Raw genomic sequence first — 57,334 nt, forward strand, 5'->3', positions numbered from 1 at the left:
CCTACTAAAACGTGGTCAGGACGTATCCACCATTGACGAACACTTCATGGAAAACCATCCGGATGCGATTTATACACTCGACATTTTAGGACGTGTCACGCGTCTAAACGATAAAACATCCCTATTACTGGGCTATACGAGAGACGCTTTAATGAACCACTTCAAACATTTTGTTCATCCAGACGATCAAGACAGCACAGTGTTCCATTTTCAACAGGTCATGCAGGGACAAAGCGAAACGTATACGGCACACATCCGGCATTCGAAAGGTCATTATCTCGAAATGATGATCGTCAATATTCCGATCTTCTCCAATGGTCTGATTGTCGGGGCTTATGGAATTGCTCGCGATTTAACGACAAACCGACTGATGAAACAACAGATGGACTCGATTCAGTTTGATCAGCAATTGGTCGAAACACTTCCGGGAATCGCACTGGCCGCATTCAATGAGCACGGTAACTTGTTGCGCTCCTCCGACTCGTTCGCGGAATTATTCGGAGTCCGGCCCGAACAGCTCAAACATTTGTCTAAACAAGAGTTTTTCCAACGGATTCATCCTGCTGACCAACAGGAGTTTCGTGAATATCTCGATCTGTTGAAAACAAACCGCTGTTTGCCTTCACTCGACATCGAAACACGTGTCCTTCATCCACAGCATGGTTATCAGGATATCTTCTGCCGATGTGCGTTCCGGCAAGATGACCGGCAACAACAGGCAGAGCTCACTTGTGTTCTCTATAATCTTTCGGAACACAAATCATTGGATAAACAACTTCATGATGAAAAAGAAAAGTTTTTAACGTTCCAACAAGTGTCGACGAGTGCGATTTACCGGTACGATATTGATCAAAAAAAGATTGATTTTCACACACGGGGATTTGAAAATATCTTTGAAGGATTGCTGCACCGGCACCAACAGGTCGACGGGCTTTGGATCGAGGATTTGATTCTTCCTGAAGATCGATCAAAAGTCGAAGCGAGTTATCACCGGATTCTTGCCAATCATGAGTCCGAAGTCTCCTATCGTATCCGTCACGACGATAGGATTCATTGGATTTTAGAAAACCGGACACCGATCCGTAGCGCAGACGGTGTCGTCTCCGCTTTCCAAAGTGTCATTCAGGACATCACACAGTTAAAACAACAGGAAGAGAAAATTTTTCAACTGGCGATGCATGACCGGGTGACGGGACTGCCGAACCGGACACTCGTTCTTGAACAAATGAACCAATGGATTGCTACTTATCCCACGTTCAGCGTCTTGACCGTCAGCTACAATGCCTTACAGGACATCAATCATGATTTCGGTTATCCGATTGGTGATAAGTGGTTGTCAAAAACAGCAACACAATTGTTACACCACCTGCCGACTGCTTCTTACTTTGGTCACCTCTACGGAGATGAATACATCGTCCTGTTCCCGAACGTCGTCGAAGAATGTTCAATCAACAAGATCTGTGAACAATTGATTGAACTGTCCAAACAAAAAATCGTCGTCGATTCCTACGAATGGTACCCGTCAATCGGTATCGGCGTGAGCCGTTTTCCGGAAGATGCGGATTCGGCGGAAGACCTTGTCAAAACAGCGAGCATCGCCCTCGGTCGGGCCCGTGTGAATGAATACAGTGTCTATTCCTCGACGTTCAATATCGAGACTTACCGGCGCCATCAACTTCAAAAAAGTATCCGAACGGCTATCCGCCGGAACGAACTGTTCCTTGAGTATCAGCCAAAAGTTAACGCGTGGTCCGGAACGATTGTCGGAGCTGAAGCGTTAATCCGCTGGCAACATCCGGACTGGGGCCGGATTCCGCCAAACGATTTCATTCCGTTATCCGAGGAAAGCGAGATGCATATCCTGATTGCCGACTGGGTGCTCGAAGAAACATGCCGGAATATCAATCAATGGATTCTTGCCGATTTACCGATCGTTCCGATTTCAATCAACGTTTCTCCAAAACGCTTGATCCACGGGAACTTTGCCGAGACCTGCCAGGAAACACTCCAGCGCTTCGGTGTTTCCCCAAGCATGCTTGAAATCGAAATTCTCGAGACCGATGTCTTGTTTGATAACAGTAAAATTCAGCAGTCACTTCAGATGCTCAGTCAAATGGGCATCAAGATTGCCTTGGATGATTTCGGAAAAGGCTATTCATCAATCTCTTATCTGCAACAGTATCCGATTGATACGATTAAGATTGACCGGCAGTTCGCGACGACGATGGTCCAGGACAAAAAAACACAATCCGTTGTCCGGAGCGTCCTCTTCATGGCAAAGGAATTCGGCATGGATGTCGTCGCAGAAGGTGTCGAGACGATGGGACAACTCCACTTCTTACGAGGACTCGAATGTACGACCATCCAAGGATACTTGTTCAGTAAACCGTTACCTAAAGTCCATTTCGAACGCGCCATGCGCGAACGGCAGATTGCAGCGACGGAAGCGATGACTGCCCCAATCAGCACCCGGACGGTCGATGCTTCCATTACGATTCAACGGCTGAACGGACAGGATATCCACGTCGGTCGAACAAATATCGTGGTCTCCAAAGGGACCATGCATAGTGTCTCCTTCTATTCCCCGCTACATCTGCCTGTTCATGAAGGGATTGAACTCGTTTTGATTTTGAAACAACAGCCGATTCCGGTCCGACCGCTTCAGGCGATCGAACTGGATAACGGTCAGATCGAATATGAATGCCAGTACTTGGATGTGAAGCAGTCCCATCTCGTCTTCGAAGCGCTGCAATCTTCCTGAAAAACAAGACTGATTCAAAAAGGAATCTCTCGTCTTTTCACGCTCTTTCCTGTAGGAGTTGCGTGAAACAGTGATTCCTGTTTAAACGAGAAAAGGGCGGCAGAATTAGAATCTGCCATCCTTTTCTTTGTAGGGACTGACTTTTGAGTCAGCCCCTTTTTTATTGATCAAAGCGGTTTCAAACTTATCTATATAAGTTGTTGACTTAACTTATATAGATAAGTTAAGATGAGTGTGCGCATATAAGAAAACGTTTTCATTTCAAAATGAGTCTTCAGTTCAATCCCAAAGGAGAATGTGAGATGAAACCCAACTATCGGCAAATTGCAGAACAAATCATCGAACGAATCGGTGGCAAAGATAACGTCGAGCAGGCAGCCCACTGTGTCACCCGCCTCCGCTTGACATTAAAAGATCAAAGTTTGGTCGAACAAGAAGTGTTACTTGAAGTCCCGCTCGTCAAAGGAGCTTTCCTGAATGCGGGTGTCTATCAGATCGTCATCGGTGCCGGCGACGTTGACCGTGTCTACGCCGAGTTCATTCAATTAACTGGTTTACAGGCGACGACAATCGCTGACGTCAAATCGTCCGGTGCCTCGAAAATGAATCCGTTCCAAAAACTGATCAAAGTTTTTTCCGATGTCTTCATGCCGATCATCCCGGCCATCATCGTCGCCGGACTGTTAATGGGAATTAACAATCTGTTCGGCATTGAGTTTGGCGGCAAGACGATGATCGAACGGTATCCGAACCTGCAGGGTTTATGGGATTTAATCAACATGATGGCGAACACGGCGTTCGTCTTCCTGCCGGCACTGGTCGGCTGGTCCGCCACGAAACGCTTTGGCGGCAGTGAAATCCTCGGGATTGTCATGGGACTGATGCTCGTGCACCCGGATCTCCTGAACGCTTGGAATTACGGTCAAAGTGCACTAAAAGGGGATATTCCGACATTCAATATCCTCGGCTTATTTGAAATCGAAAAAGTCGGTTATCAAGGACAGATTTTACCGGTCCTCGCTGCCGCTTACGTCTTAAGTACAATCGAACGTTGGCTCAAAAACCGTGTTCCGAATGCGATTCAGCTGCTCGTCGTCCCGATCACGACCATCACATTAACCGGCTTCCTGGCCCTTGCCGTCATCGGACCGGTTACACGTCAAATCGGAGACTGGATTACAATCGGCGTCGTCAATACGTTTGAAGCCGTTCCACTTCTTGGTGCGTTGCTGTTTGGTGCCCTTTATGCCCCGCTCGTCATCACGGGAATGCACCACATGTTCATCGCCGTCGATCTGCAACTGATCGGTCAAAGCGGGACGACGTTCATCTGGCCGATGATTGCCATCTCGAACATCGCTCAAGGATCGGCGACACTTGCGATGCTGTTCCTCGCGAAAAACGTCAATGATAAAAACATGGCATCGACTTCCGCCATCTCGGCTTACTTCGGAATCACCGAACCCGCCATGTTCGGGGTCAATCTCCGGTTCAAGTATCCGTTTTATGCGGCACTGGTCGGATCCGCGATTGCATCTTCCTTCATCGCTGTCAGCGGAGTACTCGCACCGGCAATCGGTGTCGGCGGTCTTCCGGCCTTCATCTCGATCGTTCCCGGATCGATTCTGTCCTTCATCATCGGGATGGTCATCGCGATCATCGTTCCGATCGTCTGTACGTTCCTGTTCCATTACGTCTCGACGAAACGTGCCCGCAAAGCGGCACTTAAAGAGGCAGCATAAGTTTTAGAAAGGTGTGACCTGATATGACTCTTACGACAACCGACTGGCGTAAATCCGCCGTCTACCAAATCTATCCGAAAAGTTTTTACAGCCCGGAAGGCAAAGCGACCGGTACGCTGCGTGGTGTGACAGCGAAACTCGATTATCTGACGGAGCTCGGCGTCGATTACCTGTGGCTGACGCCGGTCTATGCGTCCCCGCAACGCGACAACGGCTATGATGTCAGTGACTATTACGCGATTGACCCGTCTTACGGTACGATGGCAGACTTCGATCAATTGATTGCGGAAGCAAACAAACGCCAGTTATCCGTCATGATGGATATCGTCGTCAATCATTGTTCGACCGATCATATGTGGTTCCAGCAAGGACGAAATCCCGACAGCCCCTACCACGATTACTTCATCTGGCGGGACGAACCAACGGATTGGGTGTCAAAATTCGGTGGTTCGGCCTGGTCGTTCGACGACGTCGCCGGTAAGTATTACCTGCATCTGTTCGACGAGACGCAAGCCGATCTCAACTGGGAAAACCCGGCGCTCCGGGAAGCCGTCTATCAGATGATGGGCTTTTGGCGCGATAAAGGCGTCCGCGGCTTCCGGCTCGACGTCATCAATCTGATTTCAAAAGATGACAGTTTTGCAGATGACCCGACCGGTGACGGCCGGAAATACTATACGGACGGTCCGCGCGTGCATGACTACCTGCAGGAGATGAACCAGCGTGTCTTTGCCGGTCATGACTTGATGACCGTCGGTGAGATGTCGTCAACGACACTCGATCATTGCCTTCGTTACTCGAATACAAATGAGCAGGAGCTGAAGATGACCTTCAACTTCCACCACTTAAAAGTTGATTACCCGAACGGAGAGAAATGGACGGCAGCCCCGTTTGATTTCCTCGAGCTGAAACGGATTCTCTCCGACTGGCAGGTCGGGATGCAGGGAAATGCCTGGAATGCGATTTTCTGGTGTAACCATGATCAGCCCCGCGTCGTCAGCCGGTTTGGTGACGACACGGTTTACCGGATCGAAAGTGCGAAGATGCTTGCAACGACGTTACACGGCTTACAAGGAACACCGTACATCTATCAGGGCGAAGAAATTGGCACACCAAACCCGGACTTTACCGACTTGGCGGATTACCGGGATGTCGAGACGCTGAACGCCTATACTGAAAAAACAACGCTCGGTGAAACGGAAGCTGATATTTTGGCCGCAATCCGTCAAAAATCCCGGGACAATGCCCGGACACCGATGCAATGGGATGCGTCACCGCACGCCGGTTTCTCAACCGCGACACCATGGATTCCGGTTCCTGAAAATCATACTTCGATCAATGTTGAAGCTGCTCTCGCCGATCCGGACTCGGTCTTCTATCATTACAAGAAGCTGATTCACCTGCGCAAACAGTATGATGTTTTGACGAACGGCATTTACCGGCTTCTGACACCTGATGATCTTGCGCTCTGGGCGTACGAACGAATCACTGATGAGGAACGGCTGCTCGTCTTGTCAAACTTTTACGGTACGACAACTTCGTTCACGTTACCGGACGAGTGGCTTGATCATCAGATCCTGATTCAGAACTATCCGGATGTGTTAGAGACGTCAGGGCAAGTCACATTACGCCCGTACGAATCCCTCATGCTCTATCAAACGGCTTAATCAAACAAATCCCGCACTCTCCATATGAGAATGCGGGATTTGTGCAATGTCAGAGATTCTATGAAATTCGTCGTTCGGCCTCCTCCCGTTTCAACTGTTCCCGGAACAGTCGTGTTTCCGCAATGACGACACCGGACAAACCAATCAAACCAATCAAGTTCGGAATGGCCATCAGTCCGTTGAAGACGTCGGAAATCGCCCAGACCATGTTCAAGTTCGTCGTCATCGCACCAAGTCCCGCGACGAGTACAAACAGAATCCGGTAAGGTAAAATCGATTTTTGACCAAACAGATAATAGATTGATTTTTCCCCGTAATAGGACCATCCGAGGACTGTCGAGAAGGCAAACATGACAAGACCAATCGTCACGATGTACTTCCCGGCCGGTCCAAGGAACACTTCAAAGCTGGCTGTCGTCAATTCGACCCCTTCCAGCTTTTTATCGAGCTGACCACCCATGACGAGTGTCAAGCCGGTTATCGAACAGACGACAAGCGTATCGAGAAAGACCTGCGTCATCGAGACGAGTGCCTGACGCCCCGGGAAATCCGTTTTTGCAGCGGCGGCGGCAATCGGTGCAGAACCGAGACCTGCTTCATTCGAGAAGACCCCGCGGGCGACCCCGTAACGAATCGCGGCACCGATTGCTCCGCCGGTGATGGCTTCGTTCGAGAATGTACTGCTGAAGATGGTCGCGAGCGCACCCGGAATCAAATCAAAGTTCATGACCATGATCAAGAGACCGCTTCCGACATAGAAGAAAATCATGAACGGGACAAAATAACTGACGACTTTCCCAATCGACTTAACTCCACCAATAATGACGACCCCCGTCGCCACCATCAGGACAATCCCCGTTACATACAATGGCACGTCGAACGTCGATTTCATCGCCAGTGCAACAGAGTTCGTCTGAACACCGTTACCGATCCCGAAGGCGGCAAGCGAAGCAAACGCGGCAAATAACACGCCGAGCCATTTCTGTCTTAATCCCCGTTCGAGATAGTACATCGGCCCCCCGGCCATCTGTCCTTTCTCATCGACAACACGGTACTTGACGGCGAGAATCGCCTCGGCATACTTTGTCGCCATCCCGAATAATCCGGATAACCACATCCAGACGATCGCGCCCGGTCCTCCGAGGACGACGGCTGTTGCAACCCCAACGATATTCCCTGTACCGACCGTTGCCGCAAGAGCTGTCATCAATGCCTGAAAATGACTGATATCCCCTTCCGACGTGTCGTCCTGATGTTTCGTGAATGCCAGTTTTAAGGCATACGGAAGCTTGGTAATTTGAATGAATCCAAGTCGTATCGTCAAGTAAATCCCTGTACCGACCAAAAAGATAAGCAACGGCGGTCCCCAGACAAAATCCGATACCGTACCAATCCACTCACTGAACGCTGTCCCCATTCTGTTTCCCCTCCTTCAATTCGATATGTACTTTTCTATCTTTTCAGAATTTACAGATTATTGTCAATGGTTAATTTTCTGTGCAGACGATTGCCTAGCTTATATTGTTGTATTCTTTTTACTGCTCACTAAAAGGGGCTGACTCAAAAAGGAATCTCTCGTCCTTTCACGCCCTTTCCTCAGGCGAGACACAAGCCAGTTTCCCTTCCTGATCCAGGCAGGAAACCGGGTCTTGTTTGTCTCTGCCAGCGTGAAACGAGTGATTCCTCTTTAAACGGGATAAGGGTGGCAGAATTATAATCTGCCACCCTTATCTTTGGAGAGACTGAATTTTGAGTCAGTCCCTTTTCAGGTCAATCAGTTTCTTCTTATTGCTTGCTGCTCGGCAACTCCTGTGCGTCTTTTGCTTCCGCCGGCAACTCAATCGATTTAATCTCATTGAATTTCGAGAATACGGATTCGTTTTTCATCGTAAATTCCGTTCCTTCTTCAATCTCAAACGCCATTTCCATATCAAGCGTCTTTGGATAGTAGGTTTTTGCATCATACGTCATCGAGTACTCCATCTTTTTATAATCCACTTGATCCATGACCTCTTTCATTTGGGCAAGCTGTCCGGATTGTTCAAGAGAATCCTTCATGAAGGCTTTCAGTTGATCGCCTTTCAAATCGACATCGATTTGATAGACATCACCTTCTTTTTTCATCGTCCAATTGTCTTTATATTTTTTGAGTAACTTCAGACTTTGTTCTGTCGATGCCGACGACTCCATGTTTTCTAACATATCCCCTAGTTCCGATGTATCTTGTACCAACCATTGTCCGGATTGCGACATATACATTTTATCATCCACGAGATACAGTTCCGTTTCGACATCGGTCCCGTCTTCTGCATTTTTCATTGTCATCTTTTGATACATCGTCATCGGCTTTTGGATGATGTCTGCCGAAATCTTTTGACTGATCGGCATACCGCCAACTTCCGACATCATGTCACTGTCCATATGAAACGACTTGATGTTTTCTTGTGCGCTTGACGCTTTTTTCAGCAACTCCGTATTCGAAAGCTGTTTGGAACCGTTCTCCCCTTGACCATCTTCTATGGTCTCGTTATTACACCCTGCCAGTCCAATCGTTGCCGTAAGGAGACCGACCGTCATCCACCTTGTCTTCTTCATCGTCATTCCTCCTTGAAATTGATTATCTTTCTTTACGAGCTGTCACTGAAAAATGTTTCAAAACCATTTCTTATCTTATTACCGTTCTGACTGTTTTTTACTCATCGACCTTCCTGTCCGACGTAAAGTTTTCTGTTTGATTCTTAACAAAACTTTACATCCCTCAAATGTTCGTTTTACACTCTACCGCTAAAGTTAGTCCTGTAGATCTGATCCGATACTAAACTATTTATTTATTTTCCTGAAGGAGGAACAATCCATGAAGTTAAAACGAATCATTCCCATTCTTGCCTTGTCGACCCTTTCCTTAAGTACGATGGTCTCGATGAACGACGCTGAGGCTAAGACGAAACATGCAAAATCACCGGAAATCCGGAATGTCATCTTCCTGATCGGGGACGGGATGGGTGTCTCGTATACGTCAGCCCACCGGTACTTAAAAAATGATCCTTCGACGCCGGTCGCGGAAAAAACGGCATTTGATCAATATCTCGTCGGACAACAGATGACCTATCCGGAAGACCCGGAGCAAAACATCACGGATTCCGCATCCGCCGCGACGGCGATGTCGTCCGGTGTCAAAACATATAATGCCGCGATTGCCGTCGACAATGATAAATCAGAGGTCAAGACGGTCCTTGAAGCAGCGAAAGAACGCGGAAAATCGACGGGACTTGTTGCGACATCCGAAATTACACACGCGACACCGGCTTCATTCGGCGCGCACGATGAGAACCGGAAAAACATGAATGCGATTGCGGACGACTACTTCAAGGAGCGGGTCAACGGCAAACATAAGATCGACGTCCTGCTCGGAGGCGGGAAATCAAACTTCGTCCGTCCGGATACCGATTTGACGAAAGCGTTTAAGAAAGACGGTTACAGCTACGTCACGAATCTGGATCAAATGCAGGCGGATAAAAACAAACAGGTCCTCGGTCTGTTTGCGGACGGTGGTCTGCCGAAACGCATCGACCGGGAATCATCCGTTCCGTCACTCGAACAGATGACGAATTCCGCCATCAAACGACTTGATTCAAACAAAAAAGGCTTCTTCCTGATGGTTGAAGGAAGTCAAATCGACTGGGCCGGTCATGACAATGACATCGTCGGTGCCATGAGCGAGATGGAAGACTTCGAACGTGCCTTCAAAGCGGCAATCGCCTTTGCCAAAAAAGACAAGCACACGCTTGTCGTGGCGACAGCCGACCATTCGACCGGCGGTTACTCGATTGGAGCGGATGGTATCTATAACTGGTTCGCCGAGCCGATCAAGGCGGCGAAAAAGACACCAGACTTCATGGCAGCAAAAATCATCGAAGGTGCCGATGTCAAAAAAACGTTGACGACATATATCGACCAGAAGAAACTCACCCTGACGGAAGATGAAATCGAGTCCGTTACACGTGCTGCGGAATCGAAGAAACTGCTTGATGTCGACAATGCGATCGAAGCCATCTTCAATGAACGGTCGCACACCGGCTGGACGACAGGCGGACATACGGGTGAAGACGTTCCCGTCTATGCGTTTGGTCCAGCGAAGGAACGGTTTGCCGGACAAGTCGATAATACGGATCATGCCAAAATCATCTTCGATTTACTGAAGTCGAAGAAATAAGGAGACTTTCCATGAAACAGATACTTGCTGCCTTGATGCTCGGGACGATTCTTTCGGGTTGCGGCACTACGCCAGACACCGTCCAAGAGAAGTCATCAGAAAAGTCGGCCCCGAAACAGGAGACACCGGTATCGATCGAAAAGTCTGCCGCATATGTCCCGAACCCGCAATTACCAGATGACCGGAAACTGACAAAAGTCGACGCATCGGTTACCGACGACAAAGGCGAATTGACGTTAAAACAGTTTGTCCGTCCCGACGTGACACGAACGATCGGACCGATCACGATGAAAGTCGAAGAAGTGAAAGTGTTCCATGCCCGGCCGAGTTACGGGATGATTGATTTCTTCCACGGGTTTACGCATGAGGAATCGTTTGACCTCGTCAAGACACGTGTGACGATCACGAACAGAGGCGATGAGCCGGTCACGTTTAACCCCGTCGCTCACTTCAGGCTCGATGCAAAAACCGAGAAGACACTGCAAGACGATGTCTACCTCGAGTCGCTCGCTGCGACATATGCCCCCGGCGAGACACGAAGCGGAAACTTCGGTTTCATTATCGAACAACCGCTCACATCAGTCGAGTTGTTGACGAGTGATGTCCTCAGTGCGAAACGTGATGTGCTTGGAAAAGGTTCGTCCCTTTCTTTGCGCTTATAATGCTAAAAGACCAAAAGACGATCCCTTCCTGTTTTGCTGGAAAGGATCGTCTTCTTTTTTAGTAAAGAGCCGGAATTTGTTCTGCGGGCATCGGGCGACCAAAGTAATAACCTTGCATCCGCGAGCATTCCAACCAATTTAGAACGTTGACCTGCTCGAGCGTCTCGACACCTTCCGCGATGACCTCAAGATCGAGTGACTTCGCTAAATGGATGATGGATGAAATCATCGAGTAGCCGGTCGTCGTCGGTTGGATTTTTTCGACGAACTCGCGGGGAATCTTCAATGTATCAATCGGGAAGTCCGCTAAACGGGATAAGGAAGAGTAGCCGGTTCCGAAGTCATCAATCGAAATCGTAAAGCCGAGTTCTTTTAAGCGATTCATCGTCACGACGGTTTCTTCGATATCTTCGACAGCTGAGACTTCCGTGATTTCAAGATCGATACGCGTCGGATCAACACTTGTTTCCTCTACTAAACGAATCAAAGTCAGGACGAACGTCGGATGATGAAACTGTTGCATCGAGACATTCAGTCCAACCTTCAATGTGACTCCTTCATCTTCCCACCGTTTTGCCTGTAAAAACCCTTCGCGTAACACCCATTCACCAAGCCGGATAATCATGCCGACTTCTTCCACCATCGGAATGAAATCGTTTGGTGCAATCATTCCGAGTTCCGGATGATTCCAACGGATCAGTCCTTCGACACCGACCATCTTATACGTGACCGTATCGACTTGCGGCTGATAATGTAAAATCAATTGATTGGTTTCGATGGCAATCGGCAGCTCCGATTCGAGTCGCAAGCGGTAGGACGCTTTTTCGGCAATATCTTCAAAGAAGATGATGGATTTACCGCCACCCGATTTCGCCTGATACATCGCAAGATCGGCCTGCTTCAGCAACGTCACGACGTGTTTTCCCGCTGTACGCTGACATATGACGGCTCCGATACTTGGATTGGAAATCAATTCGATTCCTTCAATCGCATACGTTCGTTTTAAGTCATCGAGCAGACGGGCCGTTCGGCTTCTGCCCTGCTCATCCGACGTAACATCCCGCAAGATGACGGTAAACTCATCTCCGCCTTGACGGGCGACGATATCGTCCGGATTGACGGCTTCTTGCAGGCGCTCTGCCACTTGAATCAACAACTGATCGCCGACATGGTGACCGAACGAATCATTGACGAGTTTAAAGTCGTCGAGATCAATAAAACAGAGAATGATGGTTTCTTCCTTCCGCTCTTCTTCGACTAAATGGTGCAACACTTCTTCAAAGTAGGTCCGATTGATGACCCCGGTCAAATGATCGTAATAAGCAAGCCGGCGGATTTTTAATTCATTTTCCCGGATGGTCGTGATATCCTGCCCAATCCCGTACATCCCGACGAATCGATCCCGGACGCGAATCGGAATGTTGGTTACATTCAGCAAAACATCTGGACCGCCAGATTTTTGGAAAACAGTTTCAAATTGCTGTGCTGTCGCCTTGTCTGTCGATGTCTGTTGCCATGTCGTGAACTGCCGATACGTTTTGCCAATCAATTCCTCCGCATCCTGCTCCGTCAATTTTTCGAACGAAGGATTCGCGCTTTCAATACGTCCCTTCAAGTCAAGTGAATAGATGGCATCCGGATGGTAAGTAAACAAAGACTTATACCGTTCCTCACTCACTTCTAACTCGTCCGCTTTATGATGAATTTCTTCAATTAATTCTTGGTGACTCAAAATCATTAGAATCTGGCGGACTAAAATCAGGAGAATCGTGATAGCGCAACCTATCATTAAGCCATTCATTGCTTCATTTTGGCGTGCATAAAAGGTCATCGTTGAAAATAAAAATATGACTAACAGATATGGTAAAAACATTTTCCCGATCGGTGCACGTCTTCGTCGCGTTGTTTCTTTCTGTTGCCTTTTTTGTACGGGATTATCCAAATGACCAGATATACTAATCGTCAGTAAACCAATGACAAACAATGGATCAATCAACCGGATGACATCCTCACCGCTGACGGTCGTCACATAGACAAACGATGTATCTGCGCCGACCTGTAACAACAATCCGATGAACAAACACTGAAACATACGTCGTCGTTTTTGCCACTCGTGTTTCTCAAATAAATAATAGATACTGATCATACAAAATAACAGAACGATATCGCACATCGGGTAAGCAAAGGCCAGGACGAATTCCGCTTTCGAGGTGAACGGTTCGTCAAACAGCGGACGGATTAAGAAAAACCAACTGTAGGTAACAGCGACCGTCATAACGATGGCGATATCAAATATAAAGCTGACTAAACGAGCTTTTGTGACATGGCGTTGGATTGCGTGTAGAAAGGCCACTAAAAAGAAGACAGATTGCAACACGTAAAAAAGATCCGAGATACCGGGAAAGGGAACTTCGACTTGAAGAATATTCTCATACGTCCCCCACATCAATTCGGCAATCAGATAACTTCCTGTTCCGTATGCAAGGTAGAGAAAAAAATGTCCTTCTTGTTGGTCCGGTTCTCGTTGCGCCTGAACCAACAAACATGTCGCAAACGCGCAACCGAGTATGGAAAACAAGTTACTGCCCCAAGCTGACAACTCTGGCTGGTTTGCAAAAATAATCAGCCAAAGATAGTAAATTGTAATAAAGCAGACGATAACAGGCAGATAATAAGCTTTTTTTGAACGCACCATCTTCCTTTCCACCCTTCTGTAAAGAGTCTTTCCCTTATCATTAGGGATGGAGTTCGTAAAGTCCTGCCAGAATAAAAAAAGAGACCTGTTCCATTCGGAAACAGGTCTCAAGACTCAGTTATTTCATTAAATAGTCCGTAACAGGTTCGCCATCTCGATTGCTGAGACCGCTGCTTCGTATCCTTTGTTCCCCGCTTTCGTTCCCGCCCGTTCGACGGCCTGTTCAATTGAGTCAGTCGTCAGGACACCGAAGATAATCGGCACCCCTGTTTCACGTGACGCGCCGGCGACACCTTTCGCGACTTCGTTGCAGACATAATCGTAGTGTGATGTCGCACCGCGAATGACGGCACCGAGTGTGATGACAGCGTCATACTTTCCGCTTTTCGCAAGCTTTTCCGCGACGAGCGGAATCTCGAACGCTCCCGGAACCCATGCTGTATCGACAGCATCCGCAGCGACTCCGTGACGACGGAATGCATCGTTTGCTCCACCGACCAGTTTCGATGTGATCAATTCATTGAATCGTGCTGCGACGATTGCGACGCGTAGTCCTTCACCTGTTAAAAATCCTTCGAATACCATGTTATTGTCCTCCTTGGATATCGAGCAGATGCCCGAGTTTCGTTTGTTTGGTTTGCAGATACTGCTTGTTTTCCGGAACCGGTGCAATCTCAAGCGGAATCCGCTCGAGCACCGTAATACCGTTTTGTTCGAGTGCCTGTTGTTTTTCCGGATTATTCGTCATCAGCCGAATTTTCGTGACACCTAAATCGTGTAACATCGCGGCTGCGACTTTGTAATCCCGTAAATCAGTCGCATACCCGAGCGCGTGATTCGCTTCGACCGTATCGAGTCCCTGCTCCTGCAACTCATAGGCTTTCAGTTTCGCCATCAAGCCGATACCGCGCCCTTCCTGGCGCAGGTAGAGTACCGCTCCGCCTTCATGTCCGATGCGTGCCAGTGCTGCGTCAAGTTGCGGACCGCAATCACAGCGTTTTGATCCGAAGACGTCTCCCGTCAGACATTCCGAATGCAGCCGGACGAGCATTCCGTCTTCCGGCTCTCCCGACAGGACGGTCACGTGTTCTTTTTGATCAGGCGTCGTATAGCCGAGTATCCGAAACGCGCCGTGCGCGGCCGGAAGCAGGACGTCCGCTTCGCGCCGGACGGGGCGTTCGAGATACGTGACGAGGGCATCGATTGTAATCATCTTCAGCCCGTGGACTTCTTTATAGGTCAGCAAATCATCCACGCGCGCCATCGTCCCGTCCTCTAAGATGATTTCACAAATGACAGCTGCTTCAGCACTTCCGGCAAGCCGTGCCAAATCCACACCGGCCTCCGTATGTCCACGCCGTTCCCGGACACCGCCCTCTTTCGCAATCAAGGGGAAAATATGACCGGGACGCTTAAATTGTTTCGCCTCATCCGTCAGCATCCGTTGAATCGTCAATGCACGTTCCGCGGCACTGATGCCGGTCTTCGCTTCTTCATGATCGATGCTGATCGTAAACGCCGTCCCGTGCGGATCGGTATTGTGATCTGTCATCGGATTCAGCTCAAGGCGTTCTGCAAGTTGCGGGCTGACCGGAACACAGACGAGTCCTTTCCCGTACGTGATCATGAAGTTGATTTGTTCGGGTGTCGCATGTTCCGCGAGGAGAATCAGGTCCCCCTCATTTTCCCGGTTTTCATCATCACAGACGATGATCGGACGTCCGTGTTTTAATTCTTCAATCGCTTCTTCTACGAGATCAAATCCGTTCATCCTGCTCCGCCTCCTAAAAATGCCGACCAATCCGTTTTTTGTTCCTGCTGTGTAAAGTGATACAAATGTTTTGCCATCAAATCACACTCGATATTGACGAGTGCCCCGCTTTGCAACCGGTCGAACGTCGTCAACTGTCGGGAGTGCGGAATCAATGAGATGATTAAACTGTTCGGTTCCACGTGTTGGACCGTCAAGCTCGTTCCGTTGATCGCAATCGAGCCTTTCGGAATACAGTATTTACTCCACTCCCCGGTCTCGAACCGGTATTCCATCGCTTCACCGTCCGGTCGACGGCTTAAGAACCGGGCTGTTCCGTCAATGTGTCCGCTGACGAAATGACCGCCAAACCGTCCGTTCGCCGGCATCGCCCGTTCGAGCTGAACCGGTGTGCCGACCCGCAACGTCTGAAGGGACGTTGCCCGAATCGTTTCGTGAACGGCGTCCGCCGTGAACCCGGTCGCCGTCATCGCCGTGACCGTTAAACAAATCCCGTCGACGGCGATGCTGTCGCCGATCTTCGTTTCTTCAAGAACATGCCGCGCCTCGATTTCGAGCGCTAAACCGTTCGGGCGCGGAACTTTTCGTTTAATCGTCCCGACTTCTTCAATCAATCCCGTGAACATAAGCCGTCTCCTTTCCGCGTATAACGCAGATGGACATCCTGTCCGATTTGCGCGACGTCGGTTAAATCGAACCGGTCTTCAATCTCGATTGTGCTTGTCAATCCGGTCGTCCCTTGTAAGACGGACGGGGCTTGATAGATTTCAAGACGATCGACAAGGTCTGCTTCTAAAAATGACGACTGAATCGTTGGTCCGCCTTCAATCAACAAACTGCGGATCCCCTGGTCGTACAATATGTCTAAAATCTGATTCGGTGTCGTATACGTGCCGACGAGAACCGTGACGTTCGATTGAATTGAGACACGCGGTTGTTCCGTCAGCCAGTATGTCGGATTCAAACCGTCCCGAAAGACTTGGGCGCTTTCCGTCAAACGTCCACGACGGTCGACGACGACCCGAATCGGTTCAGGTCCGGCTTCCGTGCGTAACGTCAATGCGGGATCATCGATTAAAATCGTCTCACTCCCGACTAAGATGGCGTCATGTGTTGCCCGCAGCTCACGTCCTGCCGCCCGGGCTGCATCTGATGTAATCAGGCGTTGCTCACCTGTCGTGACGACACCGTTTAAACTTTGGGCGACTTTGACGGTGACGACCGGTCGTTTCCGCTCGAGACTTTGCCAAAACGGTGTATAAAATCGAACCGCTTCGTCTTCGAGTAATCCGGTTTCGACCGTCAGTCCGGCTTCACGCAGACGCGTAATACCTTGTCCGGCGACGATTGCATGCCGATCTTCCGTTGCGACGAACACCCGCTTGATGCCGGCGGCTAAAATCGCCTCCGTACAGGGCGGTGTCTTTCCATGATGGTTACACGGTTCGAGTGTGACATAGAGATCGGCACCACGCGCCGCTTCTCCTGCCATGTTTAATGCTTCGACTTCCGCGTGCGGACCACCCGCAAACCGATGGGCACCGAAGCCGATCACTTTTCCATGTTTCGTAATGACACAACCGACACTCGGATTCGGACTGGTTTGTCCGTCCAGCATCCGTGCCAACTGCATCGCCTGGTGCATTCGATTATTCATATTTCCGCTCCTTTCAAAAGAAAAGACGCCGCTGCATTTGCAGGGCGTCATGATTGAAGGATCACGAAAGAAACGTCTTGTTTTCTGTTCAAAAGCATACAGAAATAGACCTTTTTCCGAACATATTTTTTCAGAAAATGGTTTCAAGCACATTTTTTCGTTCTTCTCCCATCCGGACTTTACCGTCGGCCCTGGAATCACACCAAGTCAGCCACAATGCGTACATTGTGGGTCGCGGGCTCGTCGATTCGAAAATCGCATCACCGCCGGTTGGGATTTTCACCCTACCCCGAAGAACTGGTTATTCACTTGTACAGGTCAAGACTAGCACAGGTTATTTTAAAATACAAAAGAGAATTTGTTTTCTTTTTCTCGATTCATGAAAAAAAGTATGGTTTGGCCCAGCCGGTTGTCTTGATGACATCCGGTCGGACCAACACATACTTCTGTCTTTCGCTGTTACGTCAAGTAACCGTTTTTCCGGTCGTGGAACTCCTGCTTGACCGTCCCGAGTAACGAACCATCCGTCAGGAGGCGTAACGCCGTCCGGGCCAGGATTTTCGCTCCCGCGATCAAGGCTTCGTCGCCTTGTTCCGATTTCGACGCCTCCCGGAAACTTTCCGTATGGGCAACTAAGTCGTCTGCTCCAATCTTGATGTACGGATGGATCGTCGGCAGGACCTGGCTGATGTTGCCGGCGTCGGTCGAACCGAGACCCGGCCGTTCATCGGTCTTGACGTCTTCCCCAAGCGCCGTCGCTTCTTCCCGGAAAATCTCGTCAAACGTCCGGTTGAACAACAGGTTATCGACTTCGTTTTGGAAAGCGATGATCTCAAGCGTCGCTCCGGTCGCAAGGGCTGCCCCTTCGGCAACGGCTTTGACCTTTGCCGTCACCGCATTCAGCCGTTCGCGTGTCGTCGCCCGGATGAAGAAGCGGGCTTTGGCATACTCCGGAATGATGTTCGGCGCATCTCCACCATCGGTAATGATTCCGTGAATCCGGATGTCACTCGGCAACTGTTGCCGTAACGCATTGATTCCGTTAAACAACTGAATGACGGCATCCAGGGCATTGATCCCTTCTTCCGGCGAAGCTGCCGCATGGGCCGGTTTACCGGTAAAGGCAAAATCGAGCGGATCGACGGCGAGCGAAGAACCGGTGATCCGGGTCTGTCCGGACGGATGAACCATCAAGGCCGCATCGATGCCGGTCAGCAGATTGTGTTTGACGAAACTCCCTTTCGCACTGCCGTTTGGTCCGCCTTCTTCCGCCGGTGTCCCGAGGACGACGACACTGCCGCCGACTTCATCCAGAACTTGACTGACGGCAATCGCTGCTGCGACACTTGTCGTGCCGATGATGTTGTGTCCGCATGCGTGACCGATTCCCGGCAAGGCATCATATTCAGCTAGAAAAGCGATCGTTGCTCCCGGTTTATCCGAGACCTTCCGGGCGAGAAACGCTGTCTCGTGTCCGGCCACACCAAGTTCGACTGTAAACCCTTCGGCTGTCAGGCGTTCCGCATGATGACGCGACGCAAAATATTCTTCATTGCCGATTTCCGGTGTCGCATGAATCCGATGGCTCGTCTCAAGATACGACTCCCGTTTTTGCTCAATATCCTGTTCAATCGTTTGTGTCAGGTTTTGCCGTCTCGTCTGAATTGTCATTTGGGTCACGCTCCTTTTGGTTTTTGTTATTCGCCAATCTCGCTAAGTGGGACGAACGTCGGAATCGTGCTTCCTTTGTACTCTTTTTTGATGAAGGCAGCGACATCGTCCTGCTGGTAAAGGGAAGCGATTTTTTTCAACGTCTTTTTGTCTTTGTCTTCTGTCCGGGTCGCGATGATGTTGATGTACGGTTTCGCCGTCTCGTTTTCATGGAGAATCGAATCTTTGATCGGATTAAAGCCGGCATCGACAGCGATTCCGTTATTGATGATCGAGGCGGAGACATCCGGTAGGACGCGTGGTGTCTGTCCGGCGACGACCGGGACAATCTTCAGTTTTTTCGGATTCTCGACGATCTTATCGACGGATCCGTTGCCGTCAAAGTCGTCCGGCAGCTTGATCAGGCCTGCTTCCTGCAACAGGAGCAATGCCCGCCCCATGTTCGTCGCTTCATTCGGGACGGCAATCTTTCCACCGACCGGAATGTCTTTGACGTCCTTGATCTTATCCGAATAAATTCCCATCGGCGCGATGACCGTAGTCGCAATCGGCGACAGTTTTAACTTATGTTCTTTTTTGAAGGCGTTAAAGTAAGAGACGGTCTGGAAGGAGTTCGCATCAATCTCTCCTTCCGCAAGTGCGAGATTCGGTTGAACATAGTCGGAGAACTTAACGAGCTCAATCGTGATGCCTTCTTTCTTCGCTTTTTTCGCGACGTATTCCCAAACTTGGGTGTCGGAACCGCTGACGCCAAGTTTCACCGTCTTTTGATCTTCTTCTCCGGAAGCGGCACATCCCGCAAACAATACCGTCGTCAATGCTGCACCAATCGCTAATCCTTTTTTCATCATCCATCTCTCCCTTATCTGTTCTATGTTTTTTTAGTGTCTCCGAATTTTTCGTGCCAACAGGTTGCCTGTTGTCTGTAACCCTTGAACCAAAATGACGAGAATCCCGACCGTGATGATCATGACGGTCGTATCAAACCGTTGGTAGCCGTACGTGATCGCCAAGTCACCCAGTCCCCCGCCGCCGATTGCCCCGGCCATTGCCGATGCCCCGATCAAGCCGATTGTCGCAATCGTCAGGTTCAGGACAAGCGAGCTGAGGGCTTCCGGCAAGAGGAAACGGAAAATCGTCTGCAGCGGTGTCGCCCCCATCGCTTCTGCCGCCTCCAAGACACCGGTGTCGACTTCGAGCAATGAACTTTCAATCAGGCGGGCGATGTACGGTGCCGCATAAAAGACGAGCGGAACAATCGCTGCCTGCGTCCCGATCGACGATCCGACAATCAAGCGGGTCAGCGGAATGATCGCGACGAGCAAAATAATGAACGGAACGGACCGGAAGATGTTGACGATACTGCTTAAGAGATTGAAGAAGGGGATTTGTTCGAGCAATGCTCCTTTTCGTGTCACGACAAGCAGGATGCCGAGCGGTAAACCAATCAATGTCGAAAAGAGTAACGACAGTCCGACCATCGTCATCGTTTGCAAAAAAGCGGTCCAAATATCCGTATAGTTAACCAGCATCTGCGAGCACCTCCTCGACGACGACATCCGATTGATCGATGTAATGCAGTACCCGTTTGATTTCCGCCGCATCACCGATCAGTTCAACAAGCAGACTGCCAAACGGAATGTTTTGCAGTTCCGTGATGCTGCCGTGCAGGATGTTGAGGTCGACATCAAACCGTTTCGCGACTTGCGATAAAAGCGGTTGTCCGGTCCCTGCCCCGAGGAAGTTGATTTTGTAGATATGGTGCCCGGTATCCCGTTGATCGATGACTTTTTGAACCGACGCCGGAATCTCATCCTGCATGACGGAACGGACGAAGTTTTTTGCCGTCGCCGTTTGCGGATTCGAGAAGACGTCGAACACGGTACCCGATTCAATCAGCTTGCCGGCTTCGATGACGGCGACCCGGTCACAAATCTCACGGATGACACCCATCTCATGGGTAATCAGTAAGATCGTGATGCCGTATTCCTGATTGATTTGTTTCAGCAGGCGTAATATGTGTTGTGTCGTCTGCGGATCAAGCGCCGAGGTCGCTTCGTCACACAACAGGACGGACGGCTGGGTGGCAAGTGCCCGGGCAATCCCGACCCGTTGTTTCTGTCCGCCCGATAACTGATCCGGGTAATGATCGGCCTTATCCGCCAAGTCGACGAAATCCAGCAGTTCATTGACCCGCCGATGGACCTCGTCTTTTTTGACGCCCTTTAAGACAAGGGGTTTTGCGACGTTCGCAAAAACCGTATTCGAATCCAGCAGATTGAAGTGCTGAAAAATCATCCCGATGTGTTGTTTGGCTTCCCGTAACTGTTTCGCCGAGAGCGTCGTCAAATCTTGGCCATCGACCGTCACACTGCCCGATGTCGGCCGTTCAAGCAGGTTGACGCATCGTAATAAGGAACTTTTACCGGCTCCACTGAAACCGATGACACCGAAGATTTCTCCCTTTCGGATTTCGAGATCGACCCCGTTCAGCGCAGCAATCGATTGTTCCTTTGTTTCATAGATTTTTTTTACATTTTTGAATGTAATCACCACTTGTTCCCCCTTTAAAATACAAAAAAGGTCTCTTCTTAAGAAACAAGAAGAGACCTGGATCCGCACAATGGCAGAATCCACTCGACTCATCTCTCAGACAATTGTCTGATGGAATTGGCACAGTGCTCATAATGAGTCTGTTGCCGAGGTTTCGTAGGGCCAGTCCCTCCACCTCTCTGGATAAGTGTTGCGGTATGAAATTCGTATGTGTGTTGTTGCCGGTTGAACTTATGTCGTAAAACTAATTTTTACACTACAGAAAGATCTTTTAAAGGTCAACCATATTTTCAAAAATAAACCATATGACCCATATCGATTGTTGTCCCGGGACAAACTGGATCGTTGTCTGAATTTTGACGCCTGTTCAAGAGAGTTTGACAATTCATTTCCGCCAATGCTATCATCTTCTCAATGATTAATCCGACAATTCCTATACGATATATCAAGAGTGGACGAGAGACCTGGCTCTAGGACTCCACGGCAACCTGCTGTTATGCAAGGTGCTCCGACCAGCAAAGCGGTTGCTTTGGATGATACACACGAGAAACTCGTTTGCGTCCAAAGCCAAACGGGTTTTTATTTTTGAAATGGAGGACGAGATGATGAGTATGGTTTATCCTGTTATACCGGGTGCCGAAGCCTTTTCCTTAGGACGCGGATCCGTCGGCATTTTGCTCTGTCATGGTTTTAACGCAACGCCGCAAAGCGTTCGGGCTGTAGGAGAACAGTTCGCAGAACAAGGTTTCTCCGTCTATGCCCCTCGCCTGCACGGTCATGGGACCGATGTCCTGGAATTCGAAGCGACGACGGCAGATGACTGGAAACAGAGCTTGCGTGACGGCTTCGAACAGTTAGCCGGACGGTGCGAATCGATCTTCATCGTCGGACAATCGATGGGGGCGACACTTGCCCTGTCACTTGCCGCTGAAGGTCTCCCGATTGCAGGAATCATCACGATCAATGCCGCCTTGTCCGTCCCTGCTTACGAAGCCTTATCCTTCACCGATTGTCCGGTCTATCTGCCGGAAAGCACCCCTGATATCAAGCAGACCGCTTTTGAAATCATCTATGATCTTGTCCCCGCAGTTTGTGCTTCAGAACTGTTACGACTCATTGATGACACGCGACTACACTTAGCGACGATTCAAATTCCGACACTTATTTTATATTCTGCTGAGGATCACGTCGTCCCGCCGGCCTGTTCCGATTATTTGTACCGGACGATTGGGGCAACAGATAAACGCAGTTATTGTCTGCTCGACTCGTACCATGTCGCGACGCTTGACCATGATCAAAAGACGATTGTCCGTGAGACCTTACAATTCATCGAACAGTTCAGCCGGTTGACACGAACCGGTTGATAAAAAAAAGCGAACGATTCCCGGCCGTGAGGCCAAAGAATCGTTCGCTTTTTCAAATCGTCTATTCTCAATTTTGCTGTTGTTTTTTCCATTCCTGTAACGGTTGCGGTTTGCCCGGAACTTGATGACAATGACGGCAACGCGGTTCATAGGATTCAGACGCCCCGACGAGAATGATTGGATCATTGTAGTTTGCCGGCTTCCCGTCAATCAATCGTTGTGTCCGTGACGCCGGATCTCCGCATGACAGACAAATCGCCTGTAATTTCGTCACGAATTCCGCACGTGCCAGTAATTCAGGCATCTTGCCGAATGGCTCGGCCCGAAAATCCTGATCGAGTCCCGCACAAATAACGCGTTTGCCATCTTGAGCCAGTGCTTCGATGACTGCGACAATCTCATCGTCAAAAAATTGAACTTCGTCAATCGCGACGATTTGCGTCTCTTCCGCCACTGCTGCATAGACATCACGGCTCGTCGCCATCGGAATCGCAATGACCGAGTTACCGATATGCGACACGACATGCTCTTCATGATACCGGTCATCGATTGCCGGCTTGAACACTTGAACCGGTAACTTTCCATACTGTGCCCGTCTGACACGACGGATCAGTTCTTCTGACTTGCCGGAAAACATACTTCCGCAAATCACTTCAATCCAACCATATTGATTGATCACATGCATCATCGTAAACACCGTCCTCTAAATTAGTCACTTTAACGAGTATAGCCCGAATCTAAATTGAGAAAAAGGATTGACTTCTAAAAATCAAAAACCCTTGCCAAATTCGCCACTTTCTTCATCTTCTCATTTCAACTGGTATGTATTTCCTGTACACTGAAAGAGAAGTTTCTTTGAAGGAAGGTGACTCCGATTCATCACATATTACATGAAGTCCTCCATCAATATGGAGCGTTCGGACTCGCAATTCTTCTAGCCGGTGGAATCGTCGGTCTTCCGGTTCCAGACGAGACGTTACTCGTCATGTCAGGATTCTGGATGCATCATGGTGATTTGCCGCTCGTCGGGACAATTCTTGCTGCCTATGCCGGCAGTTGTATCGGAATGACAATCAGCTATGTGCTCGGTCTGAAACTTGGAATGCCGTTGCTCCATCGAATGGCTCCGAAGTTACGTATTTCTGAAAAACATATTTTCAAAGCAGAAGCCGGATTTTTACGTTACGGAAAAACGGTTTTAATCATCGGTTATTACATACCCGGTCTCCGGCAACTGTCCGCTTTTTTTGCCGGCGTCTCGAAAATGCCGTTCCGGATCTTCGTTACTTATGCCTATACCGGTGCTTTAATTTGGATCAGTGTCTTTTTAGGAGCAGGTTATTTCCTAGGTCGTCATTTTTCCTTCAGTCTTTTACTCGAACATTTTGCGAACAATCCGGATACACTTCCGTATCTGATTGGTGCTGCCGGTGGAATCGGTCTATCCTTCGTTTTAAAAACGTATCTGGCGTACCGTGCCAAGTTCTGTCTATACAAAAACAGCCTGCTCCAGTAATGGAGACAGGCTGTTTTTTAATACTGAAGTCGCAATTACTTGCGGCCGTATTTTTTGTTGAAGCGATCGACACGACCGTCTGCAGCGTTGAACTTTTGACGACCAGTGTAGAATGGGTGCGAGTCCGAAGACACATCCACACGGATGAGTGGGTACTCGTTTCCATCTTCCCAAGTGATTGTCTCGTTCGAAGAACGTGTAGAACCAGTCAAGAATTTGTACTCAGTAGTTGAGTCCATAAATACAACTTTGTTGTAGTTTGGGTGAATTCCTTGTTTCATGGTTGTTTTCTCTCCTTCCGCCCTGGTTCATTTGCTGAGCCAGAGTAAGTTACCTTCCTATACTAAACGATTTTTTCATGTCCCGCAATACCTATTTTCAAGTCGTTGTGTCGGTTTTCGTCACACGTGGTTTAACAGGTGCGCGCCGTACGGGTTTCTTCTTTTCTTTCTCCAGTTCGACAAAAAATTCTTCGTTATTTTTCGTGTCCCGAATCTTGCGTAAGAAGCTGTCGACGAACTCATTGGACTCGTTCATCGTCCGGCGGATCGTCCACAAGGCATCGAGCTGATCTTGCGGTAACAGCAACTCTTCTTTCCGTGTTCCGGATTTCCGGATATCGATGGCCGGGAAGATCCGGCGCTCGGATAATTTCCGGTCCAGATGCAGTTCCATATTGCCGGTTCCTTTAAACTCTTCATAGATGACATCATCCATCCGGGAACCGGTTTCGACGAGTGCCGTCGCAAGAATCGTCAGACTGCCACCGTGTTCGATATTCCGGGCGGCACCGAAAAAGCGTTTCGGTTTGTGGAAGGCTGCCGGGTCAATCCCTCCGGACAATGTCCGACCGCTTTGCGGAACAGTTAAGTTATAAGCCCGCGTCAACCGTGTAATCGAGTCCATTAAAATAACGACATCTTTTTTATGTTCGACGAGACGCATCGCCCGCTCAAGGACAAGTTCCGAAATCCGGACGTGGTTGTCCGGTGTTTCGTCAAACGTTGAACTGACGACATCCGCTCCGGGGACAGAACGTTCGATGTCCGTCACTTCTTCCGGCCGTTCGTCAATCAACAGAATAATCAATTCAACATCCGGATGATTCACCTGGATCGAATTGGCGATTTCTTTTAATAGAGAAGTCTTACCTGCTTTTGGCGGCGCGACAATCAAACCGCGTTGGCCAAATCCAACCGGGGCAATCATATCCATCACCCGGACCGACAAATGACGCGGTTCTGTCTCAAGACGCATCAGACGATCTGGATAGATCGGTGTCAATGCCGGGAAAAACAGACGATTGCGCGCCGTATCCGGTGCTTCTCCATTGACGGCTTCCACACTTAAAAGACCTTGGAACCGTTCATTTTCTTTTGGCGGCCGGACTTTTCCAGTCACGACGTCTCCGTTACGGAGATTAAAGCGGCGGATTTGTGAGGCGGCGATGTAGATATCTTCAGAGGATTGCGAATAGTTGATAGGACGAAGGAAGCCGAAGCCGCCATCATTTTGCATTTGTGGGTTTCCGGGGATAACTTCGAGTACCCCTTCGAGGAAATAAAGACCGGTGGACTCTGCTTGCGCTTTAAGAATCTTGAACATCAATTCACGCTTACGCGCCTCTCGGTACTGTGGTACGTTTTTTGTTTTTGCAATCTCATATAAATCTTTTAATGTCAGGTTGCTGAGTTGAGCGAGTGTATAGGAACGTTCTGGTTTGTCAGTTTTTTCAGTTGGCATATGCATTCACCTATTCTTCGTATAAATTCAGGAGCAAAGGATGTAATCATCATGGTGCGATGATCATGTTGTATATTCTTCGTGAATTAAAGGTATCACATTTCATCCATTTCGTCGTGATTTAAGAAATGGGAATTTCTTCTTTGTAATATTCGAGTATATTATTGCAGTTATGTTACAAAAACGTCATGTTTTGTAGCGGAACTGAAAAAACGTTTTCATGTCTCCGCATGCTAAGATAATCGTGCAGAGAAAAACTTACACAGTTGTAAGGCAAACTGCTTAAACAAACACTTAATGAGATACATCATATAACTCGGTTTTCAAAACTACTTTAAAATGACATGGAGGATTTCACATATGAAACGTTTTCTAGCATCGGTCGCAACGGCAGCATTAGTGGTTTCAGGATTTGCATCAGTGGGAACAGATAAGGTTGAGGCAGCTTCTACAGTAACGAAAGTTAAAATCACAGACAGCGGATTACGTGTTCGGACGGGTCCTTCTACAAAAGCAAGCATCGTTGGTAAAGTAAACGCAGGCCAAACATTTACATACAAAGGTAAATCAGGCAGCTGGACTAAAATTTCATACGGTGGAAAAACACGTTATGTTTCTACACAGTATACGAAAACATACAAGTCTTCTACTTCAACGGCTAAAAAATCAACAACTTCATCTTCAACACGTACACGCCTTCTAAGCGAAGCAGCTAAACATAAAGGAACTCCTTATGTATGGGGCGGAACGACAACTCGTGGATTTGACTGCTCTGGTTTCACAAGCTACGTCTACAAAAAAGCAGCGGGCAAAACATTGCCACGTACGTCTTCTTCACAATATTCTTCTTCTAGAAAAGTAAGTGTCTCAAACGTTCAACCTGGAGATCTTGTTTTCTTCTCACACGGTAGCGGCATTCAACACGTCGGTATGGCAACAAGCAAAACAAGCATGGTGAACTCAGAAACAGGTGGCGTTAAGTACTCAAGCTTCAAATCAGGTTACTGGGGTTCACGCCTTGTCGGCGCGGGTTCATACCTATAATTGAACAAACCAAGCGGTTGAGCATCGGCTCGATCGCTTTTTTTCTACCCTATTACATAAGGAGGACGGATCATTCAGATTGCTTCGACCTCTTCTTTCCACGACGGTCCTTTCATGAGCGTCTACTATGCAACAAAAGCGTACGTCCTCAATTTTTCAGAAGCTTTAGCTGATGAGCTTGCTCCTTACAATATTCAAGTGACAGCTGTTTGTCCGGGCGCCACGTATACAGATTTCGCTAAAACAGCCGATCTTGCGACATCCGGATTGTTTAAACGACCAGGTATCATGGATGCCAATACAGTTGCAAAGCTTTCCTTCACCGGGTACATGAAAGGAAAAACGCTTGTCATCCCCGGTCGCAGTAATGCAGTGTATGTCTTTATGACACGCTTTTTCACACGTCGTAAACTCGTCCAGATGACACACCAATTGCAAGCTCCGACACATAGTCTTTAATACAGTTTTATAATTTCCATGCGATTGGACTTTTATAAATTTGATATCAGAGCCTGACTCATCAGTCACTCCAAAATCAATTCTCATGACGAACGTTTCCTACATCCTCGCTTTCCACGGGCGGGAGACAAGCCGCGGCAGCTCGAATTAATATGCAATCTGCCGGGTCTTCCCTATCCCTGACGGAAGCACTAATCGCGCTTCCTTTTCTCGTAGGAGTCGAGAATGTATGTCTCCGTTCTACAGGAATCAAATAGCCGATGATCCCTTTTCATGGGACCATCGGCTGTTTCTATGCTCATTTACGACAATTTGGTGAGTAATTGAGATACCTCATACAAATGCTCTTATTTCTTGTACAAAAAGAAAAAAGAAGCAGATTTCCGGATTAAATACCGAAAATCTACCTCCCTCCATTCATTTTTTGAATCATGACTCGTATACAGCATCAAACTGCATTCCCTTTTCGAAAAGAATTACGTTCTTCACTCGACTCCTACGGGAAAAAGCGCGGTGTTCCGCGCTGTCAGAGACAAACAAGACCCTACTACTTGTCCATTTGGACAAAGTAGGCGCGGCTTGTGTCTCGCCCGAGGAAAGCGGCTGAAGAAAACGTAGATTCATTTGGATAAGCCTGTCATCCCAATTACTTAATAACGAGCTTCGGTTTTTTCTTGAACGAGTGAATTCCTTCAACGAAACGAACTGTTCCCGACTTCGCACGCATGACGACCGAGTGCGTTTGACCGCCTTGTGCCGTGAACTGAACACCTTTCATCAACTCGCTGTCCGTGACACCGGTTGCTGCGAAGATGCAGTCATCTCCCGTGACAAGGTCATCCATCATGAGGATTTTCGACGGATCTTCAATCCCCATCTTCTTGCATCGTGCGACTTCCGCTTCATCTGCAGGTAAGAGCCGGCCTTGAAGTTCTCCGCCGAGACATTTTAATGCAACGGCTGCCAGAACACCTTCCGGCGCCCCGCCTGAACCGAGCAGAATATCAATCCCTGTGTGCGGGAAAGCCGTATTGATGGCTGCTGCGACATCTCCGTCCCCAATCAGACGAATCCGTGCCCCTGTTGCCCGAATCCGTTGAATGATTTCTTCATGACGTTCCCGGTCAAGAATCGAGACGACGACGTCTTCGATTTCTTTATTTTTTGCTTTTGCGACGGCCGCGATGTTTTCTTCAATCGTCGCATCCAGGCTGACGTGTCCTGCTGCTTCCGGTCCGACAGCAATCTTATCCATGTACATATCCGGTGCATGTAATAAGTCTCCCGCATCGGCGACCGCAAGAACTGCGAGTGCGCCCCATGTTCCTTTAGCGACGATGTTCGTGCCTTCGAGCGGATCGACGGCGACGTCAAGACGTGGTCCGTATCCATTTCCGAGTTTCTCACCGATATAAAGCATCGGTGCCTCATCCATTTCCCCTTCGCCGATGACGACCGTTCCTTTCATCGGGATCGTATCAAATACATCACGCATGGCGCTTGTTGCTGCGTCATCTGCCTCGTTTTTCAAGCCCTTCCCCATCCAGCGTGCCGAAGCCAGTGCTGCTGCCTCCGTTACGCGTACGAGTTCCATTGATAAACTTCTCTCCATGTGTATAATCCCCTCTCCCTAACTGAAAACCTTAAACCGTTTCGCGCCAAACAAGAGCTCCGAGTCCTTTTAACTTCTCGACGAACTGTTCATAGCTTTGATCAAGTACTTCTGCATGGTGTAATGACGTTTCACCGGAAGCAAGCATTCCACTTAACACGAGGGCCGCTGCACCGCGCGGATCATGAGCTTCAATTTCCGTACCACGTAACGCTTCACCACCACGGATGATGATCGAAGCGTCTTCGTGTGTAATTCGTGCATTCAACCGCCGCATCTCCTGGACATGCCGGAAACGTTGAGGATACAGCTTATCGACGACGACACTCGCGCCTTTCGGTTTCAACAGGACAGCCGAGATGATCGGTTGAAGATCGCTCGGAAAGCCGCCGTAGTGAAAAACACGAATATCGATCGGTTTCGCCATATCGATGGATGCTGTGACCGAATCATCCGCCAACTCGATGTTGGCCCCGAACCGTTCCAGCTTTTGAATGATGCTTTCAAGATGTAACGGAATGACATTATCCACCGTCACACGGCCGAGGACTGCTCCCATTGCCAGGAACGTACCTGCTTCCATCCGGTCCGGAATCAAGGTATGGCGGCATCCTTGAAGCGTCTTGACGCCTTTGATTCGAATCTCATCGGTCCCTGCACCTTTGACACTCGCACCCATATTCGTCAACATCGTACTGACGTCGATGACTTCCGGATCACACGCTGCATTTTCAATGACCGTCGTTCCTTCCGCCATGACGGCGACCAGTAAAGCACTGATTGTCGCACCGAATGAAGGAAGGTCCAAATAAATCCGGTTTCCCTTCAACTCTTCGACATGCATGTAGTAAACCCCTTGTTCATTTCGCATCGCGACACCAAGTCGTTCCAGTGCCTTGATGTGTAAATCAATCGGCCGAGGACCGATGGCATAACCACCGGGCAGACCGACGACCCCCTGTTTGAATCGCGCCGCGAGGACACTCATCAGATAAATCGATCCACGTAATTTTCGTGTATCTGTCCCTGTGAGCGGCATCGGTTCGACATGACTCGGGTCAATCGTCACCATATCGCCTTGACGTGTTACGACGGCTCCAAGCATCTCAATGATCTGGATCATCGTCGCAACGTCGCCAATGTCCGGTACCCCCTCAAGAATGACCTGTTGATCGGTCAGTAATGCTGCCGCGAGACACGGAATCGCACTCTGTTTCGATCCACTGATCATGACGGTTCCTTCAAGACGTTGTTGTCCTACGATATGCAAAATGTCCACATTCCATCAACCTTTCTCTACAATCTGTTATTGCTGCGCTTTTTCCCAGTCAGCAAGGAAACGTTCGATTCCCTGTGTCGTTAACGGGTGTTGCGTCAGTGACTCAATGACATTGAGCGGAATCGTCGCGATGTCAGCTCCAGCGAGTGCCGCATTCGTGACGTGCACCGGATTACGGACAGAAGCCGCGATGATTTGTGTCGGAATATCATGAATGACGAAGATATGAGCAATCGTCTCGACCAGTCCCATTCCATCTTGACCGATATCATCCAGACGACCGAGGAACGGTGATACATATGTCGCACCGGCACGTGCCGCGAGCAAGGCCTGGTTCGGGTTGAAGATCAATGTGACGTTCGTCGTGATGTTTTCTTTTGAAAGAGCTGCGACGGCTTCCAGTCCTGCCGGTGTCATCGGAACCTTTACCGTAATGTTCGGTGCAATCTGAGCAAGTTCCTTCCCTTCCCGAATCATTCCTTCTGCATCAAGCGCAATGACTTCGGCACTGACGGAGACGTCTCCGACGATTTCACAAATTTCGCGCAGTCGTGTATGGAAATCGACGCCTTCTTTCGCGACGAGTGACGGGTTTGTGGTGACCCCGTCCAAAATCCCCATTTTATGTGCTTTTTTAATATCCTCTACGTTTGCTGTGTCGATAAAAAATCTCATCTCTCTCTTTCCCCTTTCATTCCTTAAAATATCCCTTGAAATCGCTTACTCTTCTATTATAAATTTTTTCGCCGAGAAGTCCTAACGTTTTCCAAAACAATCTGCTGATTTAGATGAAAAAAAGCACGATAGACGAGTGTCTATCGTGCTTTAGGCATGGAAAATTAAGCTTTGTTGCTTGAACCGAACTCACGCATCTTACCGATGACTGTTTGTTTGATTGCTTCGCGACCTGGTGCGATGAATACGCGTGGGTCATATGCTTCTGGTTTCTCAGCCAAGACTTCACGAACCACTTTCGCGAACGAAATTTGGTTTTCCGTGTTGACGTTGATTTTCGAAGTACCAAGCGAAATTGCTTTTTCGATATCGTGTGTCGGGATTCCTGTTCCACCGTGAAGAACGAGTGGAAGGTCTGTTGCGTTACGGATTTCTTCCATTTCAGTGAAACCAAGGTTTGGTTCACCTTTGTATGGTCCGTGAACAGAACCGAGCGCAGGAGCAAGCGTGTCAATTCCAGTTTCTTTGACGATACGAACGCAGTCGTCAAGTTTCGCGTACATGACATCACCGATGACGTCGTCTTCTTGTCCGCCAACTGTACCAACTTCCGCTTCGACTGAAACACCCTTCGAATGCGCATACTCAACAACAGCTTTTGTTGTTTCGATGTTTGTGTCGATCGGGCTATGTGAATCGTCGATCATTACAGATGTAAATCCAGCGTCGATCGCTTCTTTACATTTTTCAACGCTCGAACCGTGGTCGAGGTGGATTGCAACAGGAACTGTTACTTTCATGTCGTGAACGAGACCTTCTACCATTTTAACAACTGTGTAGAATCCGCCCATGTGACGTGCTGCACCTTCAGATACTCCAAGAATAACCGGCGACTGCTCTTCTTGAGCCGCACCGAGTACTGCTTGAGTCCACTCGAGGTTGTTGATGTTGAATTGACCTACTGCGTACTTACCTTCGAGAGCTTTGTTTAACATGTCTGTCATAGATACTAATGGCATAATGACATCCTCCTCTGTTTTGATCGCTACTTACACGTAAACGTGCATTTTCAGACTGATTATAACACACTGATTCACCGGAACGTACAGCATTTCACTCCGAATTTAGGATTGTGACGACGACGTGAAGGATTAACCGCTTACATCGTTCGAAATTTGCACAGTCACTTCTTTTTTTAATTCAAAGATGTCAAACGGCTTTCCGAAGAAGGCGACGACACCGAGTCGTTTCGCTTCTTCCATCGCTTCTGTTTCGTCCAAAGCAGTCATCAGAATCGTCCGGATCCGTCGTCCGACCTCGTCCTGATGGCGCAATACTTCAAGACCGGTTCGGCCCGGCATATTGACATCCATCAATAATAAGTCGTATTCCGTTTCTTTCAGCCGTTCGATCGTCTCAAGACCATCGACAGCGACATCGGTCGTATATCCTTGCGCCCGAAACAATTGTGCCAGTAAATTCCGAATCCCCGGTTCATCTTCCGCGATGAGTAATCTTCCTTTCATCTCCCACACTCCTCCTCTAGTTATTTCCATTCTACATGAAAGCAAAACTTGCTATATACTGTGTGTGAGAGAAATTTAGAAAGGATGTTAGAAATGCTGAAAATTTTAGCGACACAATTCAACGGGAAACTACAAACGCTTACAAAACAGGAAGACGAATTGTTCGATGTCGTCCGGCTGCTTGCCCAGGCACTCGTCGGTCAAGGAAAAGTCTATCTCGATGCCTACGGCGAGTTTGAAGGACTGTATCCAATGTTGTCCGACGGTCCGGACCAGATGAAACGTGTCTCGAAAATTAAGGATCATAAAACCCTCCATGCGGTCGACCGCGTGTTGATTTTCACACCGGATACGGAACGTTCCGATCTGCTCGCGTCGCTTGCCCGCTATGATGCCTGGCACACGCCGTATTCGATCATCACGCTTGGCGACGTGACCGAAACACTCGAACGTTCGATTGCTCCGCTTGCCTTGAAATTCGATAAAGGGCTGCTTCCGGCTGAGGACGGTTCCCGTCACGGATTGCCGAGTCTCGCGCTTGGTGCCTTCTTGTTAACGCACATTTTGACGCAATTACAGGAGATGACGGAAGAGTGGGAATGACGCTTTTCTTCTATAGTAATAAACTAAACAACCCTGTCTCCAATTTGGAAACAGGGTTGTTTAGCCGTTCGCTAAATTTCTTACTCACCAAGTGATGCTTGGATGAAGTCATGGAATAAGGCTTGCGGACGCTCCGGACGCGAAATCAATTCCGGGTGGAACTGACATGCGACGAACCATTTGTGTTCTGGAATCTCGATGATTTCAACGAGACGGCCATCCGGGCTTGTACCGGAGAAGATCATACCGTTTGCTTCGAACTGTTCACGGAATTCGTTACCGAACTCGTAACGGTGACGGTGACGCTCGTACACGAGTTCGCTTGAATACGCGGCACGTGCTTTTGAACCGTCTTCGAGCTTACATGGATACAGACCAAGACGAAGTGTTCCTCCGAGATCCTCGATGTCTTTTTGCTCCGGAAGCAAGTCGATGATCGGATACGGTGTCGCCGGATCGATTTCTGCCGAGTGGGCACCTTTTAAGTTCAAGACGTTGCGCGCGAACTCAACTGTCGCCAGTTGCATACCGAGACAAATTCCGAAGAACGGTACATTGTTTTCACGGGCAAAACGTGTTGCTTCGATTTTCCCTTCGATTCCACGCTCTCCGAATCCGCCCGGAACAAGGATTCCGTTTGCTGAGCCAAGCAGTTCCTGAACGTTGTCACGTGTGACATCTTCTGCATTGATCCAGTCGATTTCGATGTCGCTGTTAAAAGCAAAACCGGCATGCTTCAAAGCTTCTGCAACCGAAATGTACGCATCACGCAATTCAACGTACTTCCCGACAAGTGCGATTTTCGTTTTCTTCTCGAGGTGTGTCACGGTGTGAACGAGTTGCTTCCATGCTGTCATATCAGCAACCGGTGTATCGAACTTGAAGTAGTCACAGACGAGCTGGTCCATGCCTTGACGTTGTAAGTTAAGCGGTACTTCATACAGTGTCGATGCATCCTTCGCTTCGATGACGGCTTCCGGACGTGTATCACAGAAGAGGGCAATTTTATCTTTCATTTCTTGCGGTACATCATGCTCGGCACGAAGCACGATGATATCCGGCTGAATGCCGTAGCTGCGGAGTTCTTTGACACTGTGTTGTGTCGGTTTTGTCTTCAGCTCGCCAGCAGCTGCAAGATACGGAACGAGCGTACAGTGAACGTACATGACGTTCTCTTTTCCGATATCGTTTTTCACCTGACGAATGGCTTCGATGAACGGAAGCGATTCGATATCCCCTACTGTTCCGCCAATCTCTGTGATGACGACATCTGCGCCTGTTTCTTTCCCGGCACGGAAGACACGATCTTTGATTTCATTCGTGATGTGCGGAATGACCTGAACCGTTCCACCGTTGTAATCACCGCGACGTTCTTTTTTAAGAACGGTCGAGTAAATCCGGCCGGATGTCACGTTCGCATTCTGGCTGAGATTGATGTCGATGAACCGTTCGTAGTGACCAAGGTCAAGATCGGTTTCAGCGCCATCATCCGTGACGAATACTTCCCCGTGCTGGTACGGGCTCATCGTCCCCGGGTCGATGTTGATGTACGGGTCGAATTTTTGGATCGTGACGTTGAGGCCACGGTTTTTCAAGAGACGGGCGAGTGATGCTGCCGTGATCCCTTTACCGAGTGAAGATACTACCCCACCGGTTACGAAAATATACTTTGTCATGATTAAATTGCTCCCTTCTCGAGTCCAGAAATCTGTCAGAGGTCGTTAAAAAATAAAAAAGCAAAAGTGCCCCCATTCACAGGAGACACTTTTGCTGAAATTAAGCACGTTGCTTAAAGAAGCCCATGACTAACTTACGTCATTCCGAAAACTTCGTCAAGCAGATTTTTTAAAGAAAAAAATCACACACACTTGTGTCAGCCGTCAACGAAAAAACTACCATTTTCATGTTCAAAAATGGCAGGTTGCGGTTGTTAAACTTCTTCGTCATCTTCCTCGAAATCTTCGAGGTCTTCTTCATCCAAATCGTCTTCAAGGTCATCAATGACCGCAACTTTTTTGAATGTGTCTTCTTCGCTGTCGTCTGCTGCATCGTAATCAGCAGTTTTCGCGAATGTATCGAGATCATCTTCAATCGTCTCGAACTCATCTTCTTCCGCATCATAGTTGAACTCTTCTTCGAACTCATCGAGTTCACCACGTTGACGGGCTTCGATAACCAAATCCTCATCCGATTTATCGAACGGGTACCATGCACGAAGCGACCAACGGTTAGCTCCGACGTTAACGAAGTTCCCATCGATGTTCATGTCCGTATAGAGTTGGGCAAGTTTCTCGAACTTATCCTCTTCATTTTTAAACGTATGGAATTTTTCGATTTCTTTAATGATGTCATCGAAAGTAATAGGCTGTTCGCCCGCTTCTTGCAGCATTTCATTGACGAAGTTAATCAGTGAAAGATCAGTAATTTCTTCTTTACTTAAACGGCTGAGGCTCATTGTGACGGCCACTTCCTTTCATTTGCGTTCAATCCATTACTTCTCATTATACGCAAAAGGGCTTTTAAAAATCCAGTCCCTCGCAAAAAAAGATTCATCAAAAAAGAAAATCGGGTTTTTGACAGCGTCGAAAAAGGAATAATCCAAAAGAAAAGAAGGAGGAATCACGGATGGACATGACAATCGAACGGGTTAATGATTTCGATGGATATAACTGGCTTCCGTTGCTCGCTAAAAGTTCCCAGGAAGGATTCCAACTGGTCGAGCGGATGTTACGGAACCGCCGGGAGGAATCGTTTCAAAAAGACGGGGAAGCGATGTTCGTCGTCCTTTCGACGAACAATCAGGTCCTAGCCTGCGGGGGATATATGAAGCAATCCGGTCAATCCGGAACGGGTCGGATCCGCCACGTCTATGTATTGCCGGAAGCCCGGTCGCACGGCATCGGGACTGCCTTACTGGAAAAAATCATGTCTGAAGCATTTTTGACGTATGATCGGTTAGTCCTCTACAGCGAACAGGCCGATCCCTTTTATCAAGGGCTCGGATTTCAACTCGTTTCCGGCGAAAAAATCACGCACACCATTGATAAAACATCCTTCGCCAACTCAAACCGATGAATTGACATATCGAGAAGTATCGATTAGATTGATGGCATGACACAACAAGTAGATCTTTTTAAAGCGTTGTCGAACGAAGTCCGTCTCGACATCTTACGCTGGCTCAAGGATCCAGAGACTCATTTCAACAAACCGGCTGCTCACTTGTCAACGAATCTCGCTGAAAAAGGAGGCGTCTGTGTTGGTGATATACAGGAGAAGGCGAACTTGTCCCAATCCACGGTATCCCAGTACTTGGCGATGTTACAAAAAGTCGGATTGCTCGAATCCGAACGGCACGGCAAGTGGACGTATTACCGTCGAAATGAAGAAAAGATCAAAGAGCTGGCAGAGTATCTAAAAGGAGAACTCTAAAGGGTTTTCCTTTGTTCATGTATCGACAATTCTCGATATATAGATTTAAAAAAGAAAGAAGGAACGGATTTTGAAATTCATTTATTACCTGTTGGCTCTCCTCGCCGGAATCGCGCTCAGTATCGAAGGTGCCATCTACGGGGAACTTGGCAACAGCATCGGAAAACTCGAAAGCAGTTTTTATAATTTCTTTGCCGGTACAATCATCATCGGCATCATCACGCTCTTTTTCGGAAAAGGTTCGCTCGGTTATACATTCAAGGCACCCAAATGGACGTTGCTGGGCGGATTACTCGGGAGCATCTATTTAACGATCCTGATCATCAGCATCCCGCTTGTCGGTGTCGGACTCGCCATGATCAGTGTCATCATCGGTCAGATGATTGCCAGCATGGTCATTGAACATAAAGGCTGGCTCGGCAGTCCCCGCGTCGCCATCAACAAAGACAAATTAATCGCATCGGGCCTGATGGTCATTGCGCTATTTTTGATTTTCTAAAGGAGGAAACTTGATGAATATCGCATTACTCGGGATGACACTGCTTGGAGGAATTCTCCTCAGTGCCCAGTCTTCAATCAACGGTGCCTTCGGTCAAAAAGCCGGCGCACTGGAAAGTACATTTTTAACTTTTTTCACAGGGATGCTCCTGCTTGCACTCGCCGTCCTCTTTTTCGGACAAGGAGATGTCCTGTTGATTCTTGACGCCCCCCGCTGGCAGCTCAGTGCCGTCTGGTTTGGTGTCAGCTATCTGTTCCTGACCATTCTCGCTGTTCCGAAAATCGGGGTCACGGCAGCGAGCATCGCAACCGTCATCGGACAGTTATCGGCCGGAATGGTGCTGGATCACTTCGGGACATTCGGTGGCGTCGAAGTGGCGTTTGACCTTAAACGTTTTTCCGGTCTTCTGTTCATGTTGGCCGCCTTGTTCTTTATCTATCGCGGGAACAAGCGACGTGTCGAGGCACCCGCTTCCGACTCGATGGCTTCTTGAGACCATACAAAACCGGGAGTGTCTTCAACTCGAAGGCACTCCCGGTTTTTCGTCTACTTACTTTTTTAAAAAGGCTAATGCATCAACCGCCAGCTGATGGTCGGCTTCCTGTGACAAACCCGATACGGTAATCGTTCCGATGACACCGACTCCTGTGACGCGGATCGGGAATGACCCGCCGGCATCCACATAGTCCGCCGGATCGACGGCATACATCGTATGATACGCACGCTGTTTCGCTTCATTATACAACCGCATGTAGAGTGAGCTGTGTCCGTGCCGGAGGACGACGTTCGATTTTCGCCGGATCCATTCTTCCTGATCGGGTGCCGTCCCGTCCAGTGCTGCATAAAACAACCGTTGTCCGTTCCGTTTCAGCTCGACAGCGACGCTGAGTTGCTCCCGCAAAGCCCGGTCGATGACGTACTGTCCGGCATGCAGTGCATCTTGATTCGTAAACTGACGTAATGTCAGTGTCTCTTCTTGCGCCAACAATTCGGTCAGTTTCATTGATCCCATTCCTTCCGGAAGATTTTGCGTCCCGTCTCACTGCTCAAGCGAACAGCCTCGATGAGTTGCATCGTCTTGAGGGCATCCGTCAAATCAACCGGTACGTCACCCGTCTTCAGCCCTGCAGCAAGCGCTTTGTAAAAACCAAGGTAGTTGCCCGAAAGTGTCGCCAACCGCTCGGCCGGATGATCGGCAATCTTCAGATATCCAAAGTCGGCGGTTTCCTCTTGACCGATTGAGGCATCGACGGCTTGTCCTGACGCAAGGCGCGCTTCCTGCGGATCCATGCCGTATTTAATATAACTTCCGCGTGTGGCGTGCAACTCAAATCGCGGGGGTGATCCTTGGATAAAGGAATTGGACCGCAAGATGACCCGGCGTTTCCCGTAAAATAACGTGATGTGGAATCCGTCATCCGTCTCCGCCCCGTCACGCTGGAATAAGACATCTCCGACCACAGCATCCGGTTCACCGAATAAAGCAAGCGCCTGATCAATCAGGTGGGAACCGAGATCAAACAAAATACCCGAACCCGGTCCCGGCTTTTCACGCCAACGATCCCGGACGACCGGACGATACCGGTCAAACCGTGATTCGAACAATTGCCAATCCCCGATCTCATTCATCTCGATCAATTGTTCCATCGTCAGAAAATCGCCGTCGTACCGCCGGTTTTGATAGACAGCGACACGGACGCCGTGACGCGTCGCGAGACGTTGCAGTTCTATCGCTTCTTCCATCGTCACGACCGCCGGTTTTTCGAGCAGGACATGTTTTTTAGCTTCGATGGCTTGTTTCGCCATCACAAAATGTAAAGCTGTCGGAGTCGTGATGATGACAAGTTCCGTCTGTTCATCTTGTAATGCTTCTTCGAGTGTCCCGATTACCTTTGCTTCCGGGAACACGGTTGCCACTTTATCCTTTTGGCTTGATACGACTTGCCGGACCGTATATTCGGGTAACGATTGAATCAAGGGAGCATGAAACGTTACGGCTGAAAATCCGAATCCGACCAGTGTCGTTTGAATCGTCGTCATGTTTGTTCCTCCTCTGCTATTTCCAGTAAGACAGCGGCTTCGTGCAACCAGGCCTGCCACTGTTCAGGCGGTCGTTCATCCGTAATCAGGACATCGATGTGGTCAAGATCACAGACCTTGTGCAGAAATCGTTTCTCGAACTTCGTATGATCCGCCAGTACAATAATTTCCGCACCACTCCGGATCATCGCCTTTTTCACGATTGCTTCTTCCAGGTTTTCAGCGAATATCCCTTGTTCCGTCAGCCCACATGCACCAAGAAACACACGATCGACCTGATAGTTCAAAATATCATCCGCCGTTTTAATACCGACGAGACTGCGTGCATGCCGGTCCAACTTCCCTCCGGCCACATACAAATCGATTTCCGGACGGGCTTCGAGTTGTTCGACGATTGCCAGTGCATTCGTAATGATTTGGAGTGGTTCTGCCGGCAGATGAACCGTCATCCGGGCAACGGTCGATGCCGCATCAAGAATGATTTTTTGCTGCGGTTGAATATACTGAACAGCACGTTTGGCAATCCGATTTTTTTCCGGCTGTTCGGTCCGCCGGTCGTACTGAACGGTCGTGTTCGTCCCGACACGGATCAAACCGTTTTTGACCCGGATGATTTTTCCTTCCCGCTCCAGTTGAATCAAATCACGCCGGGCCGTATCACGCGAAATGCGGTACGCCTCCATCAACTGATCGAGTGAAATTTCAGGTGCCGTCTTGATCCATTCCCGCATTTGTTGAAGTCGATCCTGTTGCGCCATGTTACCTGTCCTCCCGTTCTTTTTCTTCATTTTAATTTTTTTGATTAAAATATGCAATTTTAACGTAAAATAACTTCAGTGAATTCGGGTAAAGAACGGTATAACCAGGAATTCAAGAGGAGGAATGACACATGCGTACGATTTTCATCACCGGTGCCTCGTCCGGGATTGGTTTCGCGACGGCGACACGTTTTGCTGAAGAAGGATGGACAGTGTATGCCGGTACACGTGAACTGACACCAGCACTGGAACAAGCCGCCTTACCGCATCTGCATTTTCTTGAAGTCGATGTAACTGATCTCGCGAGTCTAAAACAGGCCGTTTCCGTCATCGAACAGGAAGTTGGTCACTTGAATGCTTTATTTTGTAATGCCGGTCAGGGATTGTTACGGGCGCTTGGACAAGCGACGAGTTATGAAATCAATCAATTGTTCGATATCAACGTGTTTGGGGTCATGCGGACGATTGAATGTTGTCTGCCGCTCCTGAAGGCCGCTCCGAACGGCAGTCATCTATTAGCCACCTCGAGCATCAGCGGACTGGTCGGCCAGCCGATGAACGAAATCTATTGTGCCAGCAAGTTTGCACTCGAAGGTTTGTTCGAAAGCCTCGCCACTTACTACAAACCGTTTTTCTCGATCGACGTCACATTAATTGAACCGGCTGCCGTCGAGACGAACTTCACGGCAAACGTCCTCGATCGTTTGGAGCAGACAGGTGGTCTTCATGACGATGATTTCAAACCGATCGTCGAAAGTTATTTACGGACGTACCGCGTCCGACACGCCAAGCGCCAGTCTCCGGAAACGATTGCCGAGTTGATTTTCGAACTCGTCCAAGCCGATGAAAAGCCATTGCGTGTTCGGACGGCACCGGAAGATGAAGCGTTTGTTGCCCATAAAACCGGAAACGATCCGTCCGGTCTTATCGGGACGATCAAAACCCGGCAGCTGACGCTAAATTTAGACTGATTCCCCTTTTCTTCAAAATAAATCAGATTCGTCCTTTTCTTCTTTTTATGAACGGACCGGGCAAGCGATTCTCAAACAAGACAGTATCATGGTCGTCGTCGTTGACCTGGATGGTTTCAAAGGCATCAATGATACGTACGGCCATCAAATCGGCGATGCCTTTTTGATTCACTTAACCCGGTTGCTCGAACAGACCGTTGAACCACTCGGTTTCGCTGCCCGCGTCGGCGGCGATGAATTCTTTTTGCTACTGCAGAATCAAACACCGGACCATGGCATTAGTTTGGATACACTGATTCATCATGCCGATCAGGCCATGTATCATATCAAATACAATGGTAAAAACGGATACCGGATTCATGATACACTCTATTCGGTCCAGCGACCGTCCGAAGGAGGTACACGATGATTTCGATGCTTGCGATTTTTTCACGGTTATTCAAAGGATTACGCCATGCTTTCCAGTTATCATATTTCCGTGGTCTATTGATCCTTTGTCTGTTGACATTGCTGTCCGGAACGATTTTTTACAGCACTCAGGAAAATTTAACCGTCGTCGACGCACTTTATTTTTGTATCACGACGCTTAGTACGGTCGGGCATCCGACGTTTGCTCCTGTCACGACACTCGGGAAAGTCTTTACGATGGCTTATATTACAATCGGATGTGGTTTATTCCTTACGTTGATTGCCACACTCGCCTATGTCTTAATCAAGGAACAGGAAGACTGAAAGGAGATGTCGGGATGCGGCAAGCAGCCATTCAAAATAACTTCGATTGGTGTCGCCTGATTTGTGAACTGAACGGATGTACCGTCACGGAAACACTCGACAGTTGGAAAGCGACAGGTAACGTCCCGCCGCTCTATCCGGAAATGATGGTCCGGGCGCATCAACAGCAGCTCGATCTGACTGGCGTCATGAGTATCAAGGACTGTACCGCCAGCTATGATTTTTCACTTGCGGGACTGACGCATCTGTTCACAGCGGAATGGATCGTCCGTCCGCCGATTCTCGACCGGCGCGCACTGCCGGCAGACTGGACCGTCGTGACGACTTCCGAGGACGCGGCACGTTTCTTCGCCCTCATCGAAACGCATGACTTGCCGGATACGTTATTCGAACGAACAGATGTCCGGCTCTTCTTTTCTGATGCCCAACAGGCCGGTTTCATTGCCTATTCCAACGGTCAAACGACCGGACTGTCGCATCTGACATCCGACTATCTCGATGAACGGTTGTGGGATGACATCATTCGTCTCAGTTCCGCTCACTTTCCGGGACAACACCTCGTCGGCTATGAGTATGGCGACCAATTGATTACGGCACTTGAAGCCGGGTTTGATGATATCGGTCCACTCGCCGTCTGGATGCGTTGAACATGTTCTTTTACTCACGTCCTATTTTTAGGATGTTATGCTATAGGGAAAAGAAAGGAGGTGAAGGCTAACCACATATTCCATATGTCCGTTAGCTGATATACCTATGAAAAGAACTACTTTTTTCACATTGAATACACTGGGAACCAAACGCGGCGGTCTCGTCAAAGCCGTCATCAAGCGGGCGAATACGATTGCGGCTGCCGAACCGGACCGCTCAGTCCACCTCCTGACGCTTGGATTGCAGACACAAATCGACAGCATCCGAGAAGAAATGATACAGCTTGACCTTCTGAATCCGAATGTCCAGGTCACGAACCTGATCCATACATTAGGACAGCAGAAGGCAAACGAAAAGCAGACGAAAACTCGTCTCTTGAAACAACTGAACCGGCAATTCGTCGTCTTTGATGACGCCAGCCGGACAGAAAACGACTCCTATCGTGTTTTCGACAACGGAGTGTACGTTCAGTATCTTCGTTTTGATGCGATGGATCGCCTTCTTTTCATTGATTACTTCTCAGAGACACGTCATCGTCTGAAACGGGAAGAATATTTGGAAAACGGACAACTGTTCCAAATCATTCATTATTCCACGACGACGAACAAACCTGTCTCACGCCAGTTTCTTCACGGTAACGGTACCTGTTATTTAACGCTTTGGCACAAGATGAATTCCGTGGACTGGAGTCATCTGTTCTATTTCGGAAAAAACGAACAGCTCCAATTCAATGACCCTGCTGCTTTTTATACCTTTGCGCTCAATCGTTTGTTGGGGCAATATCCGGCCGTCATGCTGTCGTCCGAATTCCGGGACCGTCTGCCGAACTTACCGAAACAGAATTTAGATGCCGTCGTGCTTAACGTCAATCATCCAAACATCCGAAAAGTTGCGTTTGGACACAGTAACCACTTTGTCTCACCTTTTGATGAAACCGCCACAGTCAGTGGTGTCTGGAATACTTTGTTCAAACGGATTGATGAGTGGAGTGCTGTCATTACAGCGACATCCCGACAGGCCGACCATATGAAACAGCAGTTTGGTCACGCGTCCCTGTTCCATTCCATCCCTCATGCGTTTACGAACACAGCCTCGGGCGAACTTGTTAATCCCGTCAATCCGAATCGGTTTGTCGTCGTATCACGGATTCAAGTCAAAAAAGATGTTGCAGAAAGCGTTCGGGCGATGCGCCGGATCGTCGATCACAATCCAAACGCTTTCCTTGATTTTTATGGGTTTGGTTATAACGACCAACTTGAAAAAGATCTTTTGGCATTGATCAAGGAATTGGCTTTGACCGATCACATCCATTTCAAAGGATTCGTTACTGATATGCGGGAAGCGTATGCCGGTGCCGTCGCCACACTCTTCACTTCACAATCCGAAGGGTTTGGGATGGCGATTCTTGAGAGCATGAGCTATGGTATTCCGGTCATTGCTTACGATATTTGTTACGGTCCGGCGGAAATCATCGAGGACCAGGTGACGGGACGTCTCATTCCTAAACGAGATACGGCTAAGTTCGCCGAAGCCGCAATCGACTTGATGACGCATCCCGATGCCCGACAACTGATGGGATCACGTGCCGCTAAAGCACTTGAACCGTTCTCGGATCAACACTATGAAACGCGTTGGGTGAACTTGTTAGAGACACTTGATGCCCAGACCGACTGATTTCCAGTCGATAAAAAAAGTATCGTTCTGCCGAATCTGTTGAGATCCGGCGAAACGATACTTTTTTTGTGTTACATCAAACGGCTGATAAAGGCTGTCGCAATCCCGAAATAGACGAGCAACGACAGGATATCGTTCAGCGTCGTGATGAGCGGACCGGATGCAATCGCCGGGTCGATGTTCAGACGATGCAAAATCAACGGGATGATCGTTCCCGCAAGCGTTCCGAAAATCAACGTGATAATCAGTGAACTGCCGACGACGAGACCAAGAATCGGATCCCCTTGCCAGACATAGGCGATGATGGCAATCAAGATTCCACATGTCACACCGATGATCAGACCGACACGTAACTCCCGGAGAATCAGCCGGGTGACGACTTTTTTGTCGACCTCACGCGTAATCAAACCACGAACGACGACAGCGAGCGACTGCGTCCCGGTATTTCCGGTCATCCCGGCAATCATCGGCATGAAGAATGCCAACGCGACGACTTTTGACAAGGTTTCCTCAAACTGGCTGATGATTGATCCGGAAACCAGTCCAATGAATAATAACAAAATCAACCACGGCAGACGCCGGGTCGCGGCCACCCAGGGCTTCGTATCAAAATCAATCGATTTACCGGATGCGGATAACTTCTCGATGTCTTCGTTGGCTTCTTCCCGTAAGACGTCGAGGGCATCATCGACCGTAATCAATCCGACGAGGACGTCCCCTTCGACGACCGGCAACGAAACTAAGTCGTAGCGTTCAAACATTTTCGCGACATCTTCCTGATCGGTCTCGGACGAGACGCTGATCACTTTTCGGTCCATGACGTCCGCAATCCGCTCGTCGTTACTCGCGAGAATCAAATCACGGTACGAGATGACGCCGACGAGCTGACTCAGCTGATTGACGACATAGACGTAATTGATTGTCTCCGAGTATTCGATATAGTCCCGCATCTTCTCGATCGTCTCGCCAATCGTCGACTCCTCCGTTACCCAGATGAACCGGTTCGTCATCAGGCGGCCTGCTGTCTCTGCCGGGTACGTCAATAAATTGCGGACGACAAGTGCCTCATCCTGACGCATGCCGGACAACAATCGGTCGACTTCTTCTTTTGGTAATTCTTCCAGTATGTCCGCCAAATCATCATTTTCCATCAAGTCCATCACATGACCGGCATGCTCGACATCAAGGCGTCGTAACACCTCGAGTTGCTGTTCAAGTTCAAGTTCCTCGATGACGTCTGCCAAACGCTCATGATCGAGATAACGGAGGAGCCGTTCTTGCTCCGTCGCACCGAGCTCACCATACCAGTTCGCTAAATCGTATGGATAGACTTCTTCAATCACTTGCTGCGCATCTTCACGCCGCTCTTTTACCAATGCCTCAAGTAACAGCAACTTCCATTGTTGTTCCTCTGACTGACTCATCCTCTCACCCCCGCGTTTTTCTCCTCTTCCATCTTAGCACGATGTTTTCAAAAGCACTTCTACGAAAGCAGTTGACATTTATTTCGTCTCACCTTAAAATTTGCCTAAAGGAAACATTATTAGTTCGTAGAACAATATATGCGATAAGGCAATCTCTTTTTTTAGAGTTTTTCTTTCCCTAAGGAAACATTTGTTTTCACACTAAAATTCAAGCAGTTGAAAGGAGTGTCTTCACATGTACGCAATAGAAGTAGAACAATTAAACGTTTCGTATTTCGAAAACATCGCCTTAGAAAAAGTGTCGGTTCGCTTCACGCCGGGTCAACTCATTGGAATCATCGGTCCGAACGGTGCCGGGAAATCAACCTTCATCAAAGCAATCATGGGCTTGATTCCGGCAGAAGCAACTACGATCCGTTTGCTTGGTCAATCGATGAAAGAGGCTCGGACGCAGGTCGCTTATGTCCCGCAACGCAGTGCGATCGATTGGGATTTTCCGATCCGCGTCATCGATGCCGTTCTGATCGGCTGTTTTCCACAACTTGGTCTATTCAAGCGTCCGACGAAGCACCATCGGATGCATGCCCGCTCCTGCCTCGAACGGGTCAGGATGCTCGATTACGCTGACCGTCAAATCGGGGAACTGTCCGGCGGTCAACAACAACGTGTCTTTTTGGCCCGTGCCTTAGCGCAGGAAGCCCACCTGTTATTGCTCGACGAACCGTTCGTCGGCGTTGATGCCGGCAGTGAAGGAGTCATCATCGACTTGTTACGCACGTTGCGTGAGGAAGGAAAGACAATCATCGTCGTCCACCACGACTTAAGTAAGGCGGCCGATTACTTTGATACACTGTTACTCCTCAATCGACGGGTCATTTCAGTAGGTCCGCCAACCGATGTCCTGCAGCCGCATATCATCGAAGGCGCATACGGCAATCCGCTTGCCTTCCTTCAGAAAGTGGAGGTTTCGTCATGAATGTCCTTGATTTCATTCAAGCTTTGACCGAATATGATTTTCTCCAGAAAGCACTTGTGACGTCCGTTATGGTCGGCATCATCTGTGGTGTCATCGGCTGCTTCATCATTTTACGCGGGATGTCGCTGATGGGGGACGCGATCTCCCATGCTGTCCTGCCGGGTGTCGCCATCTCGTACCTGCTTGGGATTAACTTCTTCATCGGCGCCGTCGCGACCGGTCTTCTGACCGCACTCGGGATCGGTTTCGTCAGTCAAAACAGCCGGATTAAAAATGACACGGCCATCGGCATTTTATTTACGTCAGCCTTTGCGCTCGGGATCATCCTGATTTCTTTTTTACGCAGCAGCAGCGACCTGTACCATATTCTGTTCGGAAACGTCCTTGCCGTCCGTCCAAGCGATATGTGGATGACGCTCGCCATCGGTCTGATTGTCCTTGGGGCAATTTTTCTATTCTACAAAGAATTGCTTGTCACCTCATTTGATCCGACGATGGCAGCAGCATATGGTCTGTCGACCCGATTAATTCATTACCTGCTGATGACGATGTTGACGCTCGTCACGGTCGCATCGCTTCAGACAGTCGGTATCATTCTCGTCGTCGCGATGTTGATTACACCGGCGGCGACCGCCTATCTGTTAACGAACCGGTTGTCGCGGATGATTTTTCTGTCTGCCGGTCTCGGGACGATTTCTTCCGTCGTCGGTCTATACTTCAGCTTCACCTATAACCTGTCGTCCGGAGCCTCGATCGTTTTGGTCGCGACCGCCTTGTTTGCGCTGGTCTTCATCTTCTCACCGCGCCACGGATTGCTCCGGAAATGGAAATTACCGAAAAAGGAGCTCACGCCATGACCTTCAAACGATTCATCCCCTTAGCCGGTCTCGCCGTTTTGCTGGCCGGCTGTTCTACCGATTCTGCCGACGACGGCAAAATACAAGTCGTTACGACCTATTCGATTTTAGAAGACATGACCCGGGTCGTCGGCGGTGAACACGTCGACGTCCACAGCATGGTCAAGATCGGCAAAAATCCGCACGAATACGAGCCGTTGCCAACCGATGTCCGGAAGATGGCGGATGCCGATGTCGTCTTTTACAACGGTCTGAATCTCGAAGCCGGCGGATCCTGGTTCAATAAACTCCGCTCGAGTACGAATAAGGACGAGAAGGATGCTCCGGTCTATGCTTTAAGTAAAGGGGTCGAACCAAAGTATTTGACGGCAGCCGGAAAGGAACAGGAAACCGACCCGCATGCCTGGCTCGATCTCAGCAATGGCATCCAATACGTTGAAAATGTCAAAGACGCATTGATTAAAGAAGACCCGGCGAACAAAGCGGATTATGAGAAAAATGCGTCGGCTTATGTTAAAGAACTGCAAACACTCGACATGAAAGCAAAAGAACGCTTTACTGCGATACCGGATGCCGAACGTCATCTGATTACGAGTGAAGGCGCCTTTAAATATTTCAGCTCTGCCTATGATTTTAAAGCGGATTATATTTGGGAAATCAATTCCGATAACCAAGGGACGCCCGACCAAGTCCGGCGGATTGTTGATTTAATCAAACAACAGGACATTCCGGTGCTGTTCGTCGAAACGAGTGTCGACCGGCGCAGCATGGAGACGGTCTCCCGTGAAACCGGCATTCCGATCGGCGGAACCCTCTACACCGATTCCCTCGGGGCAAAAGGAACAGACGCCTCAACATACTTGACGATGATGGAAACGAACTTCGAGACAATCGAACAACAGTTAACGCGATAAGAACTGTCATCGAATCGCCATTACCTCCTTACCTACCGTTGAACCTTCCACCGTATACTAAGGAAAGAATCAACGAGTGATGGAGGAATGAAGATGCCTGGAAAAACCGGATGGATGATCATGACACTGTCGGCGACGCTTGCCCTCGGTGCGTGCGGACAGACGGAACAAAAGAGTGCGCCGCATACTGACCACGAGGCCCATGCGACGCACACAAGTGCCGATCAGCTGGAACAGACGACGTCGCCGGCGATTGCACCGGCGTTCTTAAAAGAAACGGATTCTTCGATTCAGACGATTTACCTGTCTGTCGCCAAACATCAGGATCTGTTGGAAAAGATGCCGTGTTATTGCGGGTGCGGGGAATCGGCCGGACACACGAGTAACTATGATTGCTTCATCGCTGATCAAACAGCAGATGGAAAAACGACTTGGACGACACACGGCATTACGTGCGGAACGTGTCTCGATATCGCCGCCCAATCAATCGTCGCTTACCAACAAGATACTCCGGTCAAACAAATCCGTGCTGACATTGATGCGGCCTATGCAAAGACGGGTGCCAAGCCGACACCGACAACGGCCCTCTAAATCAAAAAGCTGCTTCGACATCACGTCGAGGCAGCTTTCTTTGGAGTAAAGACTTATCCTTGTCGGCGAGCCGTCGCATGGAGAACAAACGGTTTACCGGACAGCAATTCCTCCAGCTGATAATACGTATGTGCCCGAAGCGGTTGACTTGTCCGCGGAAGATGCCGTAATTCATAAGCGATTTCGAGCAGATAAAATTTGTATGTCTCGGCCTCGTCAAACCCGAAACTATTTTTTCGGGCTTCCATATAACCAATCAAACGCTGTTGTTGCTCAAGCGACAGGCGCTGGACTTGCGGAGCAACCGATTCGCTCGGACGGAGAACCAGTTCCCGTTCTGTTCGGTACAACCGGTTCATGACCCCTCGTTCCCGTCGAAGCGCAATCAATTTCGCCGGTTGATACGAACGGGGATAGGGATGCGCATGGACTAAATACTGTTCAATGATCGATTGTGTCGGGGCAGCCGGAAAAGAAATGACATCATGCATACAATTCGACTCCTTTTAATAAGATCTACACTCTGCATTCTACTACAAATTTCCAATTCAACGCATGGACCTTACAGGAAGGAAACAGGTTTTCTAATTTTGGACGGGTTTCGTTTTTCATGACGCGTGGAAAACTTCAAAAGATACTTATCTCTGAAAGGATGTTTTGTCATGCAACAGATGAAAGCCATTGGATTCCACAAACATTTACCGATTACGGAAGCCGACAGTCTGATTGATCTTGAAATCGAACGTCCCGTCGCAAAAGGACACGATCTGCTAGTCGAAATTAAAGCCGTTTCCGTCAATCCGGTCGATACGAAAGTCCGGGCTAAGGGCGCGGACGAACAGGAACCGAAAATCATCGGCTATGATGCAGCCGGCGTCGTCGTTGAAGTCGGTGATCACGCCTCCCTCTTTTCCGTCGGGGATGAAGTCTACTACGCCGGTGCCATCAATCGTCCCGGTTCCAACAGTGAATTCCAGCTCGTCGACGAACGGATTGTTGCGAAGAAGCCGGAACGTTTGACGTTCAGCGAGGCGGCGGCGCTTCCCCTCACTGCTTTGACGGCTTACGAAGCTTTAACTGACCGGATGCATATCACGTTTGATGCCAAATCAAATCTCGAGAAGACGATTCTAATCATCGGTGCAGCAGGCGGTGTCGGATCGATCGCGACACAACTTGCGAACCATGCCGGCCTGACCGTCATCGGGACCGCTTCCCGTCCGGAAACGATTGACTGGGCGAAAGCACACGGCGCCCATCATACGATTAACCACCACAAAAATTTCCGGGAACAACTCGAACAACTCGGTTATTCGTACGTCGACTACATTTTTTGTCTGAATGCGACCGATCAGCATTTTGATGCGATGGTCGATGTCATCACACCGCAAGGGACCATCTGCAGTATCGTCGAGACGGAGCAGGCACTCAATCTCAGCGCTTTGCAACAAAAGAGTGCCACTTTCGCCTGGGAGTTCATGTTCACCCGCTCCCTGTTCGGGACACCGGACATGATTCGCCAACATGAAATTCTGACCCGCATCGCGACTTGGCTCGAGGAAGAAACACTTGAGACGACTCTCACTCAGACGTTGATCGGACTGAATGCAGAGAATTTAAAAGAAGCCCACCGTCTCGTCGGAAGTGGCAAGACGATTGGTAAGATTGTCGTCGAACAGCATTAATCTAAAAAAACAGGACGTTCTTCTCGAAAAGAGAAAGAACATCCTGTTTTTCGATTATCTGCTTTTTTGACGTTTCATTGAAAAGACGATGGCAGCAAGCAATGACAGGAGTCCTCCCGCCCAGCCGATGACCGGTGCGTACTGAAATGTATCGCGCAGCAACATTCCTCCGATAATGAGGATGGCAGCATCCGCTGCGAACAGCACCGCTAAAAATCGATAATTCATCCTTCTTCTCCCCTTTCATTTCAAAATGTTAATACTTCTGCATTCTTCCTGCCAAAGGACATCTGCCCTTCAACTTCTTAATCCTTACCCTTGATTTAGCACTTTCTGGTATGAATTTCTTGTATTTAAGATAATTTTCTAATAACACTGTATTTCTGAGTCTAAAAAATGTACGATTACGGTAAGAAATAAGTATAGTAATTACATCTATGTTCAATACGGAACGCTGAAGCAAAGGGGCATCCACAATCATATGAAAAAATGGTTCAATCAAAAAATCAGCCGGCAAATCATGTCCGCTTTTTACCTTATACTGATCACGTTATCAGTCTCTTCGATTGCCGCTTACTTTTATACGAATCATCAGGTGATGAGCGCCAAGAAAAGTCTCGATGCGATCAGTGAACGGCAGGAACGGGCGACGTCCTTATGGGACGATTGGCAGTCCTTACAATATGAAATGCGCGGATATATCGTCTTCGGTGATGACGCCGTTCTTGAAACCATTAATGAAAAAAAATCATCTCTTGAACAGCAAACCAAATGGTTCGAGAAAAACGGAAAATATCAAGCGGATCAGATTTACGCGTCTGATGTCCGCTCCCTGTACACGTCCTACACGACATTCGTCATGCCGAGCCTGATTAAATATGTCAAAGCCAAACAGGACGGTACCGTGGACGAAACGTTTTTACAGATGCCGAGTTTAAAATCGATGATGCCGCAGGTCAAGCGGGATCCGAACCGGAAGTTCAAGATGAATGCATCGAACAGTGAAACGATGCGCAAAAGCGTTAATACGATGGAGAGTGTCTTCACCAGTTACCGGATGAGTCTCCAGGCGAAAGAAGAAATGGCAAAAGAGAAACTGATCAAACAAACGAAATACGCGGAGTGGATTTGGCTCATCAATCTGTTGGTCCTGTTCCTTGTCATTCTGTTGATCATTCGACCGTTCATCGCACGGACGACACGTCAAATCCAGCTCCTCAGTAAAGAAAGTAAACTGCTTGCCCAAGGGCAACATACCGCACCGCTGATTCCCATGAATCGGACCGATGAAATCGGTGAGCTCAGCAAATCTTTTCATCAAATGGCGACGGCCCTGACCGACAATAAACACCGGTTGATGTCATCCAATGATAATTTAGAACAAGCGTTGCGAATCACTTTACGGAACGAAGCACACTTGAAAATCCGGAATCAGCTGACGGAAACTCTTGCTTCCCGTGACACAGTCACCGCTTATCCGGCCGTCATCGAAAAGATGGTCGAGATTACCGATTCAACGAACGGTTCCTTGATCTTTAAGGAAGGAACAACGGTGACGAATATCATTTCCTACGGTCTGACGGAACAAGAACAAGACGATTTAATTGCGACGATCGAACCTGTCATCCGTCGAGCACGAAAGGATAAAGTCCCGCACACCACTCAGTTTGCCCAACGCGCGATTGCCGTCACACCGGTTCTTGATGCCAGCACCGATGAGATCATTGCCTATATCTACCTGATGCGCCTCCATCATCCATTTGACCCGCAGGAACAAGAGGAGCTTGCTGCCTTTGCACGTCAGCTGGCCTTATCGTTACTCCGGATGCGGACGTTTGACGAGATTGGACGGGAACGGGAAAAAACGGCCCGCTTGCTGAACTCGATTCGCGAATCGATTGTCTACATCGAACCCGACGGACCGATTCAATTAATCAATCGTCCGTTACTCGATTTATTCGATCATCCATCTGCCGTCGACTCGAAAGCAGAATGGTTGATTGAAATCGATGACTCGATCACCTATCTGAAAAATCGAGTGGATCAGCTCTCTGAATTCGAACGATATCTGCACCAAACATTCATTAATCGTGAAACCGGAGAAGGTATTACCTTTTCGATCGATCGTGAAAAACGTTTCATCAAGACATACTCGGAAGAAATCCATTACGGCGGAAAATTCCGCGGGATTCTTCTCGTTTTACGTGATGTGACGAATGAAGTCGAAATTGACCGAATTAAAAACGAACTCGTTTCAACAATTTCCCATGAATTACGGACACCGCTCTCTTCGATTTATGGATTCACCGAGTTGATGATTCAACGGGATCTCCCTCCACATCGTCAAAAAAAATATCTGAAAGCGGTCCATTCGGAAACCGAACGACTGTCATTGTTAATCAATGACTTCCTCGACCTGCAACGGATGGAAGCCAACCGTCAGCAGTACACATTCGAACCGTTTGATCTACTCGCGATGCTGAAGGATTTGAAGCAACTTCATAGTCTTTCATCTTCTACACATACTATTCGCATCTTGACTGACGTTTCGTCGCTCTTGATTGAGGCCGATACGAAAAAGATTCGTCAGCTGTTTGGAAACTTGATTAACAATGCGATTAAGTATTCTCCAGCAGGCGGCTCAATTGAAGTTCGTTTAACGGAACACACTAATCGGGTAACCATCGCGATTACCGATCACGGAATCGGAATTCCCGCTTCCGCGATGAGCGAACTGTTCCAAAAGTTTTATCGTGTCGATAATTCGGATACCCGAAAAATCGGTGGAACAGGACTCGGGTTATCGATTTGTCGCGAGATCGCCCGTGCCCATGATGGCGAAATTCATGTCGAATCAATCGAAGGACAAGGTTCGACGTTCACGGTCGACTTACCGCTTAATCCGACACCACCGTTATAACAACAAACCGCGCCAGTTCCCTTCCGGAACGGCGCGGTTTTTGCTTATCCTTTAATACGGCTTGCGATATCGACCGTCCGTTTCGCCTGGTGACGAACAGCAGGTTCAACCGATTCGACCATGTTTCCGTCCTGATCGACAGTGACCGTCGTTCCGTACGGGTTTCCGCCTGCTGCGAACAGGACCGGATCCGAATAGCCTGGTGCTGCGACAATCGCGCCCCAGTGGAACATTGATGTATAGACAGCAAGGACGGTCGCTTCCTGACCACCGTGCGGATTTTGTGCAGACGACATCGCACTGACGACTTTATTGACGAGTTTCCCTTGTCCCCAAAGTCCGCCTGTCGTATCGAGGAACTGCTGGAACTGACCCGGAACATGTCCGTAACGGGTCGGAACACTGAAGATGATCGCGTCCGCCCAGTCGAGCAGATCCGGTGTCGCTTCCTCGACGTCGCGTGTCTCATCGGTATGTTTTTGCCAAAGTGGATTCGAGGCAATTGCTTCTGCCGGTGCCGTCTCCTTAATTTTCGCAAGGCGGACTTCAGCGCCGGCCGCTTCTCCTGCTTCTTTCGCCCACGTGGCGAGTTGATGATTGGTTCCGGTCGAACTGTAATAGATGACAGCCAGTTTCACATTAGACATGACTTCGCTCCTTTTTTCAAAAACAGTGACGGACGATGGATGTACATGTCGTCTTTTCCCGATTTTTGGATAAAGTAACGCCTTTCCTTTGAGTTCAAGAGAATTTTATACTTCTTGTGTCACGAGCCATTTGAACCAGCGACCATGTCCGTCCGTCTCGGCAATCGTCTGTTCCGTCAACACACCGTCGATGTAGGCATCGAGATGCAGGTAACGGTCCTGGACGTTGTTGTAGACGTGATAGAGATTACGCGTCCTCCCGATTTCCCCGACGACCTGTAGCAATTCTTTTTTGACTGCGAGCGGCATCTGATTCGCGACATGCGTATGGAAAATACAGAGGATACTATCGTCCGGTGTCTGTGCTGCATAGAGCGGCAACAACTTCACTCCGTCCCCTTCGACGAGTTCCAGCGCGGACTCTTCTACGTAACGCGCTGCCGCCTCGAACATCTCGAGCCGTTCCCGGTGCTCCGTCCAAATCAGTGCTTTCAGCCACAACTGTTCATCGGCATCATGTAAGTCGACGATGTTCAGATCGAGTCCGATCCGGCTTGCGACCGGCGGCGGCGTTTGTGCCACGACCGGCGTTTCCGTTCCTTCGATGACCGACGTCAAGTGCAGACGCGATGCCGGGTTCCCGACGACTTCCCCGTTTCCGTACGCGTAGCTGTATTGATCAAACAGCAGCTGTAAGCCGGCACTCGTCCCGATCTCAAGTAGAGCGAGCGGTCTCTGTGTCTGTTGATGAATCTGACTGAATACCGGATAGAGATACGTACAGCGCCGAACTTCATTCGTTTGGACCAGACGATGTGCCAGGAGCGGAATCAACTCGGCTTCATATGTCGCGCAAAATGACTGAAAATCGGCAAAGGCATCTGTAAACGGTTTTGGTCGTTCATTCACGCTTGGATAATACGCGGCGAGCGGATGACCGACGCCTTTTAACAACAGATAATGGACGGCACCAAATAACAGGTTCGGAACCGGCTGACCGTCACGTGCGTGTTGGCATAATGCGAGAATTTCCGGGTTTTTCGCAATCTCGAGTGATAAGTATTCGTATAACGGACTGGAGTCGCGGCACTCCCGTTCCGCAAACGTTTGAAAACGTTGTGCGAGTTCTGTTTCTGTCATGTGTAGTTCCCCCTTTGTACGTTCCCTGTTGTATTCCCCAAATTATTCCAAAGACCTGTTTTCTCTACAAAAAACACCTCCACCCATAAGCGGAAGTGTTTCAGTTCTTACTTTTCTTCTTTTTTCTTCAGGATATCCGTCACGACTTCATTCAGTTTCTGTTTGAAGACCGGTCCGAAACTTTCAGCATATGAATTCGTCATATGACTGATATCACGATAGATGACGACATTCCCGATGACCGGACGGAATTCGCCGTTGACGCGGAAGTAATCCGTCAAGTCGAGTTTGTAGAGCGACTTATTCGTTTGCTCGAAGTTTTTCCAATACGCTTCATCACGCTGGTTGACTTCGGCATTCATCTTCTTCGTCGTCTCTTCGATGCTCGTCGTCTCGAGCGACTCGAGGACGTTGAAGCTGTAACGCGGATTATCCCGCAGTGCCAGACCGTCGATGCCGTACTCGTCTTTGACGTATTGCATTTGATCGACCATCTGTTGGTGAATCTTATCTTTCGTCGCATCCGCCGCCGTGACGTGCGAGATGATCAGATCGACATCGGCATCCTTCAAATAGTCGAGGACGTTTTGATTCCAGATGCCTTTTAGGACGTTATCGTCGTAGCCGGTCGAGAAGCGTGTCCCGGAACGGGTGATGTTCAAGACCCGGTACTTCTCACCTTTTGCGGCTTCATGAATCGCTCCGAACCATTGCTCCGAGTGCGAACTGCCGACGAGGGCAATCGTTGCGATATAGTTTTTCGTTTCGCCGTATTCGCCGACTTTGACATCACTTTTGCTCAGTCCCTGATTACTGCCGTCGGTGTGGACGAGCGGCAGGTCATCAAAGACGTTGGCATAGGACGGAAACGGATCGCGCTCCGGCGTTTGATCCGGATTCTTGACCGCCATCGCTCCCGGATAATCGTTTGCGCTGACACCCTTCTTTAATTCCTGCTCTTCGAAATACTTGAGTCCGATCAGTGAACCGATCAACAACACGTTGATACTCATCATGATGCCGAGCTTCTTGAAAGCGGACCGGTCGACTGTTGCACTGCGGATCGGTTTCTCAATAAATTCCGTCATCAGGTACGACAGAAGAATCGCCGACAGGATGATGGCAGTTCCTACCAGGAAGCCCGGTGTCTGCTGGACGTTGTACCGATAAAACTCCAGCAGGACCCAGTGCCAAAGGTAAATCCCGAACGCAATGCCTCCGAGTTTGACCATCGGCTTTGATCCGAGGAAACGTTTGATGCCGAACGTCGTGTCGCGTGTTCCGGACAGGACGATGAACAACGCACATGTCATCGGCCACAAGGCGATGTAGCCCGGGAACATTTGCGAGACGTTAAAGAGAATCCCGGTCAGGACAAGACCTATTAATCCGAGCCAGCCCATCAAAGTCGCCATCCATTTCGGAACATGGATCGACGACAGGTTGATGCAAAGCAGGCTGCCCAACGCAAATTCCCAAACGCGCGTCATCGTGATGAAATACGCCCACGGCTGGTTGACTTCCGTTAAATAAATCGAATAGCTTAACGATGTGACGAACAACACTCCTAAAATCGTATTGATCATCGGTTTGACGTTTTTAATCGTATACTTTTTGACCATCCATAAGATGAATGAGAACAGAATAAACCAAATCATATAGAACTGACCTTGAATCGACAGTGCCCAGAAATGTTCGACCGGCGATTTCATCTGACTCGCATCCAGATAATCCGTACTCGAGATGGCGAGTTGCCAGTTTTGATAGAAGAACATCGAGGCGACGACTTCACGAATCGTTTTCTCTAAAATCGATTGCGGCAGTAAAAATGAACTGAGAACGAGGACGACGGCTAAAATGAACAGGACCGACGGCAGTAACCGTTTAATCAGTTTCGTGACGTACGGCAAAAAGCGGAATTCACCGGTCCGGTTAATCGTCGAGATAATCGACGTCGTGATCAGGAATCCGGAGATGACGAAGAACACATCGACACCGCCCGATACGCGGTTGAACCAGATATGATAGACTGCGACCAGTAAGGCAGCAACGACACGCAACCCTTCGATTTCAGGCCGGAACTGGCTTTTGGTGTTAATGAGTTTTTGTTGCGGCACTTCTTTTTGATTCAGTTGATTCATTTTACATTAGCTCCTATACTTTTTGATTCATGACGGGACGACTGAAATTGAAAAAATTCCCTCAAACATTAAATA

The 57,334-nt window shown here is 48.9% G+C and carries 54 protein-coding genes, 1 pseudogene and 3 riboswitches (1 of these 58 cut by a window edge); of the genes and pseudogenes, 25 read left to right on the forward strand and 30 right to left on the reverse strand.

Features of this window, described 5'->3' with window-relative positions; genetic code table 11:
* The 3 genes from ACP26N_RS14260 to treC form a co-directional block, all read left to right on the forward strand.
* Window positions 1-2,761 carry the 3' portion of an EAL domain-containing protein gene (locus ACP26N_RS14260; RefSeq protein ID WP_426354219.1) on the forward strand. It extends 26 nt beyond the left edge of the window, so only the last 2,761 of its 2,787 coding nucleotides appear in the window; the start codon falls outside the window, past its left edge; it ends in the stop codon at window positions 2,759-2,761.
* 302 nt (window positions 2,762-3,063) lie between these two features.
* Window positions 3,064-4,503 (forward strand): PTS system trehalose-specific EIIBC component, encoded by a 1,440-nt coding sequence (gene treP, locus ACP26N_RS14265; RefSeq protein ID WP_426354220.1) that lies wholly within the window; start codon window positions 3,064-3,066, stop codon window positions 4,501-4,503.
* Window positions 4,504-4,526: 23 nt separating this feature from the next.
* Complete coding sequence (gene treC, locus ACP26N_RS14270; protein WP_426354222.1) at window positions 4,527-6,170, forward strand: alpha,alpha-phosphotrehalase; 1,644 nt, start codon at window positions 4,527-4,529, stop codon at window positions 6,168-6,170.
* 58 nt (window positions 6,171-6,228) lie between these two features.
* On the opposite strand, the gene ACP26N_RS14275 is transcribed toward treC, so the two are convergent.
* On the reverse strand, window positions 6,229-7,587 hold the full coding sequence (locus ACP26N_RS14275; RefSeq protein WP_131502413.1) for an alanine/glycine:cation symporter family protein: 1,359 nt from the start codon (window positions 7,585-7,587) through the stop codon (window positions 6,229-6,231).
* Window positions 7,588-7,955: 368 nt separating this feature from the next.
* A complete protein-coding gene (locus tag ACP26N_RS14280) occupies window positions 7,956-8,765 on the reverse strand; it encodes a DUF6612 family protein (protein WP_188004798.1) in 810 nt (269 codons plus the stop codon).
* A gap of 259 nt (window positions 8,766-9,024) precedes the next feature.
* Between ACP26N_RS14280 and ACP26N_RS14285 the strand changes: the two genes are divergently transcribed.
* Window positions 9,025-10,383: an alkaline phosphatase gene (locus ACP26N_RS14285; RefSeq protein WP_131502415.1), complete on the forward strand. Its 1,359-nt coding sequence runs from the start codon at window positions 9,025-9,027 to the stop codon at window positions 10,381-10,383.
* A gap of 11 nt (window positions 10,384-10,394) precedes the next feature.
* Window positions 10,395-11,045 carry a DUF4352 domain-containing protein gene (locus tag ACP26N_RS14290; RefSeq protein ID WP_131502416.1) on the forward strand — a complete coding sequence of 217 codons (651 nt, stop codon included), beginning with the start codon at window positions 10,395-10,397 and terminating at the stop codon, window positions 11,043-11,045.
* Between the two features lie 58 nt (window positions 11,046-11,103).
* Here ACP26N_RS14290 and ACP26N_RS14295 read toward each other — a convergent pair whose 3' ends face one another.
* From ACP26N_RS14295 to ACP26N_RS14335, 9 genes are all read right to left on the reverse strand, one after another.
* Entirely contained in the window at window positions 11,104-13,740 is a 2,637-nt protein-coding gene (locus ACP26N_RS14295; protein ID WP_214855888.1) for an EAL domain-containing protein, read from the reverse strand.
* 126 nt (window positions 13,741-13,866) lie between these two features.
* Complete coding sequence (gene ribH / locus ACP26N_RS14300; protein ID WP_131502418.1) at window positions 13,867-14,325, reverse strand: 6,7-dimethyl-8-ribityllumazine synthase; 459 nt, start codon at window positions 14,323-14,325, stop codon at window positions 13,867-13,869.
* A gap of 1 nt (window position 14,326) precedes the next feature.
* Window positions 14,327-15,511, reverse strand: coding sequence for a 3,4-dihydroxy-2-butanone-4-phosphate synthase (gene ribB / locus ACP26N_RS14305; protein WP_188004800.1), 1,185 nt, complete (start codon window positions 15,509-15,511; stop codon window positions 14,327-14,329).
* On the reverse strand, window positions 15,508-16,137 hold the full coding sequence (ribE, locus tag ACP26N_RS14310) for a riboflavin synthase (RefSeq protein WP_188004801.1): 630 nt from the start codon (window positions 16,135-16,137) through the stop codon (window positions 15,508-15,510). Before ribE ends, ribB begins: the two co-directional genes overlap by 4 nt.
* Entirely contained in the window at window positions 16,122-17,168 is a 1,047-nt protein-coding gene (ribD, locus tag ACP26N_RS14315; protein WP_188004802.1) for a bifunctional diaminohydroxyphosphoribosylaminopyrimidine deaminase/5-amino-6-(5-phosphoribosylamino)uracil reductase RibD, read from the reverse strand. Before ribD ends, ribE begins: the two co-directional genes overlap by 16 nt.
* A 156-nt stretch (window positions 17,169-17,324) precedes the next feature.
* Window positions 17,325-17,469: riboswitch (FMN riboswitch) on the reverse strand.
* A 158-nt stretch (window positions 17,470-17,627) separates the two neighbouring features.
* Window positions 17,628-18,839, reverse strand: coding sequence for a M20 family metallopeptidase (locus ACP26N_RS14320; RefSeq protein ID WP_426354225.1), 1,212 nt, complete (start codon window positions 18,837-18,839; stop codon window positions 17,628-17,630).
* A gap of 26 nt (window positions 18,840-18,865) precedes the next feature.
* Window positions 18,866-19,687 carry a MetQ/NlpA family ABC transporter substrate-binding protein gene (locus ACP26N_RS14325; RefSeq protein WP_131502423.1) on the reverse strand — a complete coding sequence of 274 codons (822 nt, stop codon included), beginning with the start codon at window positions 19,685-19,687 and terminating at the stop codon, window positions 18,866-18,868.
* A gap of 33 nt (window positions 19,688-19,720) precedes the next feature.
* A complete protein-coding gene (locus ACP26N_RS14330) occupies window positions 19,721-20,371 on the reverse strand; it encodes a methionine ABC transporter permease (RefSeq protein ID WP_131972055.1) in 651 nt (216 codons plus the stop codon).
* Window positions 20,361-21,392, reverse strand: coding sequence for a methionine ABC transporter ATP-binding protein (locus ACP26N_RS14335; protein WP_426354228.1), 1,032 nt, complete (start codon window positions 21,390-21,392; stop codon window positions 20,361-20,363). Before ACP26N_RS14335 ends, ACP26N_RS14330 begins: the two co-directional genes overlap by 11 nt.
* 86 nt (window positions 21,393-21,478) lie before the next feature.
* A riboswitch (SAM riboswitch) is annotated at window positions 21,479-21,582 on the reverse strand.
* A 249-nt stretch (window positions 21,583-21,831) separates the two neighbouring features.
* A riboswitch (SAM riboswitch) is annotated at window positions 21,832-21,935 on the forward strand.
* A gap of 62 nt (window positions 21,936-21,997) precedes the next feature.
* Between ACP26N_RS14335 and ACP26N_RS14340 the strand changes: the two genes are divergently transcribed.
* The gene (locus tag ACP26N_RS14340) at window positions 21,998-22,756 is read left to right on the forward strand and encodes an alpha/beta hydrolase (RefSeq protein ID WP_426354230.1); all 759 of its coding nucleotides are present in this window, start codon (window positions 21,998-22,000) and stop codon (window positions 22,754-22,756) included.
* A 67-nt stretch (window positions 22,757-22,823) separates the two neighbouring features.
* Here ACP26N_RS14340 and ACP26N_RS14345 read toward each other — a convergent pair whose 3' ends face one another.
* Entirely contained in the window at window positions 22,824-23,444 is a 621-nt protein-coding gene (locus ACP26N_RS14345) for a thymidine kinase (RefSeq protein WP_131502427.1), read from the reverse strand.
* Window positions 23,445-23,621: 177 nt separating this feature from the next.
* On the opposite strand from ACP26N_RS14345, the gene ACP26N_RS14350 reads away from it, so the two are divergent.
* Window positions 23,622-24,272, forward strand: coding sequence for a DedA family protein (locus ACP26N_RS14350; protein WP_214855864.1), 651 nt, complete (start codon window positions 23,622-23,624; stop codon window positions 24,270-24,272).
* Between the two features lie 35 nt (window positions 24,273-24,307).
* On the opposite strand, the gene ACP26N_RS14355 is transcribed toward ACP26N_RS14350, so the two are convergent.
* The gene (locus ACP26N_RS14355; RefSeq protein ID WP_012371588.1) at window positions 24,308-24,553 is read right to left on the reverse strand and encodes a type B 50S ribosomal protein L31; all 246 of its coding nucleotides are present in this window, start codon (window positions 24,551-24,553) and stop codon (window positions 24,308-24,310) included.
* A 97-nt stretch (window positions 24,554-24,650) separates the two neighbouring features.
* A complete protein-coding gene (gene rho / locus ACP26N_RS14360; RefSeq protein WP_131502429.1) occupies window positions 24,651-26,015 on the reverse strand; it encodes a transcription termination factor Rho in 1,365 nt (454 codons plus the stop codon).
* Between the two features lie 360 nt (window positions 26,016-26,375).
* Here rho and ACP26N_RS14365 point away from each other — a divergent pair, with 360 nt between their 5' ends.
* Together ACP26N_RS14365 and ACP26N_RS14370 are read left to right on the forward strand one after the other, a co-directional pair.
* The gene (locus tag ACP26N_RS14365) at window positions 26,376-27,059 is read left to right on the forward strand and encodes a C40 family peptidase (RefSeq protein ID WP_131502430.1); all 684 of its coding nucleotides are present in this window, start codon (window positions 26,376-26,378) and stop codon (window positions 27,057-27,059) included.
* Window positions 27,060-27,131: 72 nt separating this feature from the next.
* A complete protein-coding gene (locus tag ACP26N_RS14370) occupies window positions 27,132-27,518 on the forward strand; it encodes an SDR family NAD(P)-dependent oxidoreductase (RefSeq protein WP_426355418.1) in 387 nt (128 codons plus the stop codon).
* 646 nt (window positions 27,519-28,164) lie between these two features.
* On the opposite strand, the gene glpX is transcribed toward ACP26N_RS14370, so the two are convergent.
* From glpX to ACP26N_RS14395, 5 genes are all read right to left on the reverse strand, one after another.
* Window positions 28,165-29,130, reverse strand: a complete 966-nt coding sequence (gene glpX / locus ACP26N_RS14375; protein ID WP_114597299.1) for a class II fructose-bisphosphatase — start codon at window positions 29,128-29,130, stop codon at window positions 28,165-28,167.
* Window positions 29,131-29,161: 31 nt separating this feature from the next.
* Window positions 29,162-30,409 carry a UDP-N-acetylglucosamine 1-carboxyvinyltransferase gene (murA, locus tag ACP26N_RS14380; RefSeq protein WP_131972053.1) on the reverse strand — a complete coding sequence of 416 codons (1,248 nt, stop codon included), beginning with the start codon at window positions 30,407-30,409 and terminating at the stop codon, window positions 29,162-29,164.
* 27 nt (window positions 30,410-30,436) lie between these two features.
* Window positions 30,437-31,084: a fructose-6-phosphate aldolase gene (fsa, locus tag ACP26N_RS14385; protein ID WP_426354233.1), complete on the reverse strand. Its 648-nt coding sequence runs from the start codon at window positions 31,082-31,084 to the stop codon at window positions 30,437-30,439.
* A gap of 164 nt (window positions 31,085-31,248) precedes the next feature.
* Complete coding sequence (fba, locus tag ACP26N_RS14390; RefSeq protein WP_131502432.1) at window positions 31,249-32,103, reverse strand: class II fructose-1,6-bisphosphate aldolase; 855 nt, start codon at window positions 32,101-32,103, stop codon at window positions 31,249-31,251.
* A gap of 132 nt (window positions 32,104-32,235) precedes the next feature.
* On the reverse strand, window positions 32,236-32,610 hold the full coding sequence (locus ACP26N_RS14395; protein WP_026827306.1) for a response regulator: 375 nt from the start codon (window positions 32,608-32,610) through the stop codon (window positions 32,236-32,238).
* A gap of 93 nt (window positions 32,611-32,703) precedes the next feature.
* Here ACP26N_RS14395 and ACP26N_RS14400 point away from each other — a divergent pair, with 93 nt between their 5' ends.
* Window positions 32,704-33,213 carry a DUF2529 family protein gene (locus ACP26N_RS14400; RefSeq protein WP_131502433.1) on the forward strand — a complete coding sequence of 170 codons (510 nt, stop codon included), beginning with the start codon at window positions 32,704-32,706 and terminating at the stop codon, window positions 33,211-33,213.
* Window positions 33,214-33,293: 80 nt separating this feature from the next.
* On the opposite strand, the gene ACP26N_RS14405 is transcribed toward ACP26N_RS14400, so the two are convergent.
* Together ACP26N_RS14405 and rpoE are read right to left on the reverse strand one after the other, a co-directional pair.
* Complete coding sequence (locus ACP26N_RS14405; RefSeq protein WP_131502434.1) at window positions 33,294-34,889, reverse strand: CTP synthase; 1,596 nt, start codon at window positions 34,887-34,889, stop codon at window positions 33,294-33,296.
* A 254-nt stretch (window positions 34,890-35,143) separates the two neighbouring features.
* Window positions 35,144-35,668 carry a DNA-directed RNA polymerase subunit delta gene (gene rpoE / locus ACP26N_RS14410; protein ID WP_131502435.1) on the reverse strand — a complete coding sequence of 175 codons (525 nt, stop codon included), beginning with the start codon at window positions 35,666-35,668 and terminating at the stop codon, window positions 35,144-35,146.
* Between the two features lie 170 nt (window positions 35,669-35,838).
* Between rpoE and ACP26N_RS14415 the strand changes: the two genes are divergently transcribed.
* The 4 genes from ACP26N_RS14415 to ACP26N_RS14430 all read left to right on the forward strand — a co-directional run bounded on the left by ACP26N_RS14415 (window position 35,839) and on the right by ACP26N_RS14430 (window position 37,634).
* Window positions 35,839-36,288 (forward strand): GNAT family N-acetyltransferase, encoded by a 450-nt coding sequence (locus ACP26N_RS14415; protein ID WP_131972051.1) that lies wholly within the window; start codon window positions 35,839-35,841, stop codon window positions 36,286-36,288.
* Window positions 36,289-36,324: 36 nt separating this feature from the next.
* Window positions 36,325-36,642 (forward strand): ArsR/SmtB family transcription factor, encoded by a 318-nt coding sequence (locus ACP26N_RS14420; RefSeq protein ID WP_114597294.1) that lies wholly within the window; start codon window positions 36,325-36,327, stop codon window positions 36,640-36,642.
* A 70-nt stretch (window positions 36,643-36,712) separates the two neighbouring features.
* Window positions 36,713-37,141: a DMT family transporter gene (locus tag ACP26N_RS14425; protein WP_188004808.1), complete on the forward strand. Its 429-nt coding sequence runs from the start codon at window positions 36,713-36,715 to the stop codon at window positions 37,139-37,141.
* Between the two features lie 13 nt (window positions 37,142-37,154).
* Window positions 37,155-37,634 carry a DMT family transporter gene (locus tag ACP26N_RS14430; RefSeq protein ID WP_188004809.1) on the forward strand — a complete coding sequence of 160 codons (480 nt, stop codon included), beginning with the start codon at window positions 37,155-37,157 and terminating at the stop codon, window positions 37,632-37,634.
* A 57-nt stretch (window positions 37,635-37,691) separates the two neighbouring features.
* Here ACP26N_RS14430 and ACP26N_RS14435 read toward each other — a convergent pair whose 3' ends face one another.
* Genes ACP26N_RS14435 through ACP26N_RS14445 form a run of 3 tightly spaced genes read right to left on the reverse strand, consistent with a single transcriptional unit; the run spans window position 37,692 to window position 39,939 of the window.
* Window positions 37,692-38,144 (reverse strand): heme-degrading domain-containing protein, encoded by a 453-nt coding sequence (locus ACP26N_RS14435; RefSeq protein ID WP_188004810.1) that lies wholly within the window; start codon window positions 38,142-38,144, stop codon window positions 37,692-37,694.
* Window positions 38,141-39,181 (reverse strand): Gfo/Idh/MocA family oxidoreductase, encoded by a 1,041-nt coding sequence (locus ACP26N_RS14440; protein ID WP_131502440.1) that lies wholly within the window; start codon window positions 39,179-39,181, stop codon window positions 38,141-38,143. Before ACP26N_RS14440 ends, ACP26N_RS14435 begins: the two co-directional genes overlap by 4 nt.
* A complete protein-coding gene (locus ACP26N_RS14445; protein ID WP_426354237.1) occupies window positions 39,178-39,939 on the reverse strand; it encodes a DeoR/GlpR family DNA-binding transcription regulator in 762 nt (253 codons plus the stop codon). The genes ACP26N_RS14440 and ACP26N_RS14445 overlap by 4 nt, the downstream gene beginning before the upstream one ends.
* A gap of 131 nt (window positions 39,940-40,070) precedes the next feature.
* Here ACP26N_RS14445 and ACP26N_RS14450 point away from each other — a divergent pair, with 131 nt between their 5' ends.
* From ACP26N_RS14450 to ACP26N_RS14470, 5 genes and pseudogenes are all read left to right on the forward strand, one after another.
* Window positions 40,071-40,910 carry an SDR family NAD(P)-dependent oxidoreductase gene (locus tag ACP26N_RS14450; protein ID WP_188004813.1) on the forward strand — a complete coding sequence of 280 codons (840 nt, stop codon included), beginning with the start codon at window positions 40,071-40,073 and terminating at the stop codon, window positions 40,908-40,910.
* Between the two features lie 55 nt (window positions 40,911-40,965).
* Window positions 40,966-41,319, forward strand: a pseudogene (locus ACP26N_RS14455) (GGDEF domain-containing protein); the annotation flags it as partial.
* Window positions 41,316-41,642 (forward strand): potassium channel family protein, encoded by a 327-nt coding sequence (locus ACP26N_RS14460; protein ID WP_014971462.1) that lies wholly within the window; start codon window positions 41,316-41,318, stop codon window positions 41,640-41,642. The pseudogene ACP26N_RS14455 and the gene ACP26N_RS14460, both read left to right, overlap by 4 nt.
* A gap of 14 nt (window positions 41,643-41,656) precedes the next feature.
* Window positions 41,657-42,289: a hypothetical protein gene (locus tag ACP26N_RS14465; protein ID WP_131502443.1), complete on the forward strand. Its 633-nt coding sequence runs from the start codon at window positions 41,657-41,659 to the stop codon at window positions 42,287-42,289.
* A gap of 106 nt (window positions 42,290-42,395) precedes the next feature.
* The gene (locus ACP26N_RS14470; RefSeq protein ID WP_426354239.1) at window positions 42,396-43,964 is read left to right on the forward strand and encodes a glycosyltransferase; all 1,569 of its coding nucleotides are present in this window, start codon (window positions 42,396-42,398) and stop codon (window positions 43,962-43,964) included.
* 71 nt (window positions 43,965-44,035) lie between these two features.
* Here the strand turns inward: ACP26N_RS14470 and mgtE are convergent, their stop codons facing one another.
* Window positions 44,036-45,388 carry a magnesium transporter gene (mgtE, locus tag ACP26N_RS14475; RefSeq protein WP_131502445.1) on the reverse strand — a complete coding sequence of 451 codons (1,353 nt, stop codon included), beginning with the start codon at window positions 45,386-45,388 and terminating at the stop codon, window positions 44,036-44,038.
* Window positions 45,389-45,623: 235 nt separating this feature from the next.
* Here mgtE and ACP26N_RS14480 point away from each other — a divergent pair, with 235 nt between their 5' ends.
* The 4 genes from ACP26N_RS14480 (at window position 45,624) to ACP26N_RS14495 (ending at window position 48,726) form a co-directional block, all read left to right on the forward strand.
* Window positions 45,624-46,364: a metal ABC transporter ATP-binding protein gene (locus tag ACP26N_RS14480; protein WP_426354241.1), complete on the forward strand. Its 741-nt coding sequence runs from the start codon at window positions 45,624-45,626 to the stop codon at window positions 46,362-46,364.
* Window positions 46,361-47,221 (forward strand): metal ABC transporter permease, encoded by an 861-nt coding sequence (locus tag ACP26N_RS14485; protein WP_131502447.1) that lies wholly within the window; start codon window positions 46,361-46,363, stop codon window positions 47,219-47,221. The genes ACP26N_RS14480 and ACP26N_RS14485 overlap by 4 nt, the downstream gene beginning before the upstream one ends.
* Window positions 47,218-48,135 carry a metal ABC transporter substrate-binding protein gene (locus ACP26N_RS14490; RefSeq protein ID WP_131972037.1) on the forward strand — a complete coding sequence of 306 codons (918 nt, stop codon included), beginning with the start codon at window positions 47,218-47,220 and terminating at the stop codon, window positions 48,133-48,135. The genes ACP26N_RS14485 and ACP26N_RS14490 overlap by 4 nt, the downstream gene beginning before the upstream one ends.
* A 93-nt stretch (window positions 48,136-48,228) precedes the next feature.
* Window positions 48,229-48,726 (forward strand): PCYCGC motif-containing (lipo)protein, encoded by a 498-nt coding sequence (locus ACP26N_RS14495; protein WP_131502449.1) that lies wholly within the window; start codon window positions 48,229-48,231, stop codon window positions 48,724-48,726.
* A gap of 53 nt (window positions 48,727-48,779) precedes the next feature.
* Here ACP26N_RS14495 and ACP26N_RS14500 read toward each other — a convergent pair whose 3' ends face one another.
* Window positions 48,780-49,217 carry a hypothetical protein gene (locus tag ACP26N_RS14500; protein ID WP_131502450.1) on the reverse strand — a complete coding sequence of 146 codons (438 nt, stop codon included), beginning with the start codon at window positions 49,215-49,217 and terminating at the stop codon, window positions 48,780-48,782.
* 180 nt (window positions 49,218-49,397) lie between these two features.
* Between ACP26N_RS14500 and ACP26N_RS14505 the strand changes: the two genes are divergently transcribed.
* Window positions 49,398-50,411 carry a zinc-binding alcohol dehydrogenase family protein gene (locus ACP26N_RS14505; RefSeq protein WP_426355420.1) on the forward strand — a complete coding sequence of 338 codons (1,014 nt, stop codon included), beginning with the start codon at window positions 49,398-49,400 and terminating at the stop codon, window positions 50,409-50,411.
* 54 nt (window positions 50,412-50,465) lie between these two features.
* Here ACP26N_RS14505 and ACP26N_RS14510 read toward each other — a convergent pair whose 3' ends face one another.
* Window positions 50,466-50,639: a hypothetical protein gene (locus tag ACP26N_RS14510; RefSeq protein WP_188004817.1), complete on the reverse strand. Its 174-nt coding sequence runs from the start codon at window positions 50,637-50,639 to the stop codon at window positions 50,466-50,468.
* A gap of 253 nt (window positions 50,640-50,892) precedes the next feature.
* On the opposite strand from ACP26N_RS14510, the gene ACP26N_RS14515 reads away from it, so the two are divergent.
* Complete coding sequence (locus tag ACP26N_RS14515) at window positions 50,893-53,331, forward strand: ATP-binding protein (RefSeq protein WP_426354244.1); 2,439 nt, start codon at window positions 50,893-50,895, stop codon at window positions 53,329-53,331.
* A 44-nt stretch (window positions 53,332-53,375) separates the two neighbouring features.
* Here ACP26N_RS14515 and wrbA read toward each other — a convergent pair whose 3' ends face one another.
* The 3 genes from wrbA to ACP26N_RS14530 form a co-directional block, all read right to left on the reverse strand.
* Window positions 53,376-53,978: an NAD(P)H:quinone oxidoreductase gene (gene wrbA / locus ACP26N_RS14520; protein ID WP_426354245.1), complete on the reverse strand. Its 603-nt coding sequence runs from the start codon at window positions 53,976-53,978 to the stop codon at window positions 53,376-53,378.
* A 105-nt stretch (window positions 53,979-54,083) separates the two neighbouring features.
* Complete coding sequence (locus tag ACP26N_RS14525; protein ID WP_426354246.1) at window positions 54,084-55,118, reverse strand: DUF2332 domain-containing protein; 1,035 nt, start codon at window positions 55,116-55,118, stop codon at window positions 54,084-54,086.
* A gap of 107 nt (window positions 55,119-55,225) precedes the next feature.
* Window positions 55,226-57,259 (reverse strand): acyltransferase family protein, encoded by a 2,034-nt coding sequence (locus ACP26N_RS14530; RefSeq protein ID WP_426354247.1) that lies wholly within the window; start codon window positions 57,257-57,259, stop codon window positions 55,226-55,228.
* Between the last annotated feature and the right edge of the window lie 75 nt (window positions 57,260-57,334).

It is taken from the genome of Exiguobacterium sp. R-39, assembly GCF_049942815.1.
Classification (GTDB): Bacteria; Bacillota; Bacilli; order Exiguobacteriales; family Exiguobacteriaceae; genus Exiguobacterium_A.

Bases quoted from the DNA above. Each gene is read 5' to 3' on its own strand.
- ribH (WP_131502418.1), bottom strand. From the start codon at position 14,325: ATGGTATTCGAAGGATTTTTAACAGGTGAAGGACTACGCGTCGCAATC.
- ACP26N_RS14465 (WP_131502443.1), top strand. From the start codon at position 41,657: ATGCGGCAAGCAGCCATTCAAAATAACTTCGATTGGTGTCGCCTGATT.
- ACP26N_RS14275 (WP_131502413.1), bottom strand. From the start codon at position 7,587: ATGGGGACAGCGTTCAGTGAGTGGATTGGTACGGTATCGGATTTTGTC.
- ACP26N_RS14285 (WP_131502415.1), top strand. From the start codon at position 9,025: ATGAAGTTAAAACGAATCATTCCCATTCTTGCCTTGTCGACCCTTTCC.
- treC (WP_426354222.1), top strand. From the start codon at position 4,527: ATGACTCTTACGACAACCGACTGGCGTAAATCCGCCGTCTACCAAATC.
- ACP26N_RS14435 (WP_188004810.1), bottom strand. From the start codon at position 38,144: ATGAAACTGACCGAATTGTTGGCGCAAGAAGAGACACTGACATTACGT.
- ACP26N_RS14480 (WP_426354241.1), top strand. From the start codon at position 45,624: ATGTACGCAATAGAAGTAGAACAATTAAACGTTTCGTATTTCGAAAAC.
- ACP26N_RS14365 (WP_131502430.1), top strand. From the start codon at position 26,376: ATGAAACGTTTTCTAGCATCGGTCGCAACGGCAGCATTAGTGGTTTCA.
- ACP26N_RS14345 (WP_131502427.1), bottom strand. From the start codon at position 23,444: ATGATGCATGTGATCAATCAATATGGTTGGATTGAAGTGATTTGCGGA.
- ACP26N_RS14530 (WP_426354247.1), bottom strand. From the start codon at position 57,259: ATGAATCAACTGAATCAAAAAGAAGTGCCGCAACAAAAACTCATTAAC.
- ACP26N_RS14430 (WP_188004809.1), top strand. From the start codon at position 37,155: ATGAATATCGCATTACTCGGGATGACACTGCTTGGAGGAATTCTCCTC.
- ACP26N_RS14320 (WP_426354225.1), bottom strand. From the start codon at position 18,839: ATGACAATTCAGACGAGACGGCAAAACCTGACACAAACGATTGAACAG.
- ACP26N_RS14290 (WP_131502416.1), top strand. From the start codon at position 10,395: ATGAAACAGATACTTGCTGCCTTGATGCTCGGGACGATTCTTTCGGGT.
- ACP26N_RS14415 (WP_131972051.1), top strand. From the start codon at position 35,839: ATGGACATGACAATCGAACGGGTTAATGATTTCGATGGATATAACTGG.
- ACP26N_RS14485 (WP_131502447.1), top strand. From the start codon at position 46,361: ATGAATGTCCTTGATTTCATTCAAGCTTTGACCGAATATGATTTTCTC.
- ACP26N_RS14280 (WP_188004798.1), bottom strand. From the start codon at position 8,765: ATGAAGAAGACAAGGTGGATGACGGTCGGTCTCCTTACGGCAACGATT.
- ACP26N_RS14355 (WP_012371588.1), bottom strand. From the start codon at position 24,553: ATGAAACAAGGAATTCACCCAAACTACAACAAAGTTGTATTTATGGAC.
- ACP26N_RS14420 (WP_114597294.1), top strand. From the start codon at position 36,325: ATGACACAACAAGTAGATCTTTTTAAAGCGTTGTCGAACGAAGTCCGT.
- ACP26N_RS14340 (WP_426354230.1), top strand. From the start codon at position 21,998: ATGAGTATGGTTTATCCTGTTATACCGGGTGCCGAAGCCTTTTCCTTA.
- fsa (WP_426354233.1), bottom strand. From the start codon at position 31,084: ATGAGATTTTTTATCGACACAGCAAACGTAGAGGATATTAAAAAAGCA.
- ACP26N_RS14445 (WP_426354237.1), bottom strand. From the start codon at position 39,939: ATGGCGCAACAGGATCGACTTCAACAAATGCGGGAATGGATCAAGACG.
- ACP26N_RS14500 (WP_131502450.1), bottom strand. From the start codon at position 49,217: ATGCATGATGTCATTTCTTTTCCGGCTGCCCCGACACAATCGATCATT.
- rpoE (WP_131502435.1), bottom strand. From the start codon at position 35,668: ATGAGCCTCAGCCGTTTAAGTAAAGAAGAAATTACTGATCTTTCACTG.
- ACP26N_RS14440 (WP_131502440.1), bottom strand. From the start codon at position 39,181: ATGACGACGATTCAAACGACACTGGTCGGATTCGGATTTTCAGCCGTA.
- treP (WP_426354220.1), top strand. From the start codon at position 3,064: ATGAAACCCAACTATCGGCAAATTGCAGAACAAATCATCGAACGAATC.
- rho (WP_131502429.1), bottom strand. From the start codon at position 26,015: ATGCCAACTGAAAAAACTGACAAACCAGAACGTTCCTATACACTCGCT.
- ACP26N_RS14510 (WP_188004817.1), bottom strand. From the start codon at position 50,639: ATGAATTATCGATTTTTAGCGGTGCTGTTCGCAGCGGATGCTGCCATC.
- ribD (WP_188004802.1), bottom strand. From the start codon at position 17,168: ATGAATAATCGAATGCACCAGGCGATGCAGTTGGCACGGATGCTGGAC.
- ACP26N_RS14515 (WP_426354244.1), top strand. From the start codon at position 50,893: ATGAAAAAATGGTTCAATCAAAAAATCAGCCGGCAAATCATGTCCGCT.
- mgtE (WP_131502445.1), bottom strand. From the start codon at position 45,388: ATGAGTCAGTCAGAGGAACAACAATGGAAGTTGCTGTTACTTGAGGCA.
- ribB (WP_188004800.1), bottom strand. From the start codon at position 15,511: ATGAACGGATTTGATCTCGTAGAAGAAGCGATTGAAGAATTAAAACAC.
- ACP26N_RS14525 (WP_426354246.1), bottom strand. From the start codon at position 55,118: ATGACAGAAACAGAACTCGCACAACGTTTTCAAACGTTTGCGGAACGG.
- ACP26N_RS14405 (WP_131502434.1), bottom strand. From the start codon at position 34,889: ATGACAAAGTATATTTTCGTAACCGGTGGGGTAGTATCTTCACTCGGT.
- ACP26N_RS14400 (WP_131502433.1), top strand. From the start codon at position 32,704: ATGCTGAAAATTTTAGCGACACAATTCAACGGGAAACTACAAACGCTT.
- ACP26N_RS14505 (WP_426355420.1), top strand. From the start codon at position 49,398: ATGAAAGCCATTGGATTCCACAAACATTTACCGATTACGGAAGCCGAC.
- ACP26N_RS14295 (WP_214855888.1), bottom strand. From the start codon at position 13,740: ATGGTGCGTTCAAAAAAAGCTTATTATCTGCCTGTTATCGTCTGCTTT.
- ACP26N_RS14325 (WP_131502423.1), bottom strand. From the start codon at position 19,687: ATGAAAAAAGGATTAGCGATTGGTGCAGCATTGACGACGGTATTGTTT.
- ACP26N_RS14460 (WP_014971462.1), top strand. From the start codon at position 41,316: ATGATTTCGATGCTTGCGATTTTTTCACGGTTATTCAAAGGATTACGC.
- ACP26N_RS14395 (WP_026827306.1), bottom strand. From the start codon at position 32,610: ATGAAAGGAAGATTACTCATCGCGGAAGATGAACCGGGGATTCGGAAT.
- ACP26N_RS14490 (WP_131972037.1), top strand. From the start codon at position 47,218: ATGACCTTCAAACGATTCATCCCCTTAGCCGGTCTCGCCGTTTTGCTG.
- fba (WP_131502432.1), bottom strand. From the start codon at position 32,103: ATGCCATTAGTATCTATGACAGACATGTTAAACAAAGCTCTCGAAGGT.
- ribE (WP_188004801.1), bottom strand. From the start codon at position 16,137: ATGTTCACGGGATTGATTGAAGAAGTCGGGACGATTAAACGAAAAGTT.
- ACP26N_RS14470 (WP_426354239.1), top strand. From the start codon at position 42,396: ATGAAAAGAACTACTTTTTTCACATTGAATACACTGGGAACCAAACGC.
- glpX (WP_114597299.1), bottom strand. From the start codon at position 29,130: ATGGAGAGAAGTTTATCAATGGAACTCGTACGCGTAACGGAGGCAGCA.
- wrbA (WP_426354245.1), bottom strand. From the start codon at position 53,978: ATGTCTAATGTGAAACTGGCTGTCATCTATTACAGTTCGACCGGAACC.
- ACP26N_RS14495 (WP_131502449.1), top strand. From the start codon at position 48,229: ATGCCTGGAAAAACCGGATGGATGATCATGACACTGTCGGCGACGCTT.
- ACP26N_RS14330 (WP_131972055.1), bottom strand. From the start codon at position 20,371: ATGCTGGTTAACTATACGGATATTTGGACCGCTTTTTTGCAAACGATG.
- ACP26N_RS14450 (WP_188004813.1), top strand. From the start codon at position 40,071: ATGCGTACGATTTTCATCACCGGTGCCTCGTCCGGGATTGGTTTCGCG.